The 57,671-nt window shown below is 49.6% G+C and carries 50 protein-coding genes and 2 other annotated features (1 of these 52 only partly in view); of the genes, 36 read left to right on the top strand and 14 right to left on the bottom strand.

All coding sequences use genetic code 11. From position 1 onward, the window contains the following. Positions 1-126 precede the first annotated feature (126 nt). Positions 127-367 (top strand) — a binding site (T-box leader). Between the two features lie 72 nt (positions 368-439). From QOL74_RS02340 to ilvB, 18 genes are all read left to right on the top strand, one after another. Next, entirely contained in the window at positions 440-3,088 is a 2,649-nt protein-coding gene (locus QOL74_RS02340) for a valine--tRNA ligase (protein ID WP_283407816.1), read from the top strand. A 72-nt stretch (positions 3,089-3,160) separates the two neighbouring features. Beyond that, a complete protein-coding gene (locus QOL74_RS02335) occupies positions 3,161-4,477 on the top strand; it encodes a bifunctional folylpolyglutamate synthase/dihydrofolate synthase (RefSeq protein WP_283407815.1) in 1,317 nt (438 codons plus the stop codon). Continuing rightward, the gene (locus QOL74_RS02330; RefSeq protein WP_283407814.1) at positions 4,477-5,217 is read left to right on the top strand and encodes a 4Fe-4S double cluster binding domain-containing protein; all 741 of its coding nucleotides are present in this window, start codon (positions 4,477-4,479) and stop codon (positions 5,215-5,217) included. Before QOL74_RS02335 ends, QOL74_RS02330 begins: the two co-directional genes overlap by 1 nt. A gap of 112 nt (positions 5,218-5,329) precedes the next feature. Beyond that, entirely contained in the window at positions 5,330-6,580 is a 1,251-nt protein-coding gene (locus QOL74_RS02325; RefSeq protein ID WP_283407813.1) for a polysaccharide deacetylase family protein, read from the top strand. A 177-nt stretch (positions 6,581-6,757) separates the two neighbouring features. Next, on the top strand, positions 6,758-6,913 hold the full coding sequence (locus QOL74_RS02320) for a hypothetical protein (RefSeq protein ID WP_283407812.1): 156 nt from the start codon (positions 6,758-6,760) through the stop codon (positions 6,911-6,913). A 133-nt stretch (positions 6,914-7,046) separates the two neighbouring features. After that, positions 7,047-7,580 carry a hypoxanthine phosphoribosyltransferase gene (gene hpt / locus QOL74_RS02315; RefSeq protein WP_346771703.1) on the top strand — a complete coding sequence of 178 codons (534 nt, stop codon included), beginning with the start codon at positions 7,047-7,049 and terminating at the stop codon, positions 7,578-7,580. Between the two features lie 140 nt (positions 7,581-7,720). Further along, entirely contained in the window at positions 7,721-8,902 is a 1,182-nt protein-coding gene (locus QOL74_RS02310; protein ID WP_283407810.1) for a M20 metallopeptidase family protein, read from the top strand. 47 nt (positions 8,903-8,949) lie between these two features. After that, positions 8,950-10,059 (top strand): type II CAAX endopeptidase family protein, encoded by a 1,110-nt coding sequence (locus QOL74_RS02305; protein ID WP_283407809.1) that lies wholly within the window; start codon positions 8,950-8,952, stop codon positions 10,057-10,059. 146 nt (positions 10,060-10,205) lie between these two features. After that, entirely contained in the window at positions 10,206-10,406 is a 201-nt protein-coding gene (locus tag QOL74_RS02300; protein ID WP_283407808.1) for a cold-shock protein, read from the top strand. Positions 10,407-10,513: 107 nt separating this feature from the next. Then, on the top strand, positions 10,514-11,416 hold the full coding sequence (gene hslO / locus QOL74_RS02295) for an Hsp33 family molecular chaperone HslO (RefSeq protein WP_283407807.1): 903 nt from the start codon (positions 10,514-10,516) through the stop codon (positions 11,414-11,416). Positions 11,417-11,857: 441 nt separating this feature from the next. Beyond that, positions 11,858-12,108: a binding site (T-box leader), on the top strand. A gap of 47 nt (positions 12,109-12,155) precedes the next feature. Further along, positions 12,156-12,638, top strand: coding sequence for an acetolactate synthase small subunit (gene ilvN, locus QOL74_RS02290; RefSeq protein ID WP_283407806.1), 483 nt, complete (start codon positions 12,156-12,158; stop codon positions 12,636-12,638). Between the two features lie 53 nt (positions 12,639-12,691). Beyond that, positions 12,692-13,684, top strand: a complete 993-nt coding sequence (gene ilvC, locus QOL74_RS02285) for a ketol-acid reductoisomerase (RefSeq protein WP_283407805.1) — start codon at positions 12,692-12,694, stop codon at positions 13,682-13,684. A gap of 82 nt (positions 13,685-13,766) precedes the next feature. Further along, positions 13,767-15,296: a 2-isopropylmalate synthase gene (locus tag QOL74_RS02280; protein WP_283407804.1), complete on the top strand. Its 1,530-nt coding sequence runs from the start codon at positions 13,767-13,769 to the stop codon at positions 15,294-15,296. Positions 15,297-15,300: 4 nt separating this feature from the next. Then, a complete protein-coding gene (gene cimA, locus QOL74_RS02275; RefSeq protein ID WP_283407803.1) occupies positions 15,301-16,905 on the top strand; it encodes a citramalate synthase in 1,605 nt (534 codons plus the stop codon). A gap of 65 nt (positions 16,906-16,970) precedes the next feature. After that, positions 16,971-18,230, top strand: coding sequence for a 3-isopropylmalate dehydratase large subunit (gene leuC / locus QOL74_RS02270; RefSeq protein ID WP_283407802.1), 1,260 nt, complete (start codon positions 16,971-16,973; stop codon positions 18,228-18,230). A 70-nt stretch (positions 18,231-18,300) separates the two neighbouring features. After that, the gene (leuD, locus tag QOL74_RS02265; protein ID WP_283407801.1) at positions 18,301-18,792 is read left to right on the top strand and encodes a 3-isopropylmalate dehydratase small subunit; all 492 of its coding nucleotides are present in this window, start codon (positions 18,301-18,303) and stop codon (positions 18,790-18,792) included. Beyond that, positions 18,789-19,886, top strand: coding sequence for a 3-isopropylmalate dehydrogenase (leuB, locus tag QOL74_RS02260; protein WP_283407800.1), 1,098 nt, complete (start codon positions 18,789-18,791; stop codon positions 19,884-19,886). Before leuD ends, leuB begins: the two co-directional genes overlap by 4 nt. Before the next feature lie 2 nt (positions 19,887-19,888). Continuing rightward, a complete protein-coding gene (gene ilvB, locus QOL74_RS02255) occupies positions 19,889-21,568 on the top strand; it encodes a biosynthetic-type acetolactate synthase large subunit (protein WP_283407799.1) in 1,680 nt (559 codons plus the stop codon). A 262-nt stretch (positions 21,569-21,830) separates the two neighbouring features. On the opposite strand, the gene QOL74_RS02250 is transcribed toward ilvB, so the two are convergent. Then, on the bottom strand, positions 21,831-22,280 hold the full coding sequence (locus tag QOL74_RS02250) for a universal stress protein (RefSeq protein WP_283407798.1): 450 nt from the start codon (positions 22,278-22,280) through the stop codon (positions 21,831-21,833). Positions 22,281-22,411: 131 nt separating this feature from the next. On the opposite strand from QOL74_RS02250, the gene QOL74_RS02245 reads away from it, so the two are divergent. Beyond that, positions 22,412-23,020 carry a DUF445 domain-containing protein gene (locus QOL74_RS02245; protein ID WP_283407797.1) on the top strand — a complete coding sequence of 203 codons (609 nt, stop codon included), beginning with the start codon at positions 22,412-22,414 and terminating at the stop codon, positions 23,018-23,020. Positions 23,021-23,027: 7 nt separating this feature from the next. Here QOL74_RS02245 and QOL74_RS02240 read toward each other — a convergent pair whose 3' ends face one another. After that, positions 23,028-24,446, bottom strand: coding sequence for a sigma 54-interacting transcriptional regulator (locus tag QOL74_RS02240; RefSeq protein ID WP_283407796.1), 1,419 nt, complete (start codon positions 24,444-24,446; stop codon positions 23,028-23,030). A gap of 196 nt (positions 24,447-24,642) precedes the next feature. Here QOL74_RS02240 and QOL74_RS02235 point away from each other — a divergent pair, with 196 nt between their 5' ends. From QOL74_RS02235 to QOL74_RS02220, 4 genes are read left to right on the top strand one after another with little or no spacing between them, the layout of a single operon-like run. Beyond that, positions 24,643-25,227: a 2-oxoacid:acceptor oxidoreductase subunit gamma family protein gene (locus QOL74_RS02235; protein WP_283407795.1), complete on the top strand. Its 585-nt coding sequence runs from the start codon at positions 24,643-24,645 to the stop codon at positions 25,225-25,227. Continuing rightward, positions 25,217-25,525 (top strand): 4Fe-4S binding protein, encoded by a 309-nt coding sequence (locus QOL74_RS02230; RefSeq protein WP_283407794.1) that lies wholly within the window; start codon positions 25,217-25,219, stop codon positions 25,523-25,525. The genes QOL74_RS02235 and QOL74_RS02230 overlap by 11 nt, the downstream gene beginning before the upstream one ends. Positions 25,526-25,538: 13 nt before the next feature. Further along, the gene (porA, locus tag QOL74_RS02225; protein WP_283407793.1) at positions 25,539-26,720 is read left to right on the top strand and encodes a pyruvate ferredoxin oxidoreductase; all 1,182 of its coding nucleotides are present in this window, start codon (positions 25,539-25,541) and stop codon (positions 26,718-26,720) included. A gap of 13 nt (positions 26,721-26,733) precedes the next feature. Further along, positions 26,734-27,666 (top strand): thiamine pyrophosphate-dependent enzyme, encoded by a 933-nt coding sequence (locus tag QOL74_RS02220; protein WP_283407792.1) that lies wholly within the window; start codon positions 26,734-26,736, stop codon positions 27,664-27,666. A 54-nt stretch (positions 27,667-27,720) separates the two neighbouring features. Here QOL74_RS02220 and QOL74_RS02215 read toward each other — a convergent pair whose 3' ends face one another. Beyond that, complete coding sequence (locus QOL74_RS02215; RefSeq protein ID WP_283407791.1) at positions 27,721-29,178, bottom strand: sensor domain-containing diguanylate cyclase; 1,458 nt, start codon at positions 29,176-29,178, stop codon at positions 27,721-27,723. 422 nt (positions 29,179-29,600) lie between these two features. On the opposite strand from QOL74_RS02215, the gene QOL74_RS02210 reads away from it, so the two are divergent. Next, the gene (locus tag QOL74_RS02210; RefSeq protein WP_283407790.1) at positions 29,601-30,449 is read left to right on the top strand and encodes a peptidoglycan-binding domain-containing protein; all 849 of its coding nucleotides are present in this window, start codon (positions 29,601-29,603) and stop codon (positions 30,447-30,449) included. A gap of 90 nt (positions 30,450-30,539) precedes the next feature. Here the strand turns inward: QOL74_RS02210 and QOL74_RS02205 are convergent, their stop codons facing one another. Further along, positions 30,540-31,760 (bottom strand): Zn-dependent hydrolase, encoded by a 1,221-nt coding sequence (locus QOL74_RS02205; protein ID WP_283407789.1) that lies wholly within the window; start codon positions 31,758-31,760, stop codon positions 30,540-30,542. 385 nt (positions 31,761-32,145) lie between these two features. On the opposite strand from QOL74_RS02205, the gene rnhA reads away from it, so the two are divergent. From rnhA to glk, 5 genes are all read left to right on the top strand, one after another. Then, positions 32,146-32,613 carry a ribonuclease HI gene (rnhA, locus tag QOL74_RS02200; RefSeq protein WP_283407788.1) on the top strand — a complete coding sequence of 156 codons (468 nt, stop codon included), beginning with the start codon at positions 32,146-32,148 and terminating at the stop codon, positions 32,611-32,613. Between the two features lie 57 nt (positions 32,614-32,670). Further along, a complete protein-coding gene (locus QOL74_RS02195; RefSeq protein WP_283407787.1) occupies positions 32,671-34,215 on the top strand; it encodes a stalk domain-containing protein in 1,545 nt (514 codons plus the stop codon). Between the two features lie 40 nt (positions 34,216-34,255). Then, positions 34,256-34,930, top strand: coding sequence for a DUF3841 domain-containing protein (locus QOL74_RS02190; protein ID WP_283407786.1), 675 nt, complete (start codon positions 34,256-34,258; stop codon positions 34,928-34,930). A gap of 83 nt (positions 34,931-35,013) precedes the next feature. Then, complete coding sequence (locus tag QOL74_RS02185; RefSeq protein WP_283407785.1) at positions 35,014-36,159, top strand: GGDEF domain-containing protein; 1,146 nt, start codon at positions 35,014-35,016, stop codon at positions 36,157-36,159. Between the two features lie 74 nt (positions 36,160-36,233). After that, on the top strand, positions 36,234-37,235 hold the full coding sequence (gene glk / locus QOL74_RS02180; protein ID WP_283407784.1) for a glucokinase: 1,002 nt from the start codon (positions 36,234-36,236) through the stop codon (positions 37,233-37,235). A gap of 325 nt (positions 37,236-37,560) precedes the next feature. On the opposite strand, the gene fabG is transcribed toward glk, so the two are convergent. The 9 genes from fabG to QOL74_RS02135 form a co-directional block, all read right to left on the bottom strand. Continuing rightward, a complete protein-coding gene (fabG, locus tag QOL74_RS02175) occupies positions 37,561-38,301 on the bottom strand; it encodes a 3-oxoacyl-[acyl-carrier-protein] reductase (RefSeq protein WP_283407783.1) in 741 nt (246 codons plus the stop codon). 155 nt (positions 38,302-38,456) lie between these two features. After that, the gene (locus QOL74_RS02170; protein WP_283407782.1) at positions 38,457-38,888 is read right to left on the bottom strand and encodes a MaoC family dehydratase; all 432 of its coding nucleotides are present in this window, start codon (positions 38,886-38,888) and stop codon (positions 38,457-38,459) included. A 69-nt stretch (positions 38,889-38,957) separates the two neighbouring features. Beyond that, complete coding sequence (locus QOL74_RS02165) at positions 38,958-39,569, bottom strand: flavodoxin family protein (RefSeq protein ID WP_283407781.1); 612 nt, start codon at positions 39,567-39,569, stop codon at positions 38,958-38,960. 51 nt (positions 39,570-39,620) lie between these two features. Continuing rightward, positions 39,621-41,147 carry a sodium:solute symporter family transporter gene (locus QOL74_RS02160; RefSeq protein WP_283407780.1) on the bottom strand — a complete coding sequence of 509 codons (1,527 nt, stop codon included), beginning with the start codon at positions 41,145-41,147 and terminating at the stop codon, positions 39,621-39,623. A gap of 12 nt (positions 41,148-41,159) precedes the next feature. Continuing rightward, a complete protein-coding gene (locus tag QOL74_RS02155; protein ID WP_283407779.1) occupies positions 41,160-41,615 on the bottom strand; it encodes a hypothetical protein in 456 nt (151 codons plus the stop codon). Between the two features lie 304 nt (positions 41,616-41,919). After that, positions 41,920-43,350, bottom strand: a complete 1,431-nt coding sequence (locus tag QOL74_RS02150) for a sigma-54 interaction domain-containing protein (protein ID WP_283407778.1) — start codon at positions 43,348-43,350, stop codon at positions 41,920-41,922. An 85-nt stretch (positions 43,351-43,435) separates the two neighbouring features. Beyond that, positions 43,436-44,764 carry an acetyl-CoA hydrolase/transferase family protein gene (locus QOL74_RS02145; RefSeq protein WP_283407777.1) on the bottom strand — a complete coding sequence of 443 codons (1,329 nt, stop codon included), beginning with the start codon at positions 44,762-44,764 and terminating at the stop codon, positions 43,436-43,438. Positions 44,765-44,886: 122 nt separating this feature from the next. Further along, positions 44,887-45,918, bottom strand: coding sequence for a 3-oxoacyl-ACP synthase (locus tag QOL74_RS02140; RefSeq protein WP_283407776.1), 1,032 nt, complete (start codon positions 45,916-45,918; stop codon positions 44,887-44,889). 182 nt (positions 45,919-46,100) lie between these two features. After that, positions 46,101-47,342: a DUF401 family protein gene (locus tag QOL74_RS02135; protein ID WP_283407775.1), complete on the bottom strand. Its 1,242-nt coding sequence runs from the start codon at positions 47,340-47,342 to the stop codon at positions 46,101-46,103. 232 nt (positions 47,343-47,574) lie between these two features. Between QOL74_RS02135 and QOL74_RS02130 the strand changes: the two genes are divergently transcribed. The 4 genes from QOL74_RS02130 (at position 47,575) to QOL74_RS02115 (ending at position 53,822) form a co-directional block, all read left to right on the top strand. After that, positions 47,575-48,939, top strand: a complete 1,365-nt coding sequence (locus QOL74_RS02130) for a Na+/H+ antiporter NhaC family protein (RefSeq protein WP_283407774.1) — start codon at positions 47,575-47,577, stop codon at positions 48,937-48,939. 115 nt (positions 48,940-49,054) lie between these two features. Next, positions 49,055-49,723, top strand: coding sequence for a hypothetical protein (locus QOL74_RS02125; RefSeq protein ID WP_283407773.1), 669 nt, complete (start codon positions 49,055-49,057; stop codon positions 49,721-49,723). 131 nt (positions 49,724-49,854) lie between these two features. Then, positions 49,855-51,891: a formate dehydrogenase subunit alpha gene (gene fdhF / locus QOL74_RS02120; RefSeq protein ID WP_283407772.1), complete on the top strand. Its 2,037-nt coding sequence runs from the start codon at positions 49,855-49,857 to the stop codon at positions 51,889-51,891. Further along, positions 51,888-53,822: a 4Fe-4S dicluster domain-containing protein gene (locus QOL74_RS02115; RefSeq protein WP_283407771.1), complete on the top strand. Its 1,935-nt coding sequence runs from the start codon at positions 51,888-51,890 to the stop codon at positions 53,820-53,822. The genes fdhF and QOL74_RS02115 overlap by 4 nt, the downstream gene beginning before the upstream one ends. Before the next feature lie 56 nt (positions 53,823-53,878). Here the strand turns inward: QOL74_RS02115 and QOL74_RS02110 are convergent, their stop codons facing one another. After that, a complete protein-coding gene (locus tag QOL74_RS02110; RefSeq protein WP_283407770.1) occupies positions 53,879-54,373 on the bottom strand; it encodes a flavodoxin family protein in 495 nt (164 codons plus the stop codon). A 242-nt stretch (positions 54,374-54,615) separates the two neighbouring features. Here QOL74_RS02110 and QOL74_RS02105 point away from each other — a divergent pair, with 242 nt between their 5' ends. The 3 genes from QOL74_RS02105 to QOL74_RS02095 form a co-directional block, all read left to right on the top strand. Continuing rightward, positions 54,616-55,395: a SurA N-terminal domain-containing protein gene (locus tag QOL74_RS02105; protein WP_283407769.1), complete on the top strand. Its 780-nt coding sequence runs from the start codon at positions 54,616-54,618 to the stop codon at positions 55,393-55,395. A gap of 198 nt (positions 55,396-55,593) precedes the next feature. Next, positions 55,594-56,973 (top strand): Trk system potassium transporter TrkA, encoded by a 1,380-nt coding sequence (gene trkA / locus QOL74_RS02100; protein WP_283407768.1) that lies wholly within the window; start codon positions 55,594-55,596, stop codon positions 56,971-56,973. Then, positions 56,951-57,671: the 5' portion of a TrkH family potassium uptake protein gene (locus QOL74_RS02095; protein ID WP_283407767.1), read on the top strand. It continues 728 nt past the right edge of the window; 721 of the gene's 1,449 nt are visible here — the first part of the coding sequence; its start codon is at positions 56,951-56,953; its stop codon lies off the right edge, out of view. Before trkA ends, QOL74_RS02095 begins: the two co-directional genes overlap by 23 nt.

Below are 57,671 nucleotides of genomic sequence, written 5' to 3'. Positions count from 1 at the left end.
TTGATATGATCAACGCAAAAAAGAAAGAAAAGTAGAGAACTGGTTGGAACAACAGGAAGATGAATCGATGTGAGTTGACAATCCCATTCAGTAGGGTATAATGAACCAAAGAAAGTCAATCGATACACAAAAGCGATGAAAAAGAGGAGTAGGCAGCGCAGCTCCCCAGAGAGAAAAGTCCCTGGCTGAAAGACTTTTTGGAACACTGGCTGTTGAAGGTAGCTTTGAAGCTTCCGGGTGGAAGCCTGCTTGGGCAGGTGCGTACATGCGGACGGTGCAGGCCGTTATCCTGATTGAGTGTCGGCACTTTGGTTGTTGTTTTGTTGCCGGAATTAAGGTGGTACCGCGAAGCCCTTTCGTCCTTAGAGATAGGAGAGAGGGTTTTTTTGATGGGAAAAAATCATTCATACGAAAGCTGATATTTGAAGGAGGAAATACAATGGCAAATCAGTTACCTAAAAACTATGACCCCAAGGATTTTGAGAAAAAAGTGTACCAGGACTGGCTGGAGAAGGGGTATTTTCGTGCAGAAGTGAATGAAAATAAAACCCCCTTCAGCATTATGCTGCCACCACCCAACATCACCGGTGCCTTGCACCTGGGCCATGCCCTGGACCAAACCATTCAGGATATCCTCATTCGCTACAAGCGTATGAGCGGGTTTGAAGCCCTTTGGATGCCGGGAACCGACCACGCCAGTATCGCCACAGAAGTGAAAGTGGTTGAAAAGGTGAAGGAAGAAAAGGGCATCAGTAAACAGGAACTGGGCCGGGAAAAATTCATGGAAGAAGCCTGGGCCTGGCGGGATACCTATGGGCGTCGCATTGTGGAGCAAATGCAGCAACTGGGCAGCTCCTGTGACTGGGAACGTGAACGCTTCACCATGGATGAAGGCTGCAGTGCCGCTGTGACAGAGGTGTTTGTCCGGCTCTTTGAAAAAGGGCTGATTTACCGGGGAAACCGGATCATCAACTGGTGTCCCGACTGCAAAACGTCCCTTTCTGATGCAGAGGTGGAACATGAGGATAAAATGGGGAATTTCTGGCATGTGAAATATCCCATTAAAGGAGAAGACAGTTTCATCGAAATTGCCACCACACGCCCCGAAACCATTTTGGGAGATACAGCTGTGGCAGTGCATCCTGATGATGAACGGTACAAGCATCTTATTGGAAAAATCGCTATTTTGCCCGTTTTGAACCGGGAAATTCCCATTATTGCCGATACCTATGTGGACCCGGAGTTTGGCACCGGTGCGGTGAAAATCACCCCCTGTCATGACCCCAACGATTTTGAGGTGGGGGTGCGCCACGACCTGCCCCAAATTCGGGTGATGAATGACGATGCCTCCATCAACGAGCTGGGAGGCCCCTACGTGGGCATGGCTCGTTATGAATGCCGAAAAGCACTGGTAAAGGACCTGGATGAGCTGGGCCTGCTGGTGGCGGTGAAAGAACGGAATCACAACGTGGGGCACTGCTACCGCTGCCACACGGCAGTGGAACCCCTCACCTCCGAACAATGGTTTGTGCGCATGGAACCTCTGGCAAAGCCCGCCATTGAGGCGGTGAGAGACGGGTCTATCAAGTTTGTGCCGGAACGGTTTGACAAAACCTATTTCCACTGGCTGGAGAACATCCGGGACTGGTGCATTTCCCGCCAGTTATGGTGGGGGCACCGGATTCCTGCCTACTACTGTGATGACTGCCAGGAAATCACTGTGGCCCGCCAGGCACCTTCTGCCTGCTCCAAATGCAATAGCACCAACCTGCGGCAGGATGAAGATGCGCTGGATACCTGGTTCAGCTCTGCTTTGTGGACCTTCTCCACCCTGGGATGGCCGGAGCAGACCCCTGAACTAAAATACTTCCATCCCACTGATGTATTGGTGACTGGCTACGACATCATCTTTTTCTGGGTGGTGCGCATGGTATTCTCCAGCCTGGAGTTTATGGAAGAAATTCCCTTTAAGCATGTGCTGATTCATGGACTGGTGCGGGATGCTCAAGGCCGCAAAATGAGTAAATCCCTGGGGAACGGGGTAGACCCTCTGCAGGTAATTGATGAGTTTGGTGCCGATGCCCTGCGCTACACCCTTATTCAGGGGAATAGCCCCGGCAGCGACATGCGGTTCAGCCAGGAAAAGCTGGAGGCTGCCCGTAATTTTGCCAACAAACTGTGGAACGCCACCCGGTTCGTCCTCATGAATCTGGAAGAAGAAGTGCCGACAATGGAAACCCTGGCAGACAGCCTGGCCCTGGAAGATGAATGGATTCTTTCCCGTCTGGAACGGACACGCCAGGAGGTGACAGCCAATCTCGACAAATTTGAACTGGGGCTGGCTCTTCAGAAAATTTACGATTTCACCTGGAATGAATATTGTGACTGGTATATTGAAATGACGAAAACCCGTCTTTATGGCGACAACGTAGACGCCCGAAAAACCGCCCAGGGGGTGTTGACAGAAGTGCTGAAGGGCATTCTGCGTCTCTTGCATCCTTTCATGCCCTTTATCACTGAGGAAATCTGGCAGACCTTACCCAATACCACCAGCAGCGTCATGGTGGCACCCTGGCCTGAAGCCAGGGAAGAGGCACTGAAACCCCAGATGGAAACCCGCATGGAACACCTGATGACGGCCATTCGCAACATCCGCAACATTCGGGCAGAAATGAATGTGCCCCACAGCGTCAAAGCGGCCCTGCAGGTGGTGGCCCAGACAGAAGAGAGCCGCAGCATCATCACCATGGGAACCCCCTACCTGAAAAGCCTGGCAGGCATTGGAGAGGTCAGCTTCCTGGCGGATGAAACGGATGTTCCCAACCTGGCGGTTTCCACCATCATTCCCGGTGCCCAGCTTTACATTCCTCTGGCAGAGCTTATTGACCTGGACAAAGAAATCCAGCGGCTGGAGAAAGAAAAGGAAAAGGCATTGTCAGAGATTAAACGGGTGGAAGGAAAGCTGGCCAACGAAGGCTTTATGAAAAAGGCTCCTGAAAAGCTGGTGGAAGAAGAAAAGGCCAAGAAAGCCGGTTTTGAAGAGATGCTGGTGACCCTTGAGAAACGCATTGCAGAGCTGAAAATCTAAAGTGACCAGGGAACCAGGGATCTGGTGATGATGAATCGCACGAATCAATGATAAGAGGAGGCTGACGCCCCCATGAATTATGAAGAAGCGCTGACCTACATTCACAGTACCTACAAGTTCGGCAGCAAGCTGGGCCTCACCAATATCAAAGCCCTGCTGGCCAAGCTGGGCAATCCGGAAAAAAACCTGCCGGTGATTCATGTGGCCGGTACCAACGGGAAAGGTTCTGTCTGCTCCATGCTCCAGTCGGTACTCACTGCAGCGGGCTATAAAACAGGTTTATACACTTCGCCTTACATTCAACGTTTCAACGAGCGCATTCGCATTGACGAAACCATGATTCCCGACGAAGATCTGGCGGTGATGACCGCCGAAGTCAAAATCGCCGTGGAAGCCATGCTGGCCGAAGGCTGCACTCACCCCACCGAGTTTGAGGTGGTCACTGCCATCGGGTTTCTTTACTTTGCCCGGGAGTCGGTGGATGTGCTGGTGCTGGAAGTGGGGCTGGGTGGAACGGGAGACTCCACCAATGTGGTGGATCAGCCCCTGATTTCTGTGATCACGCCAGTGGATTATGATCATATGGAATACCTGGGTGATACCCTGGCTGCCATCGCAGGTGAAAAGGCAGGCATCATCAAACCGGGCTGTCCTGTGGTGGTGGGCGGGCAGATGCCGGAAGCCATGGCCGTTATTGAAGCCAGGGCAGCGGCGTTGGAAGCGCCCCTGTTATCGGCCCTGTCTGACACGGTGACAGTTCACGAAAGTCGTCTGGAAGGGCAGCGGTTCTCTGCCATTCTGGGTGGGGTTGACTATCGAAATATCCAGGTGGCCTTACCAGGCTTACACCAGGTGGATAACTGCCTCATCGCTCTGCGCGTATTGCAGGAACTTCCCCGGCGGGGAAATTACACGATTTCTCAGGAAGCCCTCTACCAGGGACTGGCTTCGGTGAAATGGATGGGGCGGCTGGAAATTCTCCAACATCACCCTCTGTTCATCATTGACGGAGCCCACAACCTGGCAGGTGCCCGGTCGTTGGCCGGCAGCATTGAACGGTTGCTGCCAGACCAGCCAGTCACCTTTTTAACGGGTATGATGGCAGACAAAGATGTGAAGGGATTCCTGGAAATCCTGTTGCCAAGAATTCACCAGGTGGTGGTTACCCGGCCTGACAATCCCCGGGCTATGGCAGCAGAAGAACTGGGAAGGATCATTGATCAGCATCAGGGCAGTGGAGACATAACGGTTACCGTGGTGCCTGACCCGGAAGCTGCTGTTGACAAAGCCATTGAGCTGACACCGGAAAATGGCGTGGTGATTTGTGCCGGTTCCCTCTATCTGTTGGGAACTGTCAGGCAACGGGTATTGTCAGGGAGTGGTGCGTGATGGAATTACCGGTATCACCGGAAAGGCTGGTCAATGAATCGGAAAAAACATTAAAGGCTCACCAGCTGGAATTAAGTAGGCTTTTAAAAGAAGCGGGGGCTGATCTGGTGGGTTTTGGCCAGGTGGGCCCCTGGCTTCCTGCTGACCTGACAGATTTACCCGTCGCTATTTCGGCGGCGGTGCATTTGTCAGGGCGGATCATTGAAGAAATCAGTATGACCGCCGGCCCCACCCAAACCTATTTTCATCATTACCGATCGGTGAATACCCTGTTGGACCAAATGGCCCTGAAAGCCATGCTGCAGATTCAGCGCTGGGGTTATGAGGCTATGGCCATTCCCGCATCCCAAAGCCTGAATGAAAAAGAGCAACGCTACCGGGGGCGCTTTCAGCATCGACTGGCAGCCACTCGGGCGGGGCTGGGCTGGATTGGTAAAAACAGCTGTCTGGTAACACCGGCCTATGGGCCCCGGGTGCGCCTGGTGACCATCCTCACCAACATGCCCCTTGCCACGGATGATCCGGTGACAGAAAGTCGTTGCGGTGAGTGCCGCCGGTGTGCTGATGCTTGTCCGGCGGGGGCCTTGGCGGGGAACCTTCAATGGACACCGGGGCTGGAACGGGAAGCCCTGGTGGACCCTTCGCTGTGCAGCCACCATATGAAAAAGGCTTATCAGCATATTGGGAGGGGAGCTGTCTGTGGTATCTGTTTCCGGGTGTGTCCCTGGGGTAATCAATAGAGAAAGCGCCCTTTAGCAGACCGCATAACAGACTGCATAACAGACCGCAGGTTTTGCAGCTCATGAATGTGTACTGAATGCTGAGATAGCAATTGTTGGAGAGGATGTTAAAATGACTGTGGGAAGAGACCAATACAGAAAAGAGATTCAAAGCGTAAGCGACAGCAGGCAAAGGACATTATACAGGGGAAGCCGGCTGCTGGTGCTGATCTTTCTTTTAATTCTGGGACTGGGAACCTCAGGGATGCTGATGGCATGCTCAGATGCTTCTGACACCACCAGTGGGGCAACAGGCAACCCGCTGCCTGGCCCAGCCACTGATGAAGGGGCAGAAGCGGCACCTGTGGAAGATGGTGATTCTGAAGAAGCAGCGGTGCCGGAGTCCACAGCTTCAGAGCAGTCAACAGGTTCTTTGCTGCAACAGATACCCGTCTATGAGGCGGCAGACCCGGCCTCTGTTGAAGCAGATGAACTGGGGCAGATCATGGTGCTCATGTATCATCACATTCGTGAGCCAGAGGCAGAATGGTCCCGAACGCCGGAGAACTTCCGAAAAGATCTGGAAGTACTCTATGAACAGGGCTTTCGCCCCATTCGTCTCATTGATTACGCCCGGGGTCAGATTCATGTGCCCGCCGGCAAAACACCGGTGGTCTTCACTTTTGACGACGGTAACGACAATAATTTCAACATGATTGAGGATGAAACAGGAGAATGGATCATTGACCCCGATTGCGCTGTGGGTATTCTCATGGCCTTTCACGAAGCGCATCCTGACTTTCGGCCCCATGCCACTTTCTTTATCAATGGCGGCACCCCTTTCGGGCAGTCGGACTGGGTGGACTTTAAACTGAATTATCTGGTGACCAATGGCATGGATATTGGCAATCACACCGAAACCCACCTGCACCTGGGGGATGCGTCGGCAGAGCAGCTTCAGCAGGAGTTGGGGCGCATTCAGCAACTGGTGAACCGGTATGTGGACGATTATCAGGTGAACACCTTTGCCCTTCCTTTCGGATCAAGGCCTTCCAGCGATGAAGTGGCTCCTTATGTGGAAAGTGGGACTTACCAAGAGGTAACCTACGTGAACGAAGCTGTGCTGGAGGTGGGCTGGGATCCCTATCATTCTCCCTTTAACCGGGACTTTAACCCCCTCAAAATACGCCGGGTAAGGGCCAGTGAAACCAAGGTGGATGGCGTGGGCATGTATGACTGGCTGGCAACCTTTGAATCCGGCAGCCGGCGCCGGTTTATCAGTGACGGCGACCCAAATACCATTGCCATTCCTGACAGCAGGGCAGAACTGCTGAGAGAAGATCTTGAAGGCTACGAAATACTGTTGTACGAAGCCGCACCATAGAGACATTTTGAGCCTTGACTGACATGAAACTCCTGGTTGGCATCATCTCAGGTTGGCTTTCTGTAACGCTTTTACCAGATTCCCTGTCTTCGTGGCTTAGTGTCTTCAGCCTGCACAGACCGGTTCGCCGGTCTGCTTTCAGTTGGATATCCGATAAAAGTGAATAGGAGGTGGCCCATGTTTTCCCAGGAGTTCCTCATCGTTCCGGCTGTGATTTTTTTTATCATTCTCATTTCAATCCAGTATGCCCTGAACCAGATTGTTCAGCTGCTAAAGGAAATCAAGAAGTTGTTGGATAAGAACAATCACAATCAGAATCCTCCCATGCTGTAATGCCTGTATCCATTGACATGACTTTATTTTTCGAATAGAATGGATGAAATCAAAGTAATCAGTGATTGAAAATCACCGGACTCGACCGATCACCGGATTAACTGAATAAAGGGGAGGTAGTTCAGGCATGAACATTGAAGAAAGAGTGTGGGAAGTCCTTTGTTCTGAAGAGGTTATTGAAACCCGCATCCGTGAACTGGGAGCAGCCATCACCCATGATTATGCTGGCAAAAATCTGTTTGTGGTGTCATTACTTCGGGGCAGCTTCATCTTTGCAGCTGACCTGGTGCGTCGCATTGATCTGAAACTGAAGGTTGATTTTATGACTAGTTCCAGCTATGAACATGGCGAAGAAACCACAGGTCAAGTGACCATTCTGAAAGATATCGAGGAAGATCTCACCGGGTGTGATGTGCTGGTGGTGGATGATATTGCAGATTCTGGCCTGACCATGAGTCATGTGATGAAGCATCTGAAGGGGAAGAACCCCAAAAGTGTGCGCTGCTGCGTACTATTGGACAAGCCCTCCAGAAGAAAAACAGAGCTGGTGCCCGACTACATTGGTTTTGCCATTCCTGACCGTTTCGTGGTGGGCTACGGGCTGAACTACGGTGATTATTATCGTAATGTGCCCTATGTGTTTGCGGTCACCGATGAAAAACGCTGAAATGGATTAGATCCCACTGTAACATAGGGCAAGCGATGATTTGACTGAAAAGGTGCGTTTAAATTGATGGATGATCAGTGGCCAATTATCAAAGGGCAGAGAGCTAATGGAAGAAAGCTGCCACCGAAAGCAGGGGAAAGATGAACAAAGGTATGCGATGGTCTCAAGAAGTGGATAAGATGGTGGGGAAGCTGATTCAAACCCGCTGCGAGCTGCATGAAATACCGGAACTGGCTTTCCAGGAACTGGAGACGGCAGATTATGTGGTGCGCCGCCTGACAGAGCTGGGCATTGAGTGCCGTACCGGTATTGTGGGAACAGGTGTGGCTGGCTGGATTCCAGGCAGTCACGGTCGTAAGACTTACTGTTTTCGGGCAGATATGGACGCTCTTGAAGTGGTGGAGCTGAATGAGGTTCCTTTCAAGTCAAAAAAGCAAGGAAAGATGCACGCCTGCGGTCACGACGGACACATGACCATTTTGCTGGGGCTGGCTGAGGTGCTGGTAAAAGGGGATTTTCGTCTGGGCGACAATGTGCTGCTTTTGTTTCAACCAGGGGAGGAAGGCACCGGGGGCGCTGAAAAAATTGTCAAATCCGGCCTGCTGGATGAATACCAGGTGAATGAAATTTATGGGCTGCACCTGTTTCCTGGTATTGAACAGGGAAAGCTGGGCGTGCGCCCTGGGCCCATGATGGCCCAGAACAGTGAAATAGACCTCACCATCTGGGGAGAAAATGCTCATGGGGGAACGCCTCACATGGGGAATGATGCCCTTGTGGTGGCTTCACAATTGCTGCTGGCCATTCAGACCATTATCAGCCGCAGCCTCAACCCGCTTGACCCGGCAGTCATTACCTTCGGGCGCATGAGCGGCGGTGAGGTGCGCAACATGATCGCCCGGCAGGTGCAGTTGGAGGGCACCATTCGAACATTCCGTGAAGATACCTATGAAACCCTGAAAAGTCGGCTGCTGGCAGTGGTGCGGGGAATGGAACTGACCTACCAGTGTCAGGTGGATGTGGATCTAAGGGAAATGTACCCGGCAGTCAACAACCCGCTGGAGATGGTGGAATCATTTATGCAGGCCCAGGGAAAGGAACATGTGGAGTTGGTTGAACCAGTGATGCTGGCAGAAGATTTCGCTTTTTACCAGAAAAAGTACCCAGGTCTTTTTTTCTTTCTCGGTACTCGAAACGAAGAAAAAGGGCTGATTCATTCACTGCATCATGGTCGGTTTAATTTCGATGAGCAGGTGCTGGCCACCGGAGTGCAGGCGTATTTGAACATACTGATTCACAAAGCTGCCTTTGATGTGCTTTAAAATGGCAACACTCGACGGTGCATAATTGAAAGGGAAGTGATGACAGCGTGAACAAGCTTAGAACCTTGCGGGTATTTGATGCCAACTTACTTTTTTTAATTGGCAGTTTGCTTTTCTTCACCATTGGGTTTACCGTTCAGCAACGGGAACTGTATACCGGGCTCATTATTACCCAGCTGGCAGTGGTGTTGCTGCCTCCCTTTTTATACCTGGAACTAAGACGGATGAACGTGCGTCAGATTCTCCGCCTGAATCCCATCTCCCTGCGTCAGGGAGTTCTGGCGGCCCTCATCACCATTTTCATGTATCCGGCGGCTGTTACTGCCAACCTCCTCATGTTGAACTTGTTGAGCAGAATCGGAAACCTGGAAATTCCCCAGCTGCCTGCAGCCAGCAGTCCATTTGAATACCTGCGGCTCATTCTCATTGTTTCGCTGTTGGCCGGTGTTTGCGAAGAAGTGTTTTTCAGAGGTTTTATCATGCGCGGCTATGAATCGCTGGGGCAAGGAAAAGCAGTGGTGATCACGGCGCTTCTTTTTGGCATTTTCCATTACAATATATACAATTTATTGGGTGCCATTATGCTGGGATTGGTTTTTGGCATGTTGGTGAAAGCCACCGGCTCTCTGTATGCCGGTATTGTTGGACACATTGTGAACAATGGGTTTGCAGTGACCCTCAGTTATGTGTTTACCCTGTTGGCTCAGTGGATGCCGGCGGAGGAAATGCAGCTTGCTGAAGAGACAGTGAGTGATTCGCTGCTGGCCAGTCTGCTGTTTTTTGGTGTGCTGGCAATTCTGGGGATAGGTGTCAGTTGGTATTTATATCGCAAACTGGAGACCAGTTCATTGCCGCAGCCAGCCATAAACACACCTATGCCGCCCTCACAGATGAGTGATGATTCTCCTGCATCAGCGTCGCAGACATTAAATGACGAAGAAAGAGCGCCTGAATTGCCGGCTAATGATGACCCACAGGCTGAACAAGCCATTCAGAACTCAGAAGAACAGGCATTGGAAACCGGGAATGAAGAAGCGCTGACGGATGACCAGCCACCCTTGGTTCAATGGTGGGAATATTTTCCGCTGACAGGCGTCATTCCTCTTTTCATCCACATCTTGCTGATTCAGATTTCCATGGTCCTGGGACGCTTCTAACAAGCGGCCCTGGCAATTGAAAACGATTGCAAAAAACGGCCCGAAATTCACCAAATCGGTTGACAACTGCCGAACAATCGTGTAACATGAATACTGGTGGGAATACTTGATATTTTCATTAATTAAGTTTTGGGAGGAATTTGAGAATGGAAAAAGGTACGGTTAAATGGTTCAACGCGGAGAAAGGTTACGGTTTCATCTCCAGAGAAAACGGTGAAGATGTTTTCGTACACTTCTCTGCCATCACGATGGATGGATTCAAAACCCTCGAAGAAGGACAAGAAGTCAGCTTTGAAATCGTTGATGGTGAAAAGGGTCCTCAGGCTACCAATGTTCAAAGAGCCTAAGGAATTACTTAGAATCTGATTTCAAATAAACTCGGAACCGAACAGGCTGGAGTACCGGCCTGTTTTTTGTTGATTCGTGGCCTTCGTGGCCGAAAGGCGGTTATTGAATGAAAGATCAATTAATTCGTATGACAGCGGCAAACCACCAAATCAGAGGTTTTTTTATCGGCCATACTGGTATGGTTGAAAAAGCCCGTCAGATCCATCAACTGTCACCTGTGGCATCGGCTGCACTGGGGAGAAGTTTGGGAGCCACCGCCATGATGAGCCAGATGCTCAAAGGCGGCGGTGAGCGCTTCACCCTGCGCATCAACGGAGGCGGGCCCATTGGAACCATTCTATGTGTCGGCAAACAGGATGGGAGTGTCAAAGGCCTAGTGGATCATCCCCAGGTGGAAAGCGTCTACTTGGCTCCCGGAAAGCTGAATGTGGGAGCTGTTGTGGGAACTGACGGCGAATTGACTGTTATTAAAGACCTGGGTCTGAAAGCGCCATATATTGGCACCTATCCCCTCACCACCGGCGAAATTGCTGAAGATTTAACCGCTTATTTCATGCATTCAGAGCAACAGCCTTCGTCAGTGGGTCTGAGTGTGCTGGTGGATGTGGACTATCATATTAAAGCAGCCGGTGGGTTCATTCTTCAGGTGATGCCTGATATTGGTGAAGAAGTGTTATCCAAGCTGGAAAAACAACTGCTGCAGCTGCCGCCCCTGAGTCAGCTGCTTGAGCAGGCAGAAGATGTGGAAGAACTGATGCATCTGGTGATGCTGGGTTTTGACACCGTGGTGACCGAGCGGATGGAACCTCGTTTCGAATGTGACTGCAGCCGTCACCGCATGGAAGAAGCACTGATCAGTCTGGGAGAAAAAGAACTCAGAGAAATGATTCATGAAGATGGAGATGCAGAAATCACCTGTCATTTTTGCCTGACGGCTTATCACTTTAATCGAGACGAAATGGAAACCCTGCTTCAGGAAGCGCTGTCTCCCGGCAAACAACAGGTTTGATTTCTTCTTTCGTATTCATTCCAATGATGATGGATGGCATGAATGACGAATCGCCCTCAACTTGACTGTCCAATGAAATGGTGGACAGTTTTTTGATGGTGGAATGAACTGTCTTTCTTAGGAAAACGTTTGTCTTTTGACATAATTGATATTTTTCTAGAAATATTCACAAAAATATTAAAAATTGTCATTTTCGCGGTTGACAAGCAGAATTTTACCTGTTAGAATTCATTTTAAATTAGTCATAACGAAATGCGAAGACGGAGACAGTCAGATGGCGTACAACAGTTACAGAGAGTCGGTGGTTGCTGCGAACCGATACTGTTGCCAAATGAGCATCCCTCCCGAGCAGATACCCCCAAAGATCGGCACAAGGCCGCCAGTAGGGGTACACGGCAAGCCCCGTTACAGGCTGAAGGTTTGATTGAACCTGATGAGAAGGCAAATGCGCTGATGGAATTAGTGTCCAGCCAAGATGCAGTTACAGAGAGCCGGTGGCAGCTGCGAACCGGTACTGCGGGAAAGACACGACTCACTCCGGAGCAGTGATTCCGAATCATTACAGTAGGAGTCAACGGGAAGTCCCGTTACAGACTGCGGGTTTGATTGAACCTGAACTGAGTGGTTTTTGTGTATGTAAATACATAAAAGCAATGAGGGTGGTAACGCGTGGTGAATGCCTCGTCCCTGCAATATGCAGAGACGGGGCTTTTTTGATTTTAAAAAAGGAGGCGCGGGCATGAACAAGCATGTGTTGTCATTGCTGGTCGAAGACCAGCCGGGTGTCACCAGTCGCATTTCAGGACTGTTTACACGAAGGGGCTACAACATCGAAAGCTTTTCTTCCGGCAGTACTGAATTACCGGGCATGACACGCATTACCCTGGTGGTCAACGGCGACAAGGAAGTCTTGGAACAGATTCAAAAACAACTGAACAAACTCATTGATGTGGTCAGCATTAAGGAATTAAAGCCTGAAGAATCGGTTTATCGGGAACTGGCTCTCATCAAAGTGAGCACCACCGATGCCAATCGGGCATCAGTTCTGGAAGTGGTGGACATCTTCAGAGGAAAAGTCATAGACGTGGCCACAGACTGCGTCATTTTGGAAGTCACTGGAGATTATCAAAAACTGGAAGCGTTTATCGATCTGATGAAACCCCATGGGATTCGGGAAATTGTTCGTACGGGCCTCACGGCCCTTGGACGTCGTAATCACTGATTCTCTGATGAAGGCAGGCAATAAAGATTCAAACCATAAAGGAGGAAACATCAATGGCAAAAATGTTTTATGAAGAGGAATGTCGTCTGGAGAAACTGCAGGGAAAAACAGTGGCGGTCATCGGTTATGGAAGCCAGGGCCATGCCCATGCCCTCAATCTACATGAATCTGGTGTGAAAGTGGTTGTAGGTCTTTATGAAGGCAGCAAGTCATGGAAACTGGCTGAGGAAGCGGGTTTGAAAGTGGCTGTAGCCGCCGAAGCCGCCGCACAGGCAGAAGTGGTGATTATTCTCATCAATGATGAAAAACAGGCCCAGCTTTATCGGGAAAGCATCCAGCCCAACCTTTCACCCGGCAATTACCTGGTGTTTGCCCATGGATTCAACATTCAGTACGGTCAGATTGTTCCTCCTGAAGATGTGAATGTGTTCATGGTGGCTCCCAAGGGCCCTGGCCACACAGTGCGCAGCCAGTATCAGGAAGGCAAGGGCGTTCCCTGTCTGGTTGCCATTCATCAGGATGTCACCGGTGATACCATGGATGTTGCCTTGGCTTACGCCGCCGGCATTGGCGGTGCCCGCGCCGGTGTGCTGGAAACCACCTTCAAAGAAGAAACCGAAACCGATCTCTTTGGCGAACAGGCAGTGCTCTGCGGTGGGGTGACAGAACTGATGAAAGCTGGATTTGAAGTGTTGGTGGAAGCTGGTTACCAACCGGAAAGTGCTTATTTTGAATGTCTCCACGAGATGAAATTGATCATTGACCTGATCAACCAGGGCGGGCTCAGCTACATGCGTTACTCGGTGAGCGATACCGCTGAATACGGTGACTACAGTGTGGGCCGACGCATTATCACTGAAGAAACCAGAAATGAAATGCGCAAAGTGCTAAAAGAAGTGCAGGATGGCACCTTCGCCAAAAACTGGATCTTGGAAAACCAGGCCAACCGACCCCAGTTCATGGCACGACGCAAAATGGAACAGGAACATCCCATTGAAATCGTGGGTAAAGATCTTCGGAAAATGATGAGCTGGCTGAAAAAATAAGCGTGCGTCATGTGAATCAATGCAAGGCAGAAAAAGAAAGGCTGAAAAGGCCTGAAAATATAATGAAAAGGAGTTGAAAATGATGGAGCGAAAGCATCTGATGGTTTTTGATACCACGCTGCGGGATGGCGAGCAGTCACCGGGGTGCAGCATGAACCTGAGAGAAAAACTGGAGGTGGCCCGTCAGCTCGAAAAGCTGAACGTGGATGTCATAGAAGCCGGATTTGCCATTGCATCTCCCGGCGACTTTGAAGCAGTCAGAGCAGTGGCTGAAACCATCAGAAACGCGCGGGTGGCCAGTCTTGCCCGCGCCGTTCCACAGGATATTGATCGGGCCTATGAAGCCGTTAGAGCTGCTGAAGCGCCGCGGATTCACACCTTTATTGCCACTTCGGATATTCATATTGAATACAAGCTGAAATCCACCCGGGAGCAGGTGCTGGAGCGGGCAGTGGCCATGGTGAAGTATGCCAAAAGCCTGTTGAGTGACGTGCAGTTCTCAGCAGAGGATGCCACCCGCAGCCAGCCCGAATACCTGTACGAAATCTTTGAGGCGGTGATTCAGGCAGGCGCTACAGTGATCAACGTCCCTGACACTGTGGGGTATACCACACCCGATGAATACTACCAGCTGATTGATGGTATCCGCCGCAATGTCCCCAGTATTGACAAAGCCACCATTGCAGTGCACTGCCACAACGATTTGGGAATGGCGGTGGCCAATACACTGGCAGCAGTTAAAGCCGGAGCAACCCAGCTGGAATGCACCATCAACGGAATTGGAGAACGGGCCGGTAATGCCGCCATGGAAGAAATCGTCATGGCCATTAACACCCGGCAAGATCAGTTTCCTGCCAAAACACGTATTGAAACCACTCAATTATACCCTGCCAGCCGTCTGGTAAGCCAGGTAACCGGTATGAAAGTACAGCGAAATAAGGCTGTTGTGGGTGAAAATGCCTTTGCCCATGAATCAGGCATTCATCAGCATGGAGTATTGGCCAATAAAAGCACCTACGAAATCATGACACCTGAGTCGGTGGGGGTTGCCACCAATCAACTGGTACTGGGAAAACACTCCGGACGTCATGCCTTTGAAGACCGGCTGAAAGATTTGGGATATCGATTGGAAAAACAGTCGTTAGACAGCGTCTTTGAAGAATTCAAAGTGTTGGCTGACAAGAAAAAAGTCATTTACGACCGGGACCTGGAGGCACTGGTGCAGGAAAAAACCATGCGCATGGAAGAACATTACCGCCTGAAGCAGTTTGTGATCAACTGTGGTAACCAGATGACCGCCACTGCCACTGTCAGGCTCATCAATGGAAAAGGGGAAATGGAAGAAGTATCCACCGGCAGCGGTCCTATTTATGCCTCTTTTGGAGCCATTGATAAACTGGTGGGTATGACTTTTGATCTGGAAGACTATTCACTGCAGGCCATCACTGAGGGCGAAGATGCCCAGGGAGAAGCGCTGGTGCAGATTCGAAAAGAAGACGGCCGGCAATACCACGGCAGCGGGATCAGTACCGACGTGATTGAGGCCAGCATCAAAGCCTATCTCAACGCCATCAACCGAATGATCAGTGATGTCAGGGAAGAGGGAGCGTGAAAACATGACAAAACCGGCAGGCAATACCAACATTGCTGTCTTTGATTCCACTTTAAGAGATGGCGCCCAGGCAGAAGGCATTTCTTTCTCAGTCGAAGATAAAATCAAAATTACCCGGGCCCTTGATGAATTGGGTGTTGCCTACATTGAAGCAGGCAATCCGGGGTCCAATCCCAAAGACCTGGAATTTTTCCAGCGGGTGAAGGGGATCAACTTGAAACATGCCGCCCTCACAGCCTTTGGAAGCACTCGGAGGCCCGGAGTCACCCCGGCGGAGGATGATAACATTAAAAACCTGGTGCTGGCTGAAACCCCTGCGGTTGCCATTTTCGGAAAAAGCTGGGATTTTCATGTGACCGATATCATCAATACCACCCTGGAAGAAAACCTGGCAATGATTCAGGATACCATGGCCTACTTTAAATCGCTGGGAAAAGAAGTGGTATATGATGCAGAGCATTTCTTTGACGGCTACAAAAATAACCCGGAATATGCCATGGCCACACTGCAGGCGGCCAAAACCGGCGGTGCCGACTGGATAGTGCTCTGTGAAACCAACGGTGGTGCTTTTCCTCAGGAGGTTTTTGATGCGACGGCTCTGGTCGTCAAAGAAGTTGGGGGCAAGATCGGGATTCACTGCCACAATGACGGTGGTATGGCGGTGGCCAACACCATTATGGCTGTCGAAGCCGGTGCCCGGCAGGTGCAGGGCACCTATGTGGGATTTGGTGAACGCTGCGGTAATGTGAATCTATGCACGGTGATCGGAAACCTGCAGTTGAAAAAAAGGATGCAGTGCCTGCCTGACGGTAAATTGCAGGAACTGACTCCCACTGCCCGGTACATTGCAGAGGTGGCCAACATCAGCTTGAATGAACGGGAACCCTTCATAGGAAACAGTGCTTTTGCCCATAAAGGCGGCATGCACATTGATGGTGTTCATAAAAATGTGCGCTCATTTGAGCATGTTGACCCGGAGAAAATTGGTAATAAGCGGCGTTTTCTCATGTCTGAAGTCGCAGGCCGCAGCACCATCCTGAATAAAATTCGCAAGGTGAATCCCAATATTCGTAAAGATTCTGAGGAAACACGACTGGTCATGCAACGGCTCAAAGAGCTGGAACACGAAGGGTATCAGTTTGAAGGGGCTGAAAGCAGTTTTGAGTTGGTGATTCGTAAAACCCTTGGTAAATACAAGCCGTTTTTTACCCTGGATCATTTTAAAATCATTGACGAGCAAATGCCCGATGGTACCCATAGCAGTACGGCGATCCTAAAAATCAATGTGGATGGCAAAGAAGAAGTGACCGCAGCAGAAGGCAATGGGCCGGTGAATGCCCTTGACAAAGCGCTTCGAAAAGCACTGGAAGCCTTCTATCCTGAGTTGAAAGAGGTATACTTGGCCGACTACAAGGTGCGGGTGCTGGATACCCGTTCTGCTACAGCTTCACGGGTGCGGGTGCTCATTGAATCCTCAGACGGTCGTTATGTGTGGAGCACCGTAGGGGTTTCGGGAGATATTATTGAAGCCAGCTGGCTGGCTCTGGTGGATTCAATGGAGTACAAGCTGCTGAAAATCATTGAAGAAAAGGCCAGCGCCTATATGTAGGCCAGCGTCTATATGTAAATGAAAGGTATGAAGATCGATCACTGGACAGACAGGAGGCAGGCAAGATGGGTATGACAATGACACAGAAAATACTGGCGGTACATGCCGGGAGAGAAACGGTGAGTGCCGGAGAACTCATAGAAGCACAGCTTGATCTGGTGTTGGGAAATGATGTGACAACTCCTGTGGCACTGCGGGAGTTCGAAAAAATGGGAGCAACAGAAGTGTTTGACCGGAAAAAAGTGGTGATTGTACCAGACCACTTCACCCCCAACAAAGACATTCACTCAGCAGAACACTGCAGGCAAGTTCGGGAGTTTGCTGTTGACCAGGATATTGAAAACTACTTTGAAGTGGGAGAAATGGGAATTGAACATGCTCTCCTGCCGGAGAAAGGCCTGGTGGTTCCTGGTGATGTGGTGATTGGAGCTGACTCTCATACATGTACTTATGGCGCTTTGGGAGCCTTTTCCACCGGGGTGGGTTCCACCGATATGGCAGCAGGGATGGCAACCGGCAAAACCTGGTTTCGGGTGCCGGAAGCTCAACGATTTGAACTCACAGGTAAAATGCAACCCTGGGTAACGGGAAAAGATGTGATCCTTCACATTATCGGTATGATTGGAGTGGATGGTGCCCGTTACCAGTCCATGGAATTTACTGGTGATGGCATTGCCAACCTGGGAATGGACGATCGGTTTACCATGGCCAACATGGCCATTGAAGCCGGAGCCAAAAACGGCATTTTTCCTGTGGATGAGAAGACGCAGGCATATGTGAAAGAGCATGCCGTGAAACCCCATCGGGTATATGAAGCCGACAAAGATGCTGTTTATGAAAAAACCCACCGCATTGACCTTGCCACCATTCCCCTGACAGTGGCGTTTCCTCATCTGCCTGACAATACCCGTCCCGTGGCGGAAGCAGGTGATGTGAAGATTGACCAGGTGGTCATCGGTTCATGCACCAACGGTCGCATGGATGATTTGCGGATGGCGGCCAAAATTCTGAAAGGAAAGAAAGTAGCGAAAAACCTGCGGTGCATTATTTTCCCAGGGACACAAAAAATTTACCTTCAAGCGGTGAGAGAAGGTTTGGTGGAGATCTTTGTGGAGGCTGGCGCAGTTTTCAGCACTCCCACCTGCGGCCCCTGTCTGGGTGGCCACATGGGAATTCTGGCCAAAGGCGAACGGGCGGTGGCCACCACCAACCGAAATTTTGTGGGGCGTATGGGACATCCCGAATCAGAAGTCTATCTGGCCAGCCCGGCAGTGGCTGCCGCTTCGGCACTGACTGGCTGCATCAGCAGTCCGGAAGAGCTATAGTCAATAGAACGAAGTAAATAGAGCGAAGTAAATACATTTACTGACGGAACCGAAAGAGAGGAAGTGACCCATGGTTGCACAGGGAAAAGCCTTTGTTTATGGAAACAACGTGGATACGGATGTCATTATTCCGGCCCGGTATTTAAATAATTCCGACCCGGCAGCATTGGCCAGCCACTGCATGGAAGACATTGATGCCGATTTTGTGAAAGAAGTGGCAGCGGGAGATGTGATTGTGGCCGGCAAAAACTTTGGCTGCGGATCTTCCCGGGAACACGCGCCGCTGGCCATTAAAACTGCAGGAGTGTCTTGCGTTATTGCACAGACCTTTGCCCGGATCTTTTACCGAAATGCTATCAACATCGGCTTACCCATTCTTGAATGTGAGGAAGCCGTCAATGAAGTGGAAAAAGGGGATGAGCTGGTGGTCGATTTTGCTGCCGGCACCATCACCAACAAAACCCGGAACAAAACCTATCAGACACAACCGTTCCCGCCATTCATCCAGGCCATTATTGCCGCCGACGGCTTGGTGGGCCGGGTGAAGGAGGAACTCTCATGAAGTTCACCATTGCCACAATACCTGGAGACGGAATCGGACCGGAAGTCATTCAGGAAACCATCAAAGTACTGGAGACGATGGCTGCCATAGGCGGCCACACCTTCTCGTACCCCCTGTTATTGGCCGGGGGAGCTGCCCTTGATGCCACGGGGCATCCTCTGCCGGAAGAAACCCTGCAAACGGCTCAGGAAGCAGATGCGGTGTTGCTTGGGGCCGTTGGAGGACCCAAATGGGATCACCTTGAGGGGGAATACCGGCCCGAAAGAGCGTTGCTGGGGCTTCGTAAAAGCCTGGGTCTTTTTGCCAATCTGCGGCCCGCGGTGCTCTTCCAGCCATTAAAAGATGCCTGCCCCCTTCACCCGGCAACTGCCGCCAAGGGTATTGATATCATGGTGGTGCGGGAGCTTACCGGGGGACTCTATTTCGGTAAGCAGGAGCGTCTTCAGGACGAAACCGGCGGCTGGTATGCGTATGACACTATGCAGTACCATGAAAGTGAAATACGGCGCATTGCCCGGGTGGCCCTTGAGCTGGCGAAAGGCCGATCGGGTAAGGTGACCAGTGTGGATAAAGCGAATATATTGGAGAGCTCCCGCCTGTGGCGAAAAACAGTGATGGAAGAGGCGGCGGCTTATCCCACCATCAGTCTCGATCATATGTATGTGGACAATGCCTCCATGCAACTGGTGAAGAGTCCCGGACAATTTGATGTCATTCTGACAGAAAACATGTTTGGGGACATTCTTTCAGACGAAGCGGGAATGATCACCGGATCCATCGGTATGCTGCCTTCTGCCAGTCTGCGGGAAGATCAGGGTGGCATGTATGAGCCTGTGCACGGTTCGGCACCTGATATTGCCGGCCAAAACAAGGCCAATCCCTTGGCCACCATCTTGTCGGCAGCCATGATGCTGCGTATTTCTTTCGGACTGGAAGCAGAAGCGATGCTGATGGAGAGCGCTGTGGAGCACGTGTTAAACCAGGGCCTGCGTACCGGTGATATTTACAGTGACGGCTGTCAATTGACTGGCACCCGGGAAATGGGAGCCGCTGTTGTGGCAGCGGTGAAGCAGCTTGAAAAGAAAGGAGCCTGACCATGCAGCTCAATGGATCCCAAATACTGATGGAATGCCTGCTGGAACAGGGCGTGAATACGGTTTTTGGATACCCTGGAGGAACCGTCATCCATATTTTTGATGCCCTCTACGAATACCAGGATCGCATCACGCACATCCTTACTTCCCATGAGCAGGGAGCCACCCACGCGGCAGACGGCTATGCCCGGGCAACGGGAAAAACCGGTGTGGTTATCGCCACTTCCGGTCCCGGGGCCACCAACACCGTCACCGGCATTGCCACTGCTCACATGGATTCCATTCCAATGGTGGTGGTGACAGGCAATGTGTCCCTTCCCCTCCTGGGCAAAGACAGTTTTCAGGAAGTGGACATCATGGGGGTTACCATGCCCATCACCAAACACAGCTTTATTGTGAAAGATGTGAACCAACTGGCCGATACCCTGCGACGGGCGTTCCATATTGCCAACGAAGGCCGTCCGGGACCGGTACTGGTGGATATTCCCAAGGATATATCTGTGGCCATGGCCACCTACACCCCCCGGGAGCTACAGGTCGTCGAAAAGCAGGATACCATCACAATGGAATCCCTGCAAAACGCCCTGGCAATTCTTAAAGAGTCAAAGAAACCCTTTATTTTGACAGGGGGCGGGGTAATTCGAGCCGACGCTGGTGAAGAAGTGTTGGCCTTCATCGAAAAAATGAACGCCCCATTCTCTTCCACCCTTATGGGTTTGGGAGGGGTGCATACAGGACACCCACTGTTCACTGGTATGATCGGCATGCATGGGAGCAAAACGTCCAATCTGGCGGCGACCCAGTGTGACTTACTCATCGCGGTGGGGTCGCGGTTCAGTGACCGGGTGATTAGCAATGTGAAAGGCTTTGCCCCCGATGCTTTTATTTTGCACATTGACATTGATCCGGCAGAGGTGAATAAAAACGTGCGGGCAGTGCATCACCTCAGCGGTGATGTCAAGCTGGCCCTTCAGAAGCTCAACGTTGCGCTGGAAGACACCCACGTGGAAGCGCGTCAGTCCTGGGTGAAACAGATTCAGGACTGGAAAACCGCGTATCCCCTGGCGACCAACCAGAATGGCACCATCAAACCCCATACCGTGATTCGCACGTTGAGCGACCTTACCTCCGGCCAGGCCATTGTTACCACTGAAGTGGGGCAAAGCCAGATGTGGGCCGCCCAGTATTATACCCACAGTGAACCCCGCACCTTCCTTACCTCTGGTGGGTTGGGTACCATGGGATTTGGTCTGGGAGCCTGTATGGGAGCAGCCATTGGGCGAAAGGATAAAAAAGTGATAAACATTGCCGGTGACGGCAGTTTCCTTATGAATTGCAACGAACTGGCGACCGCTGCGCATTACCGGCTGCCCATCCTGATCATTATTCTGGATAACGGGGTACTGGGGATGGTGCGCCAGTGGCAGGATCTTTTCTTTGATAAACGATATGCCGGAACCACCATTGAAAGGCACACCGATTTTGTCAAACTGGCGGAAGCCTTTGGAGCCAAAGGTTATCGGTTGAATAAGGTGGAAGATGTGGAAGCAGTTCTGAAAGAAGCCCTGGCTCAGGAAGGACCCGTGGTGGTACACGTACCCATCGACAAAGACGATAAGGTCTTTCCCATGGTACCGCCGGGAGCCTTTATTCAGGATCTCATCACCGAAGAAACCCTCTAAATGAAAAGACCCTCCGAATGGAGGGTCTGAGGCTGAAGACAAAGGGATTTGGACTGGCCAGCTGATTCCAATCTTGTGTGTTTTTAGTCGAAAGTCTCGAAAACAGCACCTGAACTCGCTGCGCTCAAACAGCAGGCGCTGGCGGTTTTCTCTCCTTTTCGAAAAAACACTGACAAGATTTCCAAGGCTGTCCCTTACCAAATCCCTTGTCTTCATCTTATTTTGTCTACAGTCTGAGACCCTCCGAACGGAGGGTCTTTGATTATTTAACGACGAGAACGCTGGAGCTGGTTTCCTGAATCACTGCGTTGCTCACACTGCCCAGCAATAGTTTTTTCAGGCCACCGCCACCGCGGCTGCCTAAAATGATCAGATCATAGTTGCCTTCTTCAGCCGTTTGAGAGATGGTATGAGAAGGATGTCCTTCTTTCAACATGGTTTCAGCCTCAATACCCTTCTCCCGGAAACGCATGGCAGCATGCTCTACAATTTTTTGGCGATGCGCCACCATTTCTTCATTCATTTTCTCCAACTTTTTAATTTCTTGCACGTAATACTGTTCATCCGCATATTCAACGACTGTCATGGTCAGTTTCTCATACACATGAAGCACAGCCACGTGATCAATGCGGCAACCGGAGGCAATTTCCACAGCTTTTACCACAGCTTTCATGCTTTCCTTTGAACCGTCTACGCATACCAGAATTCTCATTGTTGTTCGCTCCTTTCGGTCCAGTAAGTTTGGTTGTTACATTAATACCCACAGATAAGCAAATGTACCGGACTAATTGAATGAATTCAGTGAAAGGTGTGTTACAATAATAAGGGTAAGGAGGAGATTCGATGATGGGATTTGGCTGGCTCTTAATGATGATAGTGGGCGGTCTCGTCGGCTGGTTGACAAACCGACTGGCCATCCGGCTGCTTTTCAAGCCATACACACCTGTGACAACACCCATACCCGGCTTTAAGCTTCAGGGGCTCATTCCCCGGCGGAAGGCGGAGCTGGCAAGGAGTGTGGGAGTTCAGATTGAAACAGAGCTGCTTTCAATGGAAGATATTCTGCAGGCCTTTGCCCGACCGGAGCAGAAGGAAGAGTTGAAATTATTTCTCCGTCTATATCTCAACGAAATGATGCTGGAGCGGGTGCCCTTTTTTTTGAAAGACGTGATGAAAAAACCGGTGGATCACTTTGTCAGTGATCTGATGAACCGGGAAAGTGATCGTTTGTTGAATGAACTGCTGGAGTACATGATGGAAGAAGGTACCGCCGGAATCAAGCTGGCTGCCATGGTGGAAGAGAAGATTAATGCCTTTCCCATGGAGCGGCTGGAAGCCATGGTGATGGCGGTCGCCAGCCGGGAGTTAAAACAGATCGAGTGGATCGGTGGTTTTCTGGGGATGCTCATTGGACTGATGCAGGGAATATTGCTGACACTCATGGGCAGATGATGATTGATCAAGACAAATGGCGCTTCAAATAATAGGCCACCTGATAGTATTCGATGGGCCAGCCTTCCTGCTGGAGAGCCCGGGCGATTTTTCGGGGCCCAAGGCCTTCGCCGGCAAGCTGGTGGACCATCTGTTTGACAGGGCCTTCAATGGCAGTGTACGTGACGGCAGTGCTTTCCGACTGACAGTCGAAGGGCAGATGCTTCAACTGCACTTCAATTGTCAGGGACACTTCTCCCTGAACTTCTGAAATCAGCGGAGAAGCAGCATCGATGCTATGATTCACCACATCCCGCAATTGGCGAATATTGCGGGGATACTGGGCCTTTAAAAGAGCCTCCCGGGCTGCTGGACTCAACCGTACCTGATACTGGATGCCGTGATATTGCGCCACGGCATCTTCATATTTTTTGATGAAATGGTGAAGTAGTGCTTCCTTTTCTGATGTACTCCGATCCCCCAGCGTCGGAAGCACCAGTTCATACTGGGCCAGGCGCTGATAAAGTTCGGGCAACAGTTCGTCCTTCAGGTTATGGGTGGAAGCAGCGATGACAATGACATCCACGGCGATTTCCCGGTTGCCGCCAATACGTCGTATTTTACCTGATTCAACAGCTTTCAGCAGCGTGGTTTGGTAGTGTTCCAGAGCATGAGCTTCATCAAGAAAGAGAATGCCGCCGCTGGCCTGTTCAAACAGGCCTTTTTTTTGTTTGGAGCCGGTGTAGGCACCTTCCTCAGAGCCAAAAATTTCAACGGCAGCAATATCTGCATTGGTGTACTGAGCACAGTTAATCTCCACAAAGGGAGCCTGACGGTCCAGAACTCCCACCTGGATGGCATAATGGTAGATCATGCGAGCCAGCATGGTTTTTCCCGTTCCCGATTCACCAATAATGATGGAATGCCGGGGACCGCCCAGTGATCCCACAGTACGCTGAGAAGCCCGTAACACTTCTTTCAGTGAGCCTTCGTTGCCGATGATCTGCATGGGGTCATGCTCAACTGAACTCAGTGACAGCTTCATCTCAAGCGCTTTAATGCGTCGGTTGAGAATTTCGATATCCTGAATATCTTTAAAAACTGAATAGGCACCGCAAAAGCGGCCATTTAGATAGATGGGAAAGGAGCTGACAAGATATTTTTTCCCACCGATGAAGTGAATTTGCTTGTCCAGCACTGGACGTTGGGTTTCCAGCACCGAAAGCAAAACAGCCTTGGGGTAGAAGCGGGTAATGTCTTCACCAATCATTTCGTTGGGAGTTGAACCTGCGTAAGCGGCTGAAACCGGATTGGCGTACACCAGGCGTCCCTGAAGGTCAGCCACATTGACACCATCGTTACACCGGTCAAGAATCTGTCGATAAAAGTCGTGCTGGGTAAGGTCGTGAAGGGTTAATGGGAGAGACAGAAGGTCCGGTTTTTTCATGGCAGCCACCTTTTCTAACATTTTGATTGATTATAACACATATCTAACAAAACAATAGGCTTGTTTATCACATTTTTAAGGAGCTATCTGTTTCTCACCTGCGAAACACCCTGCAAAGTGGAGCAATCAACAATGTGTGAGAATTGGCATGATAGTTGCTACGTTAAAGAGATAAATCATGCAGGGAGGGATTGAATTGTCGAATATGATGGAAGTACGATGGCATGGCCGGGGCGGCCAGGGGGCGAAAACGGCGGCGCTGCTGCTGGCAGATGCAGCCTTTGACGCCGGAAAATATGTGCAGGGGTTTCCTGAATATGGACCAGAACGCATGGGAGCGCCCATTACGGCCTATACACGCATCAGCAGTGATAAAATCACCATCCATTCCAATATTTATGAACCGGATTATGTGGTGGTGGTTGATGAAACGCTTATTGGTGTGGTGGATGTGATGAAAGGTCTGAAGCCAGCAGGAGCCGTTATTGTCAATACTGAAAAAAAACCAGATGAAATCCGGCGCTGTCTGGAAAATTATGATGGACGACTCTATACCATTGACGCTCAAAGAATCTCACAGGAAGCACTTGGACGGCCGTTCCCCAACACTCCGATGCTGGGAGCGGTGGTAAAGGTAAGTGGCATGATGGCAGACGATGAATTTATCAAGACCATGCAGCACTCTTTTGAGCATAAATTTGCATCAAAAACAGAGGTGGTAGCCGGCAACATGAAGGCACTGGTTCGATCAATGCAGGAGGTGCACGGCGATGAAAACTAAAGCGGGAATTGAGATTAACGAACAGATTGGATGGAAAGCCATTTCCCCTGGCGGTATTGTGACAGAAGCAGGGAGTGCGCAGCATTTCAAAACAGGAGACTGGCGGACCATGCGCCCGGTATGGCTTCAGGAAAAATGTCGCCAATGCCTGCTGTGTGCCCCCACTTGTCCTGATTCTTCCATTCCGGTGGTGGAGCGTAAACGGGAAAAGTTTGATTATGATCACTGTAAGGGATGCGGAATTTGCGTGAAAGCCTGTCCCTTTGAAGCCATTGAATGGACAAAAGAAATCAAATAAAGGAGTGAAGCAGATGGCTATTCGGGAAAGATTATCGGGCAATGAAGCCATTGCCTATGCCATGAAACAGATCAATCCGGATGTGGTGGCGGCGTTCCCCATCACACCTTCCACTGAAATACCTCAGTATTTCTCCCAATACGTGGCAGATCAAGCGGTAGATACAGGTTTAATTCTGGTGGAGTCAGAGCACAGCGCCATGTCGGCCTGTATCGGTTCCCAGTCTGCCGGTGCCCGCACCATGACAGCCACGTCATCCTGTGGGCTGGCACTTATGTGGGAAATGCTCTATGTGGCAGCTTCCAACAGGCTGCCCGTCACCATGGCAGTGGTGAACCGGGCGCTTTCAGGCCCTATCAACATACACGCGGATCACAGCGATTCAATGGGAGCCCGTGATGCCGGATGGATTCAGCTCTACAGTGAAAACAATCAGGAAGCTTATGATAATTTCATTCAGGCAGTGCGTATTGGAGAGCATGCCCAGGTACAGCTGCCGGTAATGGTGTGTCAGGATGGGTTTATCACCTCCCATTCCATCGAGAATATTGAACTGATGGAAGATGAAGTGGTGAAAAATTTTGTGGGGCAGTATGAACCTGTCACCAGTCTGTTGAATCCCCATGAAGCCATCGCCATTGGCCCCTATGATTCAGCAGCCTACTACATGGAACATAAACGCCAGCAGGCAGAAGCCATGAAAAATGCTTGTCAGGTGGCCAAAGAAGTGGCAACAGACTTTGAAGCCCTCACCGGGCGCCGATATGATTATTTTGAAGCCTACCGCATGGAAGATACAGAAACAGCCATTGTGGTACTGAACTCCACTGCCGGTACAGCTAAAAGTACAGTGGATACCCTGCGTGCTGCAGGAAAAAAAGTAGGTCTTTTGAAAATCAGGATGTTCAGGCCTTTTCCCCAGGAAGAAATCTGTCAGGCCCTGGCCCATTTGAAAGCAGTGGCAGTGATGGATCGCAGCGAGGGATTCTCGGCGGCTGGAGGACCGGTTTTTGCCGAGGTGCGATCGGCTCTCTACCCTTTGGAACAGCGGCCGCAGATCATTAATTATATTTATGGTCTGGGAGGACGTGATGTGACCACTCAGCACATTGAGATGGTCTACGAATCATTGTTTGATATCATGGAAACCAACGATCCTGGTGAGGTATACCGATACCTGAGCGTCAGAGAATAAGGAGGGATGACATATGGCCTATGCATTTAAAGAAGTTATGAACAAACCGGAACGTTTAACCGGCGGGCACCGTATGTGTGCCGGCTGTGGAGCACCCATTGCTGTGAGAGGGGTGCTGCGGGCCCTGAAAGAAAGTGATCGGGCGGTTATTGCAAATGCCACCGGCTGTCTGGAGGTTTCCACATTTACCTACCCCTACACCGCCTGGAAGGATTCTTTTATTCATAATGCTTTTGAAAACGCGGGAGCCACCTTGTCAGGAGTTGAAACAGCCTATCGGGTGTTGCGGCACAAAGGAAAGCTGGACGACACCTATAAATTCATCGCCTTTGGAGGTGATGGCGGTACTTACGACATTGGGTTTCAGTCTCTCTCCGGTGCCATGGAACGTGGGCATGAGATGGTATATGTCTGCTATGACAATGGCGCGTACATGAACACAGGGATTCAGCGTTCATCGGCGACTCCCAAGTATGCCGATACCACCACATCTCCTGTGGGCAGTGCGCTTCAGGGAAAGCAGCAGTTTCGGAAAGACATCGCCGGCGTGATGGCCGCCCACGAGATTCCCTATGTGGCACAGACCACTTTTCTGGCAAACTTTAAAGATCTACATGAAAAATCGGAACGAGCCATTTATACGGAAGGACCAGCCTTTCTCAATGTGCTGGCGCCTTGTCCCAGGGGATGGCGCTATGAAACGGAGGACCTCATGGAAATCTGCCGTTTGGCGGTGGATACCTGTTACTGGCCACTCTTTGAAGTGATCAACGGGCAGTGGCAGCTGTCATACCAACCAAAGGAAAAACTGCCCATCGAAGCATTTCTGGAACCCCAGGGACGTTTTAAACACCTGTTTCAGCCGGAAAACCGTCACTTGATTCAAGAGCTGCAACAAGATGTGGATTCAAAGTGGGAAGCACTGCGAAAGCGCTGCGAAATGTGATGAAAAATCGCCGCCGGAAGATGGTTTCCGGCGGCGAAGCTATTGGCGGCAAGGTCAGGACTGCTCGTCCCGAAAATCCTTTTTAATTGAGAAGATGGCAGGTCGGGCGGCTTTATAGGTGTCTTTAAACTCGTACATGCGCAGATCAGCGATACGTACCATTTCCTGCAGGGTGGTGCCGTCTTTGCCATATGTGGCAATGCCATAACTGAAGGAGTTGTGGATGGCTGTGTCATCAATAATGATTTCTTCCCGCTCCAGTTCACTGAGAAAATCCAGCATTTTTTGGTGCAGATGAGTTTCGTCGGTATAATAAAAAACACCTACAAATTCATCGCCGCCATAGCGGGCCAGCACATCGCTTTTTCGTGTGATTCGTTTTAATCCGGCAGCAAAACGCTGAATCAACTGGTCGCCTGCCAAATGTCCCAGGTGGTCATTGACCACCTTTAAGCAGTTCAGGTCAAACAGCACTAAATGGAACATTTCCCGGTACCGCTCAGCTTTATCCAGCACCTGGCTGAAAATTTCCTCAAAAAAAGTGCGGTTGTAGATTCCGGTGAGTGAGTCATATTGAGATAAGTATCGTTTTTCTTCATATAGCAGGTAATTGGCAATGGCAATCTCCACATGGTTACGAATAAACTGCATGATTTTCAGGTCATCATCAGAAAAAGCCGCTAAACGGGTGGATTCCACATCGACCACTCCGAAAAAGTCGCCTTCAATGAAAATGGGAGCAGTGATGGAAGATTTGATGGTGCGGTCGCCGCCATTTTCCAGGGGAATGGCGTAAACATTTTCCAATGACGTAATATTATCGATTTTGGCAATGTAGTTCAGTTTGCCGTTGGTGGCCTTGTAAAGGAACGATTCTTCAATGGGCAGTTGAAAGTGATCAATCAATTCATTCTTAAAACCCCGATGAGCCGCCATTTTAAGCAAGGTGCCTTCCCGTAGCATAATAGAACCCACCTCGGCAGCATCAATGGCCTGAATGGCTTTTTTCAACACCAGATCATAGATGTTGTCCAAGCATTCGACACCAATCACCGACTGGGTGATTTCCAGCATGGCTTCTCTCAGATTAATGAGCCGGCCCAGTGCCTGCTGGTTCAGCTTCTTTGATGTCACGTCATTCAGTGTTGCGAGGATACACGGTCTTTCCTGGTAATGTACCAGGGTAAAGTGATAGTCAAACCAAAAGGGTCCCTCAGGGGTTAGCAGGCAAACTTCCTTAATCAGTTGGTTGGATTCGATCCCGGCGGATTCCAATGTTTCCGGGTGATCCAGAATATCGACGATGCGCATGAAAAACGCTTCCCGATGATCCGGATGAATGACACGAAGGCTCTGGCGAAAAGTGATTTCGTCACCAGAAAAGCCTGTGAGCTTTCGAAACAATGAGCTGGCATAAAGATGGTTACTTAGATTAATCAGCACAAAAGGCACTGGCATCAGGCGGTCCAGTGTCATCAAATCTTCAGTGGTCATGGGTTTGAGGGCGTACATGGGCTTCACCTCATTTTCCCTATTATACAACATGATGATGAACGGGTACAGAAGATATGTCGATTATTCTTGCAGCCAGTATGATAAAGTGAAGGAAGGTTCGCTGATTCTACTTTTCTGCATACCCATTTCTCAAGAAAAATCAACATATACGGTGCTTTCTCATAAACAGCTGGTGCATATCTATTCGGTGACCCAATCCATATAATCCGCGAGAGGCTCACAGATGACTGACTATCATCATCTCGATTTTATAAGAAGCTGAGCATCAATTTCTTTTATTTTACAAGACTGTCTTTCTCTGATTTCAGTCTGTTGACAGCTTGATACCAGTCAGGGGGTTTTTCATAAAGCCCGAAGTATGATACAATAATCCGGAATATACCGGGATTGGCCGGTAATTACACTTCGGGAGGTTACATATGTCTATGAATCAACAGATTAAGCGGGTGGGAGTCATCACTGTATTGATAATGGCAGTACTGTTGCCGTTGCAGGCAGACGCTTTCACGGAAAATAGCCTTTTGAAAAGAGAAATGTCGGGGCAGGAAGTGCAGGAGTTGCAGCGACATTTGGAAGCATTGGGATACTTCACAATGGAACCCACAGGATACTTTGGACAGGTGACAGAATCAGCAGTGGCTGCTTTTCAGGAACAGCACGGATTAACACCGGATGGGATCGCTGGAGCCAAGACACTTTCCATGATCACCACATTCGTTCAGTCACCGGAGCAAATGGCGGAGATGACTGTCACCAGAGGAAGTGGTTCAAGGACAAACACCAACAGCCAGACAGAAATCAAGGCGCTTTCCTGGTTTGGTGAGGTGGAGCATCTTTTTGCCAGAGGCGATGTGGCCACGATTGTTGATGTGTGGACAGGTTTGTCGTATAAAGTGAAGCGCACCTATGGGACCAACCACGCCGATGTTGAAACGCTGACAAAAGAAGATACAGCCATCTTTAAGAAAACGGCAGGTGGTGAATGGAACTGGTCCAGAAGACCGGTGATTGTAGAGGTGCACGGTCTTCGCATTGCAGCTTCCATTGCCCCCATGCCCCACGCGGGAAGAGATGATCTTCCGGCACTGCAGACAGTGGATAATAGAAGCGGCGGTTTTGGGAGAGGAACCAACCTTGACGAAGTGAAAGGGAATGACATGCATGGTCATGTGGACCTTCATTTTATCGGGAGCAAAGGCCACAGCAGTGGCCGGGTGGATGCCGATCATCAAAAGGCCATTCAGGAAGCATTGAATGCCACTCTCTAATGATCATACTGATCACAACGATCACAGCATAGAAACAGCAGCCCCACTCAGAAGAGCAGGGCTGCTGTTTTACGGTGTATGAAATGTTGCTTATTTTTTATCAAGGGCCAGAACAGTATTGAGAAGCACATTGCACCCTTTCCAGCACTGCTCCACAGGTGTATGTTCTTTTTCGCAGTGACTGTAACCGGTATCGCTGGGAACGAAAAGCATGGCAGAAGGAACGATGTCGGCAATAAACTGGGCATCATGCCCGGCTCCGGCATACATAACCTTATAGGAATAGCCCAATTCTTTGACTGTTTCTTCTGCCAGGTTCACCAACGCAGGATCAAAATGGACAGTGTTTCGTGCCCATTGTTCCCGGTAGGTAACTGGGCAGCCATGCATTTCTTTTGGCACGGCATGAATCACATCAACCACTTGTTTGATTACTTCGGGGTCTTGATGACGTGAATCTAATGTAATACGTACATAGTCGGGGATAACAGTATGCACATTGGGGGCGCCGCTGAATTCACCGGTGGTATAAACCAGCTTGGAGTCCAGCTTGTCCAGTTCGTCATGCAGATACTGGATAACGGCAGTCATGGCATAAAGAGCGTCTTTACGCATGGGCATAGGGATGGTGCCTGCGTGGTTGGCTTGTCCTCTGGTGATGAACTCGTAGTTAACCATTCCCACAACACCGCCGAGTACAGCCACTTCTTTGCCTTCAGCCTCCAACACTGGTCCCTGCTCGATATGGAGTTCGAAGAAAGCCTTGTAATCATCAGCCTTAAACCGGTTGCTTTGATTACCCTTGTAGCCGCTGGCTTCAAGGGCTTCTTTGAAAGTAACTCCTTCTTTATCTTTGGAAGCCATCATGGTGGCTTCGTCAAATTTGCCGGTGATGATTCCTGAACACATCATGGCTGGTCCAAAACGAGAGCCTTCTTCGTTGGTCCAGGCAATCACCGTGATGGGATGGCGGGTCTTGATGCCTTCTTTCACGATGGTTTCTGCCACCTCAAGGCCTGTGAGGACACCTAAAACACCATCATAATTGCCGCCTTTGATAACAGAGTCCAGGTGAGAACCCATGGCAATGGCCGGCAGATCCTCAGTGCCTTTCAGCGTCGCATACATGTTGGCCACGTCGTCGGTTTTGACTTCCATTCCCAGCGCTTCACAACGTCTTTTAAACTCGGCACGGGCCTGCAGTTCTGGCTCCGTGAAGCATAGCCGGGTAATGCCACCATTTCCAGTATCACCGAACTGACTAAAGGTTTGAATCTTGTCCTGCAGTCTTTCTTTGCTGCAATTGATCATATGATTCACACTCCTTTGATAGAAAATATGACATGACACAGTTGCTGCCAAACTGCACCTGTATTAATTCTATCACTTTGAACAGAATTGTCAAAAGAAGTGAAGAAATTCTTCAAAAAACCAGACAGCAAAAACAGATATCCGAAGGAAACAAAGAAGATAGTACGATTTCATCAAAGCTGTGACAAAACCCCTCAGCACTGATCCGCAGGTGAAAACTTTATGATTTAATGATATGGTAAAGAAGGGTTTTGAAAAGTAATGTCGAAAATATATATTGCAAAACAATTTGAAATGGGCGGTCGGAACAGGCTGATTTATACTAAATCAGAAGTGGTCAGATCATTTCGTGCAGCCAGCAATTTTGAAAGGCGTGATGGAAACCATGAAAGAAGTGAAGATCTATACAGATGGCGGGGCACTGGGTAATCCGGGAAAGGGCGGTTACGGGGCCATTCTGGTGCATGGAGACCACAGAAAAGAAATTTCTGGCGGGTTTCGGATGACCACCAACAATCGAATGGAAATGACTGCGTGTATCCGAGCCCTTGAACTCTTGAAATATCCCTGCATGATTAAGTTGTACAGTGACTCCAAATACCTGGTGGACGGTGTTTCCAAAGGGTGGGCAAAGCGATGGCAGGCCAACAACTGGAAGCGGAACAAAAAAGATATGGCAGAGAATATTGATTTATGGGAAAAGCTGCTGAAACTCATCGAAAAGCATGAGATTGAGTTTATATGGGTGAAAGGCCACAGTGGTCATCCGGAAAATGAGCGATGTGATGAACTGGTGAAGCAGGCTGCTTCAGCGGAAGACCTGCCTGAAGATGAAGGATATCAGGAACGGTGAAAAAATTTCAGTCAATTGACACCAGCAAGCAATGATTAAACAAGGGGGCAGCAGACAATGAAGCGACAGCACCAAAATTCTCTAACGGCAAAAGCAGCGCATCAATGCATAAATGGAATATTTACAGTGGGGCTCGTATTACTTATATTGACGGCAATATCGATATTACAGCCCATATATGCTCAGAATTCACTGACCATTTCGTTGAACGGTCAGCCCATTATTTTTGGTGAAACAGCTCCGGTGGTTTGGAAAGGAAGAACACTGGTGCCTTTCAGGCGTTTGGCAGAAGCCATAGGCGTCGATGTCGACTGGCAGGAAGAGACCCAACGAATCACAGCCACTGCTGACGGGGTCGAACTGGTGATGACAGTGGGGACAAGAATGGCAGTTTTCAATGGAAGTGGAAGGGAAATGAATGCGGCGCCTCAGATTTTAGAGGGCAGAGCCTTTATTCCGCTGAGAGATTTTAGCGAGTCTTTCGGAGTGCAGGTGGACTATCAGGACGGCCATATTGCCATGACCTATGAACCAATACTTCACTCTGTCAATGGAAAACTATCAGGATTCTATGCGCTGGGGGCGGGTGACAGATCAAGCTGGAATGAACTGTTTGGAGAGACTTATCCCCAGGTGTCTGCCGACCCGTGGGCCAGGTTGTTTTCTCAGGTGCATTTGGGATGGTATGAAATGAATGAGGCAGGAGAGCTCATTACCAATGGGGCAGTTCACGGTTTTCGAAGACCCAGTGGGTACGAACAGGTATTGGCAGAACTGGAAAATCGAAATATTGACAGGACGATGATGATATTTGCCCAGGAGAGCCAGGGAATGTTGGCTGAGCTGCTGAGCAATGCCGGGCAACGGGCAGCGTTGGTGGAAACGATTTTCAGCGAGTTGCAAAGTGAAGCATTTACTGGTGTGAACCTTGATATTGAAGGGCTGGGGTTACAGCAGCATTCAGACCAGGCCCGGCAGGCACGCAGTGGCTATACGGCTTTCGTGACTGAATTGGCTGAACAGATAGGAAGTCGTTATCGCCTGGTGGTGACAGTGCCACCGGTAAACAGTGCTTACCTGGGATACGACTATGCACAGTTGGGTAAACTTGCGGATGAAATGGTTGTCATGGCCTATGATTATCATGACCGTCAGCAGCCCAGCGCCACCGCACCCATAACACTGGTTGAATCGGGAATTCGACAGTTGGTGGAACTGGTGCCTTCAGAAAAAATAACACTGGGGGTTCGTTTGCCGGCAGTTCGCTATACCGCTCGCCCGCAGACACAAGATGTAGAGGATGGCGAATTGCTTACGCGCACCTGGCAAATTACCCACCCGTATCTTCATTCAGTGTATGAGCTGATGCACCAGCGATCACTGCCAGAACTGTGGGATCATACAGCAAAGGTCAGTTACCTCCAGTTTATGGACGAACAGGGAAATGAGAACGTGATTTATATGGAAAGTGAAAGAAGTTTGACGGAAAAATGGAAACTGGTACAACGCTACCAATTGAGCGGTGTCGCCCTGTGGCGCTTTGGAGCAGTTCCTGATTTTGTTTACCAACAGCTTGAATCTGTGTTTGACCAACATCAGTAATCAAATCAATCAGGCCGAACCAAGAAAGATGGTGAGGAATATGAATCCAGATCGAAATCCCGCTTCAGGAAAAGTGACATTGTGGACACGGCAGGATATTCGGAGTCTCGAAGAGCTTAAAATGAATGGGGTGATTCGCATCACCCCGCAACATTTGAAGGAGAAATTTGAAGAAATCACCGACTACATTGCATCTCTTTACAGCTGGTTTGTTCAGGCGGCAAACCAGCGGGTTCCGAAACCGGCTGAGGTGATGTTTCCTGTCTGGTGCTCAGTCAGCGAGGCGAACATGTTGCGACCAACTGAAGAAACAGTGGTGTATGTGCTGGAGGTGGATGAATCGGAAGTCATCTACTTTGACAGCGTTAAATGGGATTATGTGCTGAACCACCTATATATTCCCAAAGACTCCGATGATGCCCAGACTTACCGGGAAGAGATGAGACGCCGGGGTCACCGAGATGTGTACTCATTTTTCGATCACAAAACAGCTCATTTTTATGCCCGGGAACGTACAGAGATTATGAATAGCTGGTCGCGCATTTTTGAAATCGACCAGTGGGATATTTTCCGGGTACAGGCGAATCTGTGGGAGATTCGAAATGGAATGGTGAAATCCATCCTATATCAGCAAGATGTAGTTTCAAATGAACACCTGAAAAACGAACGAAAGTTTGACGTACAAGCCGACACATTTTATAATGGCAATAGATAAGACAGAATGGTAAATCTCACTTAAACCGGGAAAAACCATGGCCGTTACATTCAAACGACAGATTTGAGACAGGCGGTTTACCAATGAAAGTGAAGATCAGGGGATTGCCAAACAATAAAAATCTTGACAGCAGACTGGAACAGCGCATTTTTCTCACATTGCTGATGATTGGCATGTTGTTGACGTTTTTGTCAGGTGCAGCCAATTTGTATTATCGGACACCAGTAGACCGGGTACTGGCACCCTTTGCCATGACAGCTATCATTGGCGGTTTTTTTTGGTATGCTGTCAGTTATGGCCGTTTTCGGGGGCCGATTTTTGCAGCCTCTCTGTTTGCCTGTGTTGGGCTGGTTCCTTATCTTTGGATGGCTCACGGAGGTCTCTTTGGAGGCTTTCCTTTTTTTGTTCCCTACCTGACAGTGGTGCTAATGGCCATCCATCAGGGGGTCAGACGGTGGATCTATTTGCTGGTGCTTTTTACCACAACTGGCTGGATGATTTACCTGGACCTGCTGGGCAGTGAACTGATCAAGCCCATCACCGATCCCCGGGTATTGCTCTACAGCAATCTATATGGCCTGATCGGTTCTGCACTGAGTGTCACCGTGCTTTTTTTGATTTTTGCCCGCAGCTATGAAGAAGAACAGCAGCGCGTCCTGAATATGGCAGATGCGCTTCGGGAAGCTAATCGTGAACTGGAGTATCTATCGCGTTTTGACACCCTCACAAGCCTTCCCAACCGACGGGATATCACCGAAAAAATGGAATATCAGCTTCGCTTGTCCAATCGAAATCAACAGCCTTTTGGATTATTGATGGTCGATGTGGATCATTTCAAAAAATTCAATGACCATTTTGGCCATCAATGCGGTGACTATGTTTTAAAAGCACTGGCCGAACTGATGTTGAGTCTGAAGCGGGAACAGGATTCCGTTGCCCGGTGGGGGGGAGAAGAATTTATTCTGCTGCTGCCGGATACAGACTTGAAAGGAACGATGGTGATGGCCGAGCGCTTGCGTTCAGCGGTGGAAAACCATTCTTTCAATGATGGCGTTAATCGTCATCAGTTAACCATTACCGTTGGAGCCACAGTCTTTGACCTGCTTTCGGACCAGATTGATCACACCATTCGAAAAGCTGACACGGCACTCTATTGGGGAAAAGAACAGGGGCGCAATCGTTGCTATGCCTATACTACCCGCATGATTGAAATGAAAGAACTGTTATAGAGCACCTTGTGAATATGTCTTTTGAATGACACAGCAACGATTGGCTGTAATGAATATCAGGGAGGTGGATAATCATGTCGAATCAATCAGTGTTAATGCTGGCAGGGGATGTGGGTGGTACCAAAACCAACCTGGCTGTTTTTGCCAGGGAAGAGGGTTTGCGCAGGCCATTGGCAGAGGCATCATTCGTTAATCGGGAGTATCCCCACTTTACAGCAGTGATCCGGGATTTTCTGAAAGAGCATCCCCTTCCGGTGAAACATGGCGCCATTGGTGTGGCAGGGCCCATTGTCAAGGGCCGGGTGGAGGTAACCAATCTTCCCTGGCAGATGGATGCAAAAGAACTGATGGAAGCGCTAAACTTTCAATCGATAACTCTCTTGAATGACCTGGTGGCTTTTGCCGGAGCCGTACCCGTTCTTGAAGCAGAAGATGTATTAACCCTCAACGCCGGTGAGGCAGAACCAACAGGTGCCATGGCAGTGATTGCTCCGGGAACCGGCCTGGGAGAAGCTTATCTTACCTGGGCTGCGGGAGAATATCATGCGCATCCTTCAGAAGGCGGTCATACAGACTTTGCGCCCCGTAATGAAAAAGAAATGGCCCTGCTCCGCTTTTTACAGAAACAGTTTGACCATGTCAGCTATGAACGAATCTGTGCAGGAATTGGACTTCCCAATGTGTACCGTTTTGCGGCGAAAACCGCAGGATTACCGTCAGAGGACGACGTTTGGAAAGAAGTAAATGCAGCAACAGATGCAACTCCGGTGATTATCAGAGAAGGAATGAAAGACGGCGGTTGTCCTGTTTGTCGGGAAGCCTTGCGTCTTTTCGTCAGCATTCTGGGAGCTGAGGCGGGCAACCTGGCACTGAAAGTGCTGGCCACCGGCGGCGTTTACATCGGCGGCGGAATTCCGCCCCGCATGTTACCTTTGCTGAAAGAGCCAGGATTTCTAAAAGATTTTCAGGAGAAAGGCCGGTTTACAGACACCATGAAAAAAATGCCCCTTCATGTGATTCTAAACCCAAGAGTAGCCTTGATGGGAGCTGCCCGATCTGGCTGGCAACAATTGTAGGGCAAGAGGACGTTTTGCTGGTCTCTGTTTGGGCGACAGATTTTTGGGTCAGAGGAAATATCCCCTTGTCGATTTACACCTCTAATGTAGCATGAACTATATGTGCAGCATAAGAATACCCGCGAACTCAGGATAATTAAATGGTCCTGATTCACGGGTATTTTCGTGCGTAAACACTGTAACGGCTTAATATATTTCATTGCCCTCTTGACGGATAGCAGAACACAGTGTAATAACTGCTGCTGCAAGGGATGTTTTTGAGACAAGGGGACATTTCCAGGGTGTTTGACAATGGCTGCGGGAGAGGGATCATCGCGTTACGGGATTACAAAACAACGCCGCCGTCAACACTGAGAACAGTACCGGTGATAAAACCAGCCTCCTGTGATGCCAGAAAAACGTAGGCGTTGGCCACATCTTCAGGTTTTCCCAAACGGTTAAGGGGAGATTTGCCTTTCATCATATCCAGCACATTTTCCGGCATTTTGGCCACCATGGGTGTGGCAATAAACCCGGGAGCCACAGCATTCACCCGAATGCCGTTTTTACCCAGTTCTTTCGCCCAGGTTTTTGTCATGCCGATGACACCCCATTTGGTGGCGGCATAATTGGTTTGACCGAAATTGCCATAAACTCCCACCACCGAAGAAGCATTGAGGATAACGCCATCCTGTTGCTCCAACATGGCAGGCAACACGGCCTGCGTACAATTGAAAACACCTTTTAAATTAATGTCAATCACCTGATCAAAAGCTTCCTCAGACATTTTTTTCAACTGTGCGTCGGCGGTAATGCCGGCGTTGTTGACCAACACATCGATACGGTTCCATTGCTGTATCACATCGGCCACCATGCGGGCAATGGAGTCTCGGTCCACAACGTCCACCTCGTAAGCCAGAGATTCTCCACCGGCCTCTTTGACAAGCGCCCTGGTTTCTTCAAGCCAATCCAGTTTCAGGTCGCATAAGACCACACGGGCATTTTTTTTGGCGAAAGCAACAGCAGTAGCCTGACCGATCCCTCTGGCGGCTCCGGTGACAATAACGGTTTGATTGGTTTGGTTCATTTGATTCCCTCCAATAATGGATGATTTTCGCCGGATGCAGCCAGCCTGTCATACTAAGATGCATGGACAGGCTGGCTGTTGTTGCAGGTTTTGCGATGACCGCTGAAAGTGCAAGAAAGTGCAATGATGACTGACGTTTCGGTGCATGGTGATGCTTATGACGAGGCGGATGCCACCGGGGGCATGACGGTTGCTTTGCCTTCAATCACCACCTGGCCATGTTGATTGGTCCAGGTGGTTTTTAGCACGACTCGGTTTTTTTCCGGATTCATATCAATCACCTCTGCCTCGGCACAAACAGTATCTCCAATCTTGACAGGCAGAGTGAACTTGATTTCCTGACCCAGATAGATGGTACCCGGGCCGGGAAGATGCATTCCCAGTACTGCTGAGATCAGCGAAACAGAAACTAGTCCATGGGCAATGCGTTCACCAAATCGAGATTTCTCAGCGGCTACCCGGCTCATATGAGCAGGATTCATATCACCGCTGAGCCCTGCAAAGAGAGACACATCGGTTTCAGTGATGGTTTTTTCAAAGGAAGCCCGGTCACCCAGACTGATTTGATCAATGGTTTTTCCCTGCATGGAGCCACCTCCTGATTGAATGGGATTGACGAAAAAAAGTTACAGACGGGCTGAGAAAAACAGCTCAGGCTATTGATGGATTTTTGTCAGTAAAAAATGAAGGTTGTCGGCTAGATGCGCCATAATAGAAGCGCCTTCTGTGTCTTCATCAGCATTCATTTTTCCGGAAGTGCCGGCGGTGCCCACCGTCCAGTAATTGGAACCTACCAAAATCAGATCATTCACACCAGCCCAGAGGGCCAGTTGTGACCAGGCGAAGGTTTGCCCGGTTTTGCGGGCCACGGTGATAGGTGCAAAAAGCTTTCGGGAAAAAATCATTTGTCCCCAGTTATATTTCTTGTCAGTGGTGTTCAGCTCATTTTTCATCCACCGGGCAGAAAAGCCGGCCCGGTCCAACACTGCTTTCAAACGAGGGGTGATGGAGCCGTTATAGACCGGCGAACCGGCAACAATACAATCAGCTTCAATCATTTCCTGAAAAACAGCCTGAAAATCATCCTGAACGACACACGCCTTATTTTCAATACACTGGTAACAGCCGGTGCACTGCTCGACTTTTTTATCTTTGAGGAGAATCAGCGATGTTTCATGACCCTGTGCCTTTAAATGGCCCAGCACCTGAGTCAGGTAAAACTCTGTGTTTCCATTGCGGGGACTTCCGCAAAGGGCAATGACCTTCATGGGGGATCACCTAACTTTCGGTTGGAATAATGAAACTGCAACCTGCTTCATTTACAGATCGATGACTGCATCTACCCGGGGATCAAGATTTTCATCTGAAGAACCCTTGGTGAAGAGTGAGACAACGACAGTGACAACGATGGCTGCGGTAATAACGTTGACATACCAGGGAAGACCGCCGGGCCATCTGAAGCCGCGGTTATTCAGAATCAGAGATACAATGTTCAGTGACAGGGCAACTGCCAGGCCGGAGAAGACTCCCTGAGAGCTGGCACCCTTCCAGGTGAGACCCAGAATGAAGACGGGGAAAGTGGCAGACATCAGAGTTCCCCATCCAAAAGTACCCAGAATGGCAACGGCTTCGCCGCTGGCCAGTGCGAAAAAGATGGCGCAGATGCCGATGACAAATGTTGTGATACGGGAAATTTTGATCTGGTTATCAGCAGTCAGGTTCACGCCAAAAGCAGAAGGCAGATCCCGGGAAATAATATTGGAAGAAAGGGTGAGGAACATGCTGGCGGTTGACATGGAAGCTGCCAGAATGGCTGCGTATACGAACATTTGAGAAAAGCCGCCCACATAGTCGGCAACGGCAAAAATGGCGGTATCGTTGTTGGCAAGAGGAGCGACCAGGCCGTTGCCCACCAAATAAAGTGCACCATACCCCATGGTCAGGGCGAAAAGACCAATGACAAAGTGTCCCAGACCGGCGTAGGCGGCCAGCTTAGGCATGTCCCGGGGATCTTTCAGTGCATAGATGCGTGTCAGCACCTGAGGCTGCCCCATGGTTCCCAGAATGGGAATAAACATCCAGGTCATGGCAATGGAACCGGGAAGAACTCCCCAGGCGTCCATCATTTTGGGCGAAAAAGCTTTCGCCAGTTCCTGACCTTCGACTGTGGCAGCCACTTCACCTGCAGTGGAAACCACTTGCACCACATTAGCGAATCCGCCGGTCATGATCAGAAAAGAAAAGACCATGATGAGGCCGGCCACAATCATCACCAGTCCCTGGAAGGCCTGGGTCAGAATGCCACCCACCTCACCACTGAGTGCGGTGTAGACGGTGAGAATTCCAAAAATAATGAATCCGGCCACATAAGGGTTTAATCCCAGCAAGTGGGCAAATAAGGTGGAAGAAGCGCTGATTTGAGAAGCCAGATAAGCGATGGCACCCAAAAACAATATAACAGAGAGGAGTGCCTTAATCCCCCGGTGGCGGTCAAAGCGAATATCAGAAATATCTCCCAGACTGGCAATGGGGTAGATTTCGGCCATGGCCCGAATTTTTTTACCAATGGCGATGTAAGCCATGGCAAAGGCACAGGAAGAAAGCATCCATAAATTCATGGTGTTACCGGTGCCATAAATCAAACCGGGCACTCCCACAACAGCAAAGGCACTGGCGACAGCAGACACAGTGGAAAGACCGACAGTGACAGGACCAAAAAGGGCAGTTCCCCCGAAAAAGGACTGGGGATTAATGGCTTTCTTCTTAGCGGCCCAGCCGATGATAAAGGAAATGACGATCATACCAACTGAAAAAAACAGAATGGAATAGCGGGCAGTATTTGTCATGTGATTCACTCCTTACACGTTGGGATGTTCCTGGTTAAGTGCTTCTATTTTTGCTTTAAAAGCATCCCAGGAATCTTCAGAGAGCCATTCAGAGGCATAGAGAATAAGACCTGCCGTTAAGGTGAGCATTCCGCCAATCCAGTAGGCGATGACAATCGCTCCAAAAGACGGATGAAATCCTAAAATGGTAAAGGAGGGCATGACCCCCATAAATGCCTGGGAATAATATTCAGCGATGTAGAAACCAGCCAGCCATAAAACTGTCCAGGATCCCAGGGGATACAGCAACATTTTTTTGCTGAGCTTACCATTCTGGGCAGCACCCATCATCATATGTAACAACATCAGCACCACGCTCAGGCATAAACCGAAAAACCAGTAACCAAACCAGCCGCTGAGAGTGATGATGATCCAGCAGGCGGTGATCAACAATACCAGCAATGTTTTGCGATCTTTCATATCAATCATGACATTGACCTCCTTCATCTTGTTTTGGTAAATGAATGAATGCTTCGATCCTCCTTCTGCCTGTCGGCTTTGTTGGGCGTGACCCATGGTTATCACGCTTCTGGAGGATATTATTGCAAGGAGCGTGCCAGTTGGAAAACGTTTTGAAAATGACTGTTTTCAACGAATTTCTCTGCAAGTATCAACAGATTTTGTAACAGGAATGCGACAGTGTGCTAAATTGTTACGGGGGGTGAAGAGACATCCGGGAATCAAAAAATCCAACCCGAAGGAGTTGGATTTTTGAAGGATCACGGCAGTCTGGTTAACGGTCGTGGGCTTTCAGTTTGCGGTACAGTGTCATTCGGTCGATTCCCAGCAGTTCAGCTGCCTTGGATTTGTTGTTGTCGCAGATTTCCAGGGTGTCTTCAATGATTTTGACTTCGATGCGTTTAATGATTTCTGCAAGCGAATTGTGAGGCTGACTGCCCAGCATCTCGGCAGTATCATTGGAATCAGCAAGACCGCCAAGAATATCCTGAAGAATTTCTTCCGGAATCAGCTCTTTTCCGATGATTTCACCTTCGGCAATAACAATAATGCGACAGACGATGTTTTCCAGTTCCCGAATATTTCCCGGCCAGGGATAGCGACTCAGCAGCCGGATCACTTCGGGGCTGAACTTTCGGTAAATGCCGGTTTTTTGATAGAAAAGAGAGCTGAAGTGCTCGATGAGCAGTTCGATGTCTTCCACCCGCTCCCGCAGGGCCGGAATGTTCAGGTTTAACACATTCAGTCGGTAATAGAGATCGGAACGGAACTCCTGGGTTTTGATTTTATCATGTAAATTGCGGTTGGTGGCTGAAATCACCCGCACGTTAATGGATTTGACCTCGTTGCCGCCAATACGTTCCACCTGGTTTTCCTGCAGTACCCGCAACAACTTGGACTGCATGCTCAGGGGCAGGTCTCCAATTTCATCTAAAAACAGCGTGCCATGGTTTGCCAACTCAAATTTCCCCAGTTTTCCTTTTCTGCTGGCTCCCGTAAAAGCACCGGCTTCATAGCCGAATAGTTCTGATTCCAGCAGGGTTTCGGGGATGGCAGCACAGTTGATGCTGACAAAGGGTTTGCTGCGTCGATCACTGTGATGGTGGATTGACTGGGCAAAAAGCTCTTTGCCAACGCCGCTTTCACCGGTGATGAGCACCGGTAGATCGGTGGCGGCAAAAGAACGGGCCCTGTCTTTAAAATGTTTGATGAGTGGCGACTGGGTGATAATATGGTCAAAATGGTATTTGGCACCGGAGGAGTTGCGTTGATCGGTGTTGTCATCCCAGTCGGGACGAATGGACTGAATGATGGACTCCCGGATTCGTTTGGCATTTTCATGGCTTTCAAGGCCTTCAATCACCACCATGCCGGCGGCGCCAATCACCTGATCGCCGTCGAAAATGGGAATACGGTCAACGACAGCCACCTTGCCTGTGGCAAAATGATGGGGGATGCCTACTTCTGGAATACCGGTTTTCAGGACAATGGGCAGGCGGGTGGTGTGATCGAACTCCAGTAGTGGTCGGCCCAGGGCATTTTTAAAGTCTGGAGCGCCATAAAAGTTGAGAAAAGCTTGGTTCATCACCACGACAATGCCGTTTTCATCCACAATGTTGATGGGAAGTGGCAATTCGTCGAATAATGACTTGGGTATATCCTGGAAAAGCTTTTCAAGATGTTTGTCAGCCCGTTCATTGAACATTGTTTCACCTCATTATGCATCCTGTCGCCCTTTGGAGTGCGATGTTACCATTTCATCTTATCATATTCTCTGCCGGTTGCTAAGTCTAAAGAAAATTCATTTTCTTGGCTTCGGCAGTCAATTCTTCCCTGAAGTCGGGGTGGGCAATATCAATTAACTGACGGGTGCGGGAAGCAATAGACTCACCACGCAGGGCAGCCACACCATATTCGGTGACCACATAATCCACATCATTACGAGACAGCGAGACAACTGCTCCGGGCTTCAGTGTGGGAACAATTTTGGAAATATTTTTCTTCTCACCATTGGCATCAGTGATTTGAGCGGTTGAATATAAGGCGATAAACGATTTTCCGCCAGGTGATTTTTGAGCGCCGATGGCAGTGTCTGCCTGTCCACCGGTACCTGAAAACTGTTGGTAGCCAAGAGATTCAGAGCAGCACTGGCCGCCAAAATCAACTTCTATGGTGGTGTTGATGGAGATCATTTGATGATTTTGAGCGATGACGGAAGGATCATTGGTCCAGCAACCCTGCTGAAAGAGCACGCTGGGATTATCATCAAGAAAATCATACAATTTCTGTGAACCAAGAGCGAAGGTGCACACAGACTGATCTCGGTGGAGGGTTTTCATGCTGTTGGTGACAGCTCCCTTTTCAATGAGATCCACCATGCCGTCGGTGAACATTTCGGTGTGAATACCCAGATGTTGGCGCACTTCCAATGCTTTGGCAACAGCATTGGGAATGCCTCCGATGCCCAGCTGAATGGTGGAACCATCTTCAATACGTTCGGCAATGAGAGCGCCAATGCGTTCATCATAAGAATTAATACCATTCACCGGCAGGCAGGGGATGGGTCTGTCGGTTTCCACCAGGGCATCCACCTGGGAAATATGAATCTGATTGTCACCAAAGGTGCGGGGGAACCGATTGCTCACCTCAACGATCACCAGCGCTTTTCCCGACTGAATCAGCTGTTTTTCATAGGTATTGCCGATAGACAGGCTCAGGTAGCCATGACGATCCATGGGGGCGCAGGTGGTCAACAGCACCGGCCGGCGGTCAGCGGTGGCGGTGAGACGCTTATCCATGGCCCGGTGCAGATGGTTGGGCTGAAAGGTGATATGGGGCTGGTGATTGTTTTTGCGCATCACCGGCGTGTAAAACCAGGAGGAAACAGTGAATGTTTGACCATATTTGGGATTAACGAGAAACTCGTAGGCTCCCATGGGCAGCGTGTTGGTAAGAAGCAGGTCGCTGACTTTTTGATCACTGAGTTCATGCAGTGATTCCAGCAAGGTCATGGGCTCGCTGGCGGCCAGCCCGCATATAAGGTGGTCGCCATTGGCGATGAGCTGTAAGCATTCGGCAACCGTTCTCTTTTTTTGGGTGTATATTTCTTGAACTGACATAATCCATCCCTCCGATTTTTATCATTTGATCATCAAGCTGGTTTCGATAAGGCAATGAGTTGTTTTTCTTGCAGAGACTGTTGGAAGCAGACCCTGAGGGGAGTCTTTTATGGAACTGACCATTACTCAGCCGGTTTACCCCACCGTACCAGCGTGCAGGCAAAGGCATAACCGGTACCGGCCCCCAGCAGTGCGCAGAGGCTGCCATCCTTCACCAGGCCTTGTTCAATCCCCAGATGGAGGCAGAGAGTTTGGTCCACGTGACCACAGTGTCCGTGATCGCTGAGATAAACAGACTGAGATTCTGACAGTCCCAAATCGGCAATGATGGCTTTATGGGCTTTGGGATTGATGTGGGTGATTCCGATGAAATCGATGGCGTCGGTGGTGAATCCGGATTTTTTGACGGCTTGCCTCACAGCGCCTGTGAAGGCTGGAAGAGAACGTTCTCCCAACAGGGTTTTCATTCCCTCGGGATCGGGGAGGTGAATCTTACTGGCTTTCCGCAGGGCTTCCGGATCAGCAGCGATGCTTTCATCAATGGGGTGAAGAGAGCCGCCCCATTTGCCGATGACTTGGTCGCAGAAAACATGGTCGGTGATAACGGCTGTTTCCAGTATTTCATTTTCGGAATGATTTTTCCGCAGCAAAATGGCGCAGCCTGCCGGTGACATGTCAAACATAAATGACTGATTTTTATCGGTGTAATCAATGAGGTAAGCATTGGTGTTTCCGCCGGCAATGAGCACCTGATTGAGGTCTGGGTCGCTGCGCATCATATCTTTGGCCACCTTCAGGGCCAGCGGTGTACCGGCGCATCGGAACCCCAGATCCCAGGCATAGGCGTTGTCGGCACCCAGTTCATTCTGAATTTTAATGGCAGCTGTCCAGCACACGTACTCGCAATAGGTCTCACCGGAAAAAAGAATCATGTCCAGATCCAGAGGATCCACCTGGTTGCGTTCCAGCAACTTTCTGGCGCTTTTCACAGCCATCATGGCAGCATGATCCTCCGGGCCGCCCACATATTTTTCGTTGATGCCCATTTTAGTGCGCAGAATTTCTGACGGAATGTTGACAAGGGGCGATAATTCTTCTGCAGTGATTTTTTGATCAGGCAAATAGTTTTCATAATCGACGATGCCAATTTTCATGAGAATCCTCCTTTAAAAGAATATGACCATAGGCATTGCAAGGCTTGTGCCAGAAATAATACGCGCTAAAAAACCCTGTAACGGGAAACGTTACAGGGTTTTTTGAATGATAATGGCAATATGATTTCACGAAAGATGAAAGACAGGGGTGTGACATGTCACAATTCTGTTACAGTCATCGGTTATCGCGTCAAGGTTAACAGAGAAAGAGTGGTCACCATGAGAATCAAAACAGTGGCTGGTGCATAAAGTCGGTATTCCCGATAAAGTTGGCCGGTGGTCACCTTCATCATTTTCAGGGTGAAGGTCTGGCAAAGATGCAGTGGGGAGAAGTAGTAGCCCAAGAAGGCGCTGATCAGCAGAAAATATGCAAATATGTGGAGCTGTACCATGGTCATATCTGTGCTGATACGAATGAGCATGGGCAGTGTGACTGCCAGGGGTGCATTGATATTTCCTGTGATGAAACCAAAAAAAAGGGAGGTGGCCATGAACACGCCCATGACTGAAAGAGAACTGTTGCTGGCGGCAAAAATGGCATCAAAGAGCATCAGCAGGCTGTCCATTTGAAGAATGATATCTTTCATCACCAGCACAGCAATAATGATCAAGACGGTATCCCAACTGGCAGATTTCCACAACACCTGAAAAAAACGATGACGGTTGGATTGGAGATACACAATGCCAATACTGACCAGCATAGTCATATAGAAGGGGAGTCCAGTGGCGGCGTTAATCAGCACAGGTACGTAAATAGGGGCAGTGTCCAGAAACAAATGACGCAAATGGACGGCCCGGTGAACAGTCTGATGTGCTTCTGTGACGGGTTCTGATGGAATGTTTTTCAAATAAAGAAAATAAGCCACTGTGAGTGCCAGAAAGAGAAAAATAAGGGTGAGCAGCAGCACCCAGTAAATATTAATGTGAGGCAAGGACGATCGAATCAGTAAAATGGTGGATGAAAATGGGAACAGAATCATGGCCACATGACGGAAAACCAGATTGACTGCGGCCCGGCGCGCCGGAGCTAACCCGGCATCAGCACCGATTTCATCCACAAAGGGGGCTGACAGAATGGCACCGCCGGGAATAATCAGTGTCCCAATAAGACCGGGGATAATAACCAGCACTGTTCTTTTGCTGCTGACAAGAGCAAGAATAGACGTCACAATACGATCCAGCACGCCATAATGCTTCATGGCGCCACCTACCACACTAACCAAAAGAACAGTCAGAATGGTATCCCGGGAAGGGGCGTGGGTGAAGACACCGGTGGCAACCTGACCAACGGCAGGCAGGCCAATACCCGAAAGAACGGCCAGAATGCCGGCAGTGACAGCGATGGTATGACTTAATTTTACTTTTAAGTGAAGCAGGACGGGAATGCAAAGAAAGGCGACAAGAGTTGCAATAAGCTGGTTCATGGGGATCTCCTTCAGCAAATGATGTGATGTTGAACATAATGTACATTATACTACATATAAAAAAATTTCCAATGGGATTGAAAAAAGAAAAGGGATCGGTTACAATAATTCAATAGTTACCAGAAAGGAAGCAATATTCCAAAAAATGAGACGAGAAGGTGATATGAAGCCGCTTTCTTATTGTTGAAATCCACTGCAAGAGACACATCAAAACATGCTAAGGGGGCATTCTATGGACAACATGGGTATTATTTCCATCATTCCTGCTATTTTTCTCATTGTGTATATCTTTTATACGAAGCGTATTCTTGAAGCACTCACACTGGCTTGTCTCATGGGATTCTTCATTGGCCATCGGGGTGGGTTTTTTACAGCCTTTATTGATGGGTTGCTGGACGTCAGTATGGATTATGACATGATTTGGCTCTGGGTGGTGTGCGGCCTCATGGGCAGCATTATTGCCCTTATTGAAAAAGCCGGTGGTTCCTTTGCCTTTGGTGAATGGGTCGCGAGACGGGCCAAAACCCGAAAAAGCACCCTGATCTGGACCTGGATTCTGGGAATTGGCATTTTCATTGATGATTATCTTAATTCACTGACGGTGGGTTCCTGCATGGCACCCAATACAGATCGACACAAGGTTTCCCGGGAAATGCTGGCCTATGTGGTGGACTCCACCGCAGCACCCATTTGCGTGCTGATTCCCATCTCCACCTGGGCGGTTTTTGCGGCAGCACTTCTTGAAGCCAATGGCTTCGCCCCCCGGGGAGAAGGCATGTTGTATTTCATCCGTACCATTCCCTATAATTTCTATGCCTGGATTGCCGCCATTATTGTGCCATTGGTGATCATCGGCGTGATTCCCCTTGTGGGGCCTATGAAAAAAGCAGAACAGCGGGCGCAGGAAACCGGTGTGCTGGCGCCTCCCGGATCAGAAAAAATTGACATTAAAGCCGGCGAAATTATTGAAGCCCCTGAAAATCCCAAAATCATCAATTTCTTTCTGCCCATGATTTTTCTGGTGGCAGCCACCATATACTTTGAAGTGGATATGATGATGGGTGTCATTACCACCGTGGCCTTTATGTACGTACTGTACATTCCCCAAAAAATCATGACTTCCGACGATTTTTGGGATTTATCAATCAAAGGCATCAAAAATATGATCTACCCCCTGATGCTCATGGTGCTGGCTTTCCTGTTCGCAGAAGCCAATGAACAGATCGGTTTCACTTCTTATATCATTGAGTCGGCCACGCCTCTCATGACGCCTCATCTACTGCCCTTGGTGGTGTTCATTGTGCTCACCATCACCGAGTTCATTACCGGTACCAACTGGGGCATGTATATCATCGCCCTGCCCATCGTGATTCCCCTGGCGCTGAATGTGGGTGCCAATCCTTTTATGGCCATTGGCGCGGTTCTTTCCGCTGGCGTTTTCGGCAGCCATATCTGCTTTTATTCCGATGCCACCATCCTCACCTCGGCAGCCTGCGGATGCGACAATTTTCAACATGCCCTCAGTCAGATGTATTATGGATTCATAGCAGCAGGATTATCGGCTGTGGCATTTCTGGTGGCCGGATTCATTTTTTAATGGAAGACACATTATCCAAGTCGTTTGTTCATGATGACTTCAACCTCACCGGCAGTCTTGTGACTGCCGGTTTTTTGCGCTACAATGGATGCTATCGAAGGAGAAGAAAGGAAAGATGCCCATGGACGCTGTGACAGTTACATCCATTTCATTCACATTGTCCCGATCGCAGCTGGCCGCCAGGCTTGCGATTCCGGAAGCATCGCCCCGGTGGAATCGGGTGATGGCGCTGGCACGACAGGCAGAATCCATCGGGGGCCTTGGCGGTGCCTATCTTCCGGTGACCATTGACCATACAGGCGATGGGTTTATCATTGCTTCCGGTATTCGGATCAACAGTCGCATTCTTCAGGAACAAACGGAGCATCGACAGCTGATTTTCCCCTTTCTGGCAACCTGTGGTCGGCCGCTGGAAGCCTGGGCTCAGTCCTTCACAGGCATTACTGATCGTTATGTGGCAGAGGTGATGACAGAGATTGCTTGCATGGAAGCGTTGGAAAACATACTGTCAGAAGTGGATACCCGTTATTGCCTGACCAATGCGTCCATGGTGAATCCCGGCTCTTTGGAAGACTGGCCCCTGACAGGTCAGACTCACATATTTGAATTCTTGCATCAGGCAGCCGCCGGGTTGGGCGTGACCCTCTCACCGGACTGGCTGATGAGTCCCCTGAAATCTATGTCGGGCATCCGATTTTCGGGAAAAACCCTGCACCTGAACTGTGCCCACTGCCCCCGAAAAGCTTGTGTTGGCCGGCGCGAGCTTTATGAAAACCCCTGCTAACAGAAATGAAGGACACATAAAGGACAGATAGATGTGTTTCGTTTCTTCCAACAGGGGTATTTTTTTGCCAGAAGCAAAAGGCAGAAAAGAAGTATAATTCAGAAAAAAACATCCCAAAAGGAGGAACTCATGTGAGACGCAAAGAAACCACCTGTGGGTACTGTGGCTGCGGCTGTGGCATTTATGTCAATATGGCCGACGATGGTACCATGCTGGGGGTCACTCCCAGCTATAACCATGTGGTCAGCCAGGGAAAGCTTTGCTCCAAGGGCTGGCACGGATTTGCATTTGTCAAGGATTCCCGGCGGTTGTCCAGCCCGCTGATCCGCCAGTCTGACGGATCATTCCGGGAAGCTTCCTGGGAGGAGGCCCTTGAAAAAGTGGCCACAGGTCTGAAAGCTGCCATGACCGGCGGTGACAACACCAACGCCATCGGTGTGGTCACGTCAGCCCGCTGTACCAACGAAGAAAACTTTATGCTGGCAAAACTGGCCAGGGCCGGGTTGAAGACCAGCAGTATTGATCACTGCGCCCGCCTCTGACACAGTCCCACGGTGGAAGGTCTTTCCACCTCTTTTGGTACCGGCGGCATGACCAACTCCATTGATGAAGTCAGTGATGCAGATCTTATTCTGGTCATTGGGTCCAACACCACAGAGCAGCACCCGCTGGTGGGCACCCGCATTTTTGAAGCCCTTGAGAAAGGCGCTCAGCTTTATGTGGTGGACCCACGAAAAATTCGACTCACCGACTTTGCCCATGCCTATGCACCCATAGAGCCCGGCACCAACCTGGCTTTTATTAACGCCATGATTCAGGTCATTATTGAAGAAGATCTGGTAGATCAGCATTTCATCGAAACCCGCACTGAAAATTATGAAGCGGTGAAGGCCTCAGTGGCACACTGCACACCGGAGTGGGCAGCTCCCATCACCCGGCTGTCGGCGGAAACCATCCGCCAGTTTGCCCGCACCTACGCCAAAACAGATAAAGCCATGATTTTGTTCACCATGGGAGTGACCCAGCAGACAACGGGTGTCAAAAGCATTCGGGCGCTGGCTAATCTGGCCATGATGACCAACCATGTGGGTCGCCCTTCAACGGGGATTAATCCCCTGAGGGGACAGAACAATGTGCAGGGTGCCGGTGATATGGCAGCTCTTCCCAACTATCTTCCCGGTTACCAGTGGCCGGAGTGGCCAGAGACAAAAGAGCGCTTTTCCAAGGTGTGGGGTGATTTCTCCTGTTTGCGGGGCAATAATATTATACAGATGTTTGACCTGATGGATGAAGGCATCATGAAAGCCATGTACATTGTGGGTGAAAACCCGGTATTGTCAGACCCAGACCAGACTCACACCATTCACGCACTGGAAAAAATCCCTTTTTTGGTAGTACAGGACATTTTTCTCACAGAAACTGCCCGGTACGCCGATGTGGTGCTGCCTGCCGCCAGTTTTCTGGAACGGGATGGCACTTATACCAATACCGAACGGCGGGTACAGCTGATTCGCAAGGTGATCGAACCGGTGGGAGACTGCAAGCCAGACTGGGTCATCATCAATGAGATCATGAAGCGGATTGGCATGACGGTGGATTATGAGTCGCCGGCCCAGGTAATGGATGAAATCAACCTACTGGTGGATTCTTACGGAGGCATTACCCATGAACGGATTCAGGAAGTGGGTCTGCAGTGGCCCTGCCCCACCAAAGATCATCCCGGAACACCCATTCTTCATGTGGGTGAGTTTAAACGTGGGAAAGGTCTTTTCACCGTCAATGACTGGGAACTCATCGGCGACCAGCGCAGCGAAGCATTCCCCTTCATCCTCACCACCGGTCGGGTGACCCACCATTATCATACCGGTACCATGACCCGGAAAATCTGGACGCTGGACAGAGAATATCCCAAAGGCTTTGTGGAAATTCATCCCAAAGATGCGGCAGATCTGGGAATTCGGGAGCACCAGGAGGTGCGCATCACCTCAGCCAGGGGAACCATCACGGCACCGGCAATGATCACAGACCGAATCAATGAAAAAACCGTGTTTATCCCCTTTCATTTTGCAGAAATCCCCGTCAACCGGCTCACCGGAAGAAACTTGGATCCCATTATCAACATTCCCGCCCTGAAAGTATCGGCGGTTCGAATCGAGGTGGCGTCATGAGTGAAAGAAGGTTATATACGCTAAAGAAAGAAAGCTTGAACGCTGTTCTGGAAATATGGAATCAGCAGACACCTGTGTATGTTCCCAGCGGCCGGGAGAAAGATATTACCCTTCAGCCCATGGATGAGGCACAGCGGACAGAAGACTACATTAATCTCACACTTCCGGTGAAAGAAATGGTGTTTGAGCAGAAGGAAGCCCTTTTCAGCTGGGAACGCGGGGAATCAGGCATTCAGGTGGAAAACCTGGCCCATCGCCATGCCGGCAATCGGATACTCTACGGCGTTCGCGCCTGTGATACCTATGGCATTGCCTATACCGACCGTTTTTATCTCAAAGAATTTCTGGATCCCAACTACCAGTCAAGACGGGAGACTGTGACCATTGTGGCTGTCAACTGCCTGCGGGCAGGAAAGCACTGCTTCTGCACTTCTGTGGGTACCGGCGTCTTTTCCACCATTGGCCATGATCTGGCGCTGACAGAACTGGAGGAAAAATATCTGGTGGAAGTGGCCACTGAAAAAGGACAAGATCTTATTGATGCGGCTGCAAAGTGGTTTGCACCGGCAGTTTCCCAACTGCTGCAGGATAAAGAGACGCTTCGGCAGCAGGTGGAAGAAAGCTTCCCTCTGAAAATGGATCTCACCAATCTCTGGGATGATATGGCCCGCACCTTTGATGCCGATTTCTGGCTGGATGAAGCCCACGCCTGTATCGGCTGTACCGGTTGTACCAATGTATGCCCCACCTGTACCTGTTTCAATGTGGTGGAAGAGAAACAGCAGGAAGACCGGGGGGAGCGGGTACGCTACTGGGATTCCTGCCAGAGTGACCATTTCACCCGGAATGCGGAGCATCATAATCCTCGCGATGCGGTATCCCGTGTGCGTTACCGTATTTATGACAAGCTGAAGTACATTGAGGAACGGTTTGGATACAAGGGCTGTTCCGGCTGCGGCCGTTGTACTGATGTGTGCCCCACTTATATCAGCATTATTGACATCATTCATGCCATGCAGCAAACAGTCAGAGAGCAGGCCACCGAACCGGCAGTTCATCAGATGACTGCCATGCGTCATGAAATTTTTGATCGTGAAATCAACTCTCGCCGGGGACTGTACGCGCCAGATGTGGCCACCATTACCCGCATGAAACAGGAAACACCCGAAATCAAGCGGATGTTTGTGAAATATGACGACCCTTCTCTCCATGAGCACTACCAGCACAAAGGCCAGTTTTTTCAGGTGACGGTGTTTGGTGAGGGAGAAGTGCCTTTGTCAATTCCCTATGGACCTGAACAGCAGGATGAGCTGGTTTTTGATTTTAAAAATGTGGGCTCAGTCACTGAAGTGCTGTACCAAATGCAGCCCGGTGATAAAATTGGTCTTCGGGGGCCTTATGGCAGAGGATTTCCCTACGAAACACTGAAAGGACGCAATTTGGTGTTTGTGGGTTCCGGTGTTGCCATGGCACCACTGCGCACCGTTTTGGAGCCGGTATTACAGCATCGGGAAGATTTCGGCCGGGTGGAAATCATGGCCAGTGCCCTGCGCTATGAGAAACTGATTTACAAGGAAGAAATGAAGGCATGGAGCCAGGTTGCGGGAGTGACGGTGCATTATGCTCTGAAAGACCCCACTGATGAGGTGAAAGCCCACAATGGTTATGTGAACGATCTTCTTCCCGGGTTAAATTTGGAATGGCAGAATACCACCGCGCTGGTGTGTGCTTCTCCCAGCCGCATCAAAAAAGTGGCCAAAGATTTAATGACACTGGGAATGAAACCATCTGATATTTTGGTGACCCTGGAAACCCACATGCGGTGTGGTGCTGGAAAATGCGGCCACTGCAAAGTGGGGAGTCACTACATGTGCGTCGACGGGCCTGTCTTCACCTATGAAGAAATGATGACCCTGCCGCCGGAATATTAATAAAATAGCAAAGCACCCATCAGACTTCCCCGAGAAAGTGGTCTGATGGGTGCCGTTTATTGTGATAAGTGTCGTGCCCAGTCCAAAGCCCGTTGAATGCACTCCTCTGTGTGATTCTTTAAAGGCTCAAAAAAATCGATGGTATCAAGTACTTGGCTGTCAGGCAGATGAGCCTTCATATGAAGAAATGTTTTGCCATTCTGACCGCCATGGCAACTGAAAAGGGCCATTTGTTTGCCACTGAAATCAACTTCTTCAAGAAGCGTCGCAATGGGAGGCGAGTAGGTCCAGGCCCATACCGGTGTTCCGATAATAATGAGATCATAGTCCAGGGGATTGAGAGATAAAGGCATCAATGTGGGTTTTCGCTTCATCATCACCTGGCTGCCGCCCCAGAAGTATTTTGAAAAACCTTTGGAGCTGATCTCTTTTTGGGGAGCAATGGCGAGAATGTCAGCGTCAATGGCCTTTGCCATGGTTTCTGCCATGAGTTTCGTATTGCCTTCCAGTGAGTAATAGATCACCAGCTTTTTTGTTGGAGATGAACTCATATAATCAACTTCCTTTCCATTGGGCTGAGGATGGTTTGAACTGCTTGTTCATTTGGGGATACCCTGTGAAACTGTTTTTAATCACAAGACGAAAAACAGTCTGTTTTGCTGATATTCGTGCCGATGGCCTCCTTTGATGTACGTTGCTGTTTGCTGATGTGATGATCAACGATTTGCATTATTTTGTCCCATATGTTACCATGAGCCCGTAGCTTATCAGCCAAAGTGAAAGGAGCATGACAATGCACATGAACATGAAAAGTCAAAAAAATAAAAAAACCGGTATCAGGAAAATCGCAGGACTTCTGGTGCTGATGTTGATGATCACACTGCTGGCCGCCTGTGGTGGTTCTGAAGAACCGGAAGAAGTTGCTGAGGTGGAGCTTGGTGAACCTGTGGCCATGGTGAATGGCAATGCAATTTATCAGGGTTCCTTTGATCGCACCACAGACCGGATGATCTGGTCTTATGAACAACAAGGGATGGACTTCAGCGGAGAAGAAGGCGATGAACTGCGGCTGCAGGTGGAAGAAAGTGTTTTGGAACACCTGATTCAACAGGCAGTGATGCTTCAGGAGGCAGAAAAGCTATCTCTGAAAGTAGACGATGAGGCGGTAGAAAACGAGTTTGAAAATCTGAAAAGCCAGTTCGATACAGAAGAAGCTTTCAAAGATATCCTGGAACGCACCATGTTCACCGAAAGAGAACTGAAAGAAACCCTTAAAATCGAAATGACCATTGAAGCACTCTTGCAGCATGCGGTGGGTGATATGGAAGTGGAAGAGGCTGAACTGCAGGAAATGTACAGCTTCTACGAAATGCAGTATGAAATGCAGATGGAGGCCATGGAAGAAAGCGGGCAGGAACTGTCGCCGGAAGAACTGGCCATGATGGAACTGCCGCCCTATGATGAAATGAAAGAAACGCTTCGAAACCAGCTTTTGCAGGAAAAGCAGCAGGAAGCCATGATGGTCTATGTAGACGAGTTGATGGAAAGCAGCGATATTGAAAAATTCATGTAGGAAAGTCTCGGGCGCAGCGTCTTACGGCACTGCGCTTTTGTTATGGTACGGGAAAATGTGATTATAACTTTGCGCGGGCGGTTTTGTGGTTGCTGGTTTCAGTGACCTTATGATACAATACATGAACAATGCCGGTTGAGATAACGTTACGAAGGCAATCTGCAGCGATGGAAAAGATGGAAAGTGGGGAGCGGTCAAATGAAAGTGCTGATTGTGGGCATGGGCAAGTTGGGCTATCAGCTTGCAGAAGCGTTTGCCATTAAAGATAATGATGTGGTGGTGATGGACCAGAAGCAGTCAGCCCTGCAAAAGACCGCTGATCAGTTGGACGTATTGGCCATTCAGCATAACGGTGTGGAGATCACCAGTCTTAAAAAAGCCAATATTGGCGAGCTGGATCTGACCATCGCCGTGACTGATGATGATGAGACCAACATTCTCATTGCTTTTCTTTCAAAGCGCATGGGCTGTCAACGTTCCATCGCCCGGGTGCGTAACCCGGAGTACTCCCGCCAGTCAGATTTCATTAAAGAAGAAATGAATATCGACTACATTGTCAATCCAGAGCAAACCACAGCTCAGGAAATCCGCAACTATCTGTTGCGGGATATGTCCATGCATGTGGAAGATTTTGCTCAGGGAAGAATCGTGATGGCAGATGTTCATGTTAATCATATGTGTAACATTGCCGGATATCAGTTAAAAGATCTGAATATCCGGGAAAAGGTGCTGGTGGCCGCCATTGTAAGGGAAGGCGACATTCTGATCCCGCACGGGGAAACCCTGATTGAAGAAACAGATGTGCTTTACCTCATTGGAGAAAGCGAAGATGTTGCCAGTTTTTCAGGGCGGTGCGGTGTTTCCACTGACAAAAAAGAAGTGGATCATGTGGTGATTTTGGGTGGCGGTCGCATTGGATACTACCTGACTGAATACCTGGTGGATCTGGGAATGAACATTAAAATTATTGAAAGTAATCGGGAACGGTGCAAATACCTGGCAGAAACCTTCGGGAATGTGCTGGTCATCAACGGAGACGGTACCGATATCAACCTGTTGAAAGAGGAAGGGGTTTTTGGAGCAGATGCGCTGATTTGCCTCACGGGGCTGGACGAGGAAAATCTTCTGCTGGCACTGCTGGCCAAACAGTTCGGCATGAAGCACGTGATTTCAAAAGTGAGTCGCCCCAATTATATTCCCATCATCGAAAAACTGGGGGTTGATGTGGCGGTGAATCCGGTGACCATCACAGCCAGTGAAATTCTCCGATATGTGCTGGGGGGCAAAGTGGCTTCCATCTCGTTGTTACTGGGCGGCTCGGCAGAAGCACTGGAAATTGTCATTAAACCAGAGGCCTATGTTACCCGGGATCAGCTTCAGTATCTGGAACTTCCCAAAGGCATCATCATTGGGGCGGTGCTTCGGGGCGATGATGTACTTATTCCCGACGGTACCACTCACATACAGCCGGAAGACCGGATCGTCGTCTTTATTCTAAGTGGAGAAATGTCCCGGATTGAAGAATATTTTTATCCACCCAGGAGAGGATTCTTAAGTGAACTATGGAATTATCGCTAAGGTTATTGGGAGCTTATTGATTTTTGAAGCCATCATGTTTGCCCCGGCCATGCTGGTGGGGCTGCTATATGATGAAACCAGCGCCATTGTGTTTTTGGGTGTTATGCTGCTCACCCTCACAGTGGGTTTGGTGTTGCAAAAAATCAGCGGTTCATCCAAAAGCATTCGGGCAAAAGAAGCACTGATCATTGTGGCTGGCGGGTGGCTGGCCGTTTCTTTTTTTGGCGCTCTCCCATTTTATTTTTCCGGCTCTATTCCATCAATGATGGATGCCTTTTTTGAAACCATGTCAGGATTAACCACTACCGGTGCCACCATTCTGGAAGAAATTGAAAGCCTTGACAGAGGCATTCTTTTCTGGCGGTCCTTTACTCACTGGCTGGGGGGCATGGGAATTCTGGTGTTAACACTGGCGGTTCTTCCAGCGCTTGGCGTGGGAGGGTTTCAGATTTTCAAGGCAGAAACGCCGGGACCGGTGGCGGATAAACTGGCACCCAAAATGAAACACACGGCCACCATTCTCTATACGGCTTATTTGGGAATCACATTGCTGGAAACAGTGCTGCTGATGTTTGGCGGGTTATCACTGTATGAGGCTTTGGTGCACACCTTCGGTACCGTGGGCACCGGGGGTTTTTCAACCCTGAATGCCAGTATTGGGGGGTATCACAGTGCCTATGTGCAATGGGTGATTGCCA

The organism is Anoxynatronum buryatiense (genome assembly GCF_900182905.1).
Lineage (GTDB): Bacteria > Bacillota > Clostridia > Peptostreptococcales > Tindalliaceae > Anoxynatronum > Anoxynatronum buryatiense.
This window is presented reverse-complemented; position numbering and strand designations above follow the sequence as displayed.

Excerpts from the sequence above, each read along its gene's own strand:
- QOL74_RS02340 (WP_283407816.1), top strand. The coding sequence starts at position 440 with ATGGCAAATCAGTTACCTAAAAACTATGACCCCAAGGATTTTGAGAAA.
- QOL74_RS02335 (WP_283407815.1), top strand. The coding sequence starts at position 3,161 with ATGAATTATGAAGAAGCGCTGACCTACATTCACAGTACCTACAAGTTC.
- QOL74_RS02330 (WP_283407814.1), top strand. The coding sequence starts at position 4,477 with ATGGAATTACCGGTATCACCGGAAAGGCTGGTCAATGAATCGGAAAAA.
- QOL74_RS02325 (WP_283407813.1), top strand. The coding sequence starts at position 5,330 with ATGACTGTGGGAAGAGACCAATACAGAAAAGAGATTCAAAGCGTAAGC.
- QOL74_RS02320 (WP_283407812.1), top strand. The coding sequence starts at position 6,758 with ATGTTTTCCCAGGAGTTCCTCATCGTTCCGGCTGTGATTTTTTTTATC.
- QOL74_RS02310 (WP_283407810.1), top strand. The coding sequence starts at position 7,721 with ATGAACAAAGGTATGCGATGGTCTCAAGAAGTGGATAAGATGGTGGGG.
- QOL74_RS02300 (WP_283407808.1), top strand. The coding sequence starts at position 10,206 with ATGGAAAAAGGTACGGTTAAATGGTTCAACGCGGAGAAAGGTTACGGT.
- hslO (WP_283407807.1), top strand. The coding sequence starts at position 10,514 with ATGAAAGATCAATTAATTCGTATGACAGCGGCAAACCACCAAATCAGA.
- ilvN (WP_283407806.1), top strand. The coding sequence starts at position 12,156 with ATGAACAAGCATGTGTTGTCATTGCTGGTCGAAGACCAGCCGGGTGTC.
- ilvC (WP_283407805.1), top strand. The coding sequence starts at position 12,692 with ATGGCAAAAATGTTTTATGAAGAGGAATGTCGTCTGGAGAAACTGCAG.
- QOL74_RS02280 (WP_283407804.1), top strand. The coding sequence starts at position 13,767 with ATGGAGCGAAAGCATCTGATGGTTTTTGATACCACGCTGCGGGATGGC.
- cimA (WP_283407803.1), top strand. The coding sequence starts at position 15,301 with ATGACAAAACCGGCAGGCAATACCAACATTGCTGTCTTTGATTCCACT.
- leuC (WP_283407802.1), top strand. The coding sequence starts at position 16,971 with ATGGGTATGACAATGACACAGAAAATACTGGCGGTACATGCCGGGAGA.
- leuD (WP_283407801.1), top strand. The coding sequence starts at position 18,301 with ATGGTTGCACAGGGAAAAGCCTTTGTTTATGGAAACAACGTGGATACG.
- leuB (WP_283407800.1), top strand. The coding sequence starts at position 18,789 with ATGAAGTTCACCATTGCCACAATACCTGGAGACGGAATCGGACCGGAA.
- ilvB (WP_283407799.1), top strand. The coding sequence starts at position 19,889 with ATGCAGCTCAATGGATCCCAAATACTGATGGAATGCCTGCTGGAACAG.
- QOL74_RS02250 (WP_283407798.1), bottom strand. The coding sequence starts at position 22,280 with ATGAGAATTCTGGTATGCGTAGACGGTTCAAAGGAAAGCATGAAAGCT.
- QOL74_RS02245 (WP_283407797.1), top strand. The coding sequence starts at position 22,412 with ATGATGGGATTTGGCTGGCTCTTAATGATGATAGTGGGCGGTCTCGTC.
- QOL74_RS02240 (WP_283407796.1), bottom strand. The coding sequence starts at position 24,446 with ATGAAAAAACCGGACCTTCTGTCTCTCCCATTAACCCTTCACGACCTT.
- QOL74_RS02230 (WP_283407794.1), top strand. The coding sequence starts at position 25,217 with ATGAAAACTAAAGCGGGAATTGAGATTAACGAACAGATTGGATGGAAA.
- porA (WP_283407793.1), top strand. The coding sequence starts at position 25,539 with ATGGCTATTCGGGAAAGATTATCGGGCAATGAAGCCATTGCCTATGCC.
- QOL74_RS02220 (WP_283407792.1), top strand. The coding sequence starts at position 26,734 with ATGGCCTATGCATTTAAAGAAGTTATGAACAAACCGGAACGTTTAACC.
- QOL74_RS02215 (WP_283407791.1), bottom strand. The coding sequence starts at position 29,178 with ATGTACGCCCTCAAACCCATGACCACTGAAGATTTGATGACACTGGAC.
- QOL74_RS02210 (WP_283407790.1), top strand. The coding sequence starts at position 29,601 with ATGTCTATGAATCAACAGATTAAGCGGGTGGGAGTCATCACTGTATTG.
- QOL74_RS02205 (WP_283407789.1), bottom strand. The coding sequence starts at position 31,760 with ATGATCAATTGCAGCAAAGAAAGACTGCAGGACAAGATTCAAACCTTT.
- rnhA (WP_283407788.1), top strand. The coding sequence starts at position 32,146 with ATGAAAGAAGTGAAGATCTATACAGATGGCGGGGCACTGGGTAATCCG.
- QOL74_RS02195 (WP_283407787.1), top strand. The coding sequence starts at position 32,671 with ATGAAGCGACAGCACCAAAATTCTCTAACGGCAAAAGCAGCGCATCAA.
- QOL74_RS02190 (WP_283407786.1), top strand. The coding sequence starts at position 34,256 with ATGAATCCAGATCGAAATCCCGCTTCAGGAAAAGTGACATTGTGGACA.
- QOL74_RS02185 (WP_283407785.1), top strand. The coding sequence starts at position 35,014 with ATGAAAGTGAAGATCAGGGGATTGCCAAACAATAAAAATCTTGACAGC.
- glk (WP_283407784.1), top strand. The coding sequence starts at position 36,234 with ATGTCGAATCAATCAGTGTTAATGCTGGCAGGGGATGTGGGTGGTACC.
- fabG (WP_283407783.1), bottom strand. The coding sequence starts at position 38,301 with ATGAACCAAACCAATCAAACCGTTATTGTCACCGGAGCCGCCAGAGGG.
- QOL74_RS02170 (WP_283407782.1), bottom strand. The coding sequence starts at position 38,888 with ATGCAGGGAAAAACCATTGATCAAATCAGTCTGGGTGACCGGGCTTCC.
- QOL74_RS02165 (WP_283407781.1), bottom strand. The coding sequence starts at position 39,569 with ATGAAGGTCATTGCCCTTTGCGGAAGTCCCCGCAATGGAAACACAGAG.
- QOL74_RS02160 (WP_283407780.1), bottom strand. The coding sequence starts at position 41,147 with ATGACAAATACTGCCCGCTATTCCATTCTGTTTTTTTCAGTTGGTATG.
- QOL74_RS02155 (WP_283407779.1), bottom strand. The coding sequence starts at position 41,615 with ATGATTGATATGAAAGATCGCAAAACATTGCTGGTATTGTTGATCACC.
- QOL74_RS02150 (WP_283407778.1), bottom strand. The coding sequence starts at position 43,350 with ATGTTCAATGAACGGGCTGACAAACATCTTGAAAAGCTTTTCCAGGAT.
- QOL74_RS02145 (WP_283407777.1), bottom strand. The coding sequence starts at position 44,764 with ATGTCAGTTCAAGAAATATACACCCAAAAAAAGAGAACGGTTGCCGAA.
- QOL74_RS02140 (WP_283407776.1), bottom strand. The coding sequence starts at position 45,918 with ATGAAAATTGGCATCGTCGATTATGAAAACTATTTGCCTGATCAAAAA.
- QOL74_RS02135 (WP_283407775.1), bottom strand. The coding sequence starts at position 47,342 with ATGAACCAGCTTATTGCAACTCTTGTCGCCTTTCTTTGCATTCCCGTC.
- QOL74_RS02130 (WP_283407774.1), top strand. The coding sequence starts at position 47,575 with ATGGACAACATGGGTATTATTTCCATCATTCCTGCTATTTTTCTCATT.
- QOL74_RS02125 (WP_283407773.1), top strand. The coding sequence starts at position 49,055 with ATGCCCATGGACGCTGTGACAGTTACATCCATTTCATTCACATTGTCC.
- QOL74_RS02115 (WP_283407771.1), top strand. The coding sequence starts at position 51,888 with ATGAGTGAAAGAAGGTTATATACGCTAAAGAAAGAAAGCTTGAACGCT.
- QOL74_RS02110 (WP_283407770.1), bottom strand. The coding sequence starts at position 54,373 with ATGAGTTCATCTCCAACAAAAAAGCTGGTGATCTATTACTCACTGGAA.
- QOL74_RS02105 (WP_283407769.1), top strand. The coding sequence starts at position 54,616 with ATGCACATGAACATGAAAAGTCAAAAAAATAAAAAAACCGGTATCAGG.
- trkA (WP_283407768.1), top strand. The coding sequence starts at position 55,594 with ATGAAAGTGCTGATTGTGGGCATGGGCAAGTTGGGCTATCAGCTTGCA.